Origin of the sequence: Lentzea sp. NPDC092896 (genome assembly GCF_044754905.1) — a bacterium.
In the GTDB taxonomy this organism is placed as follows: Bacteria; Actinomycetota; Actinomycetes; order Mycobacteriales; family Pseudonocardiaceae; genus Lentzea.
In genome coordinates this window covers 1-54047 of the sequence record NZ_JBIVPX010000012.1, presented here as the reverse complement: position 1 = coordinate 54047, position 54047 = coordinate 1, and the positions used below count along the sequence as shown (strand labels likewise).

Here is a 54047-nt window from a genome sequence, read left to right as displayed (position 1 = left end):
GCTTCACGTCGACGGCCGGGCCGACGACGAGGAACACCAGGCGCGGCAACAGCGGCAGCGCGGAGAACGCGACGGCCACGAACGCGTCGGCCTCCGAGCACAGCGCCAGGATGACGGCCAGGAAGGCCATCACGATCACACCGAGCACGATCTGGCCGCCCAGCGTCTGCATCCACGCGACGGGCACGAACGTCTTGAACGTCGCCGCGAACAGCCCGCCCAGCACGAGGAACCCGCCAGCGTCCACGAGGTCGTGCCGCGCGCTCTCGGCGAAGACGGCCCACTTGTTCTGACCCGAGTGGTCCCCAAGACGTGCCAGCGCACGTTCGGCGATCCACTCCATCTTGCCGAAGCGCACCCACAACCAGCCCATGACCATCGCGGTCAGCAACGAGCCGACGAACCGCGCCACGACCATCATCGGGGTGTCGTTGAACGCGACGGCGGTCGACACCAGCACGATCGGGTTCACCGCGGGCGCGGCCAGCAGGAACGTCAGCGCCACGGCCGGGGCGACGCCCTGCTGCATGAGCCTCTTGGCCACCGGCACCGAGGCGCACTCGCAGCCCGGCAGGGCGATGCCCGCGACACCGGCCACGGGCACGGCCAGCGCCGTCTTCGAAGGCAGCAACTTCCGCAGTGCCGAGGCCGGCACGAACGCCGCGATGGCGCCCGAGATCAGCACGCCCAGCACGAGGAACGGCATCGCCTGCACGCAGATCGCCACGAACACGGTCGAGGCCGTGCGCAGCTTCGGCACGTCGAGAAGATCGACGAGCCTGGACTGGAAGAGCAGTGCGAGAACGAGGATCCCGCACAGCACCTCCAACGACGTGATCTTCAGCCGAGGCGGGCCCGAGCGCCGCTTCGACGAGCGGATCTCGCCGGTGATCGTCATTCCGCGTCCGCGTCCAGGTCCAGCAGGCGGCGGTACTGGCGCGCCATGCCCTCGCGGATCTCCTCGGGCGAGGGCGGCTCGTCGAACTCCGCCTCCTCCTCTTCGAGATCGTCGTCGTCGAAGTCGACGGGAGTGCCGTTGACGGTCTCCTCGGCGTCGGCCTCTTCTTCGAGAGCGGCCTCGCGGAGCTCCTCGATCGTGGCGGTGACGTCGTCGGCCGACAGGGCGGGCAGCATCGGCTTCACGATGGCCAGCACACCGCCCTCGGCGTCGTCGAGCGCCACTGCCTCGGCCAGCGCGACGGCGTGGTCACGCTCGTACGGGCCGCAGATGAACGAGTCCCAGTCGTCGCCGCCCGAGGGCTCGAACGTGACGGTCCACGGGAACTCGTTGACGTCCGAGTCCTCTTCCGGCTCGTAAATGATCACGCCACCCATGGAAGGGTCCTTTCTCAAGAAAACCGGGAGAGGAGCTCGCCGCGCACCTGCGACGCGGTCGAGACGACCAACATGAGGAGCGTGCTCAGCGGTTCTGGCTTGAGGCCGTCCGCCGGGAACGCGTAGCGCAGCATCACGTCGGTGCCGCGTTCGGAATGAATCACGCCGAGCGTGCCGAACAGGCCTTGACCAGCGCGTTCAGCGACCCACCCAGCGGCCTCGGCCGGCAGGTCCCACGCGACGACGACCGTCAACGAGAGGACCGTGAGTCCTTCGGCCAGTTCCATGCCTTGCACCGCGCACGGCACGTCTCCGTGGCGGAAGCTCAGCGCGCCGTCGTCGTCCACGGAGACGTCGTGGAACAGCTCCAACGCCTTGCGTGCGGCCTCCAGGGCCTCACCGCTCGCGTTCACGACGACGCCACCTCCTCACCGGGCTTGTCGACGGCACCGCCGAAGCGACGGTCGCGGTCCGCGAACTTCTCGCAGGCGCGCCACAGGTCGCGGCGGTCGAAATCGGGCCAGAGGATGTCCTGGTAGACCATCTCGGCGTACGCGGACTGCCACAGCAGGAAGTTCGAGATGCGCTGCTCACCGGACGGCCTGATGAACAGGTCGACGTCCGGCATCTCCGGCTTGTACAGGTACTTCGCGAGGGTGCGCTCGTCGACCTTGTCCGGGTTGATCTTCCCGGCGGCGACCAGGCGCGCGACCTCCCTGGCGGCGTCGCCGATCTCCGCGCGGCCGCCGTAGTTCACGCACATCACGAGGTTCAGCACGGTGTTCTCGGCCGTGCGGACCTCGGCCTCCTGCAGCTGCTTGATGACGCTGCCCCACAGTCGAGGCGAGCGGCCGGCCCAGTGGATGCGGACACCCATCTCGTCCAGCTCGTCGGTGCGGCGGGCGATCACGTCGCGGTTGAAGTTCATCAGGAAGCGCACCTCTTCGGGGCTGCGCTTCCAGTTCTCGGTGGAGAAGGCGTACAGCGAAAGCCACTTCACGCCCAGCTCGATGGAGCCCTTCGCGACGTCGAGCACGACCTGCTCGCCGCGTTTGTGGCCCTCCACCCGCGACAGTCCGCGCTGGTTCGCCCAACGGCCGTTGCCGTCCATCACGATCGCGATGTGCTTGGGCACCAGATCGGCCGGGATGTCCGGAGGCGTCGCACCGGACTCGTGCGGCTCCGGCGGGCGCGGTACGCGCTTCTCACGCTCAGAGCGGCGACGACGCAGCATGAGGCTGGGCATCCTTTCGAACGTGCGCGATTGTGCTTGATTTCTGGCGATTGTCGGTACGAGCCACATTAGCCGTCGGCCGGCTGCGCCTTTCGCTCGACCAGAGGCAACGACCTGAGCTGCCGTTCGAGGTGCCACTGCAGATGCGCCGCCACCAGGCCACTCGCGTCGCGGCGGGCGATGTGCGGAATCTCGTCGACCACGTTCCACTGGCCGTGCAGCAGCGCGGAGAGCAACGCCAGCGTGTCCTGGGAGGGCGACGAGGAGCCGGCCGGACGGCAGGTCGGGCAGCAGGAGCCACCGGCCTGGACGCTGAACGCCCGGTGCGGACCGGGATTGCCGCACTTCGCGCACTCGTTGACCGCGGGCGCCCACCCCGCGAACGCCATCGCACGCATGAGGAACGCGTCCAGCAGCAGCGACGGGTCGCGCTCCCCCGTCGACAACGCCTTCAACGCCCCGGCCACAAGCATGTAGAGCCGCAGGACCGGCTCGCCCTCTTCGGCCGACAGGCGGTCCGCGGTCTCGGCGATCGCGCACGCCGCGGTGTAGCGCTGGTAGTCCTTCACGATCCCCACGCCGAACGCGTCCAGCGTCTGCACCTGCGTGATGATGTCGAGCGTTCTGCCGGGGTAGAACTGAACGTCGACGTGGCAGAACGGCTCGAGCCGGGCGCCGAACTTCGACGACGTCTTGCGCACGCCCTTGGCCACGGCGCGGAGCTTGCCGTGCCGCTGGGTCAGGAAGGTGATGATCCGGTCCGCTTCACCGAGCTTCTGCACGCGAAGCACGACTCCGGTGTCGCGGTACAGGTTCGCCATCAGATTCCCATCGTCAGAAACCCAGGCGGCGCAACTGCTTCGGGTCCCGCTGCCAGTCCTTGGCGATCTTGATGTGCAGGTCGAGGTAGACGCGCGAGCCGAGCAGCGCCTCGATCTGCTTGCGGGCGGCCATGCCGACCTGCTTGAGCCGCTCGCCCCGGTGGCCCAGGATGATCGCCTTCTGCGACGACCGCTCCACGAACACGAACGCGTGAATGTCGATCAGGTCCTTGCGGCCCTCGCGGACCTGCATCTCCTCGACCACGACGGCGATGGAGTGCGGCAGCTCGTCACGAACGCCTTCCAGCGCGGCCTCGCGGATGAGCTCGGCGACCAGCGTCTGCTCGGGCTCGTCGGTCAGGTCGCCGTCCGGGAACAGCTGCGGGCCCTCGGGCAGCTTCTTGAGCAGCAGGTCGCTCAGCTCGTCGACCTGGAAGCCGTCGACGGCGGACACCGGGATGATCTCGGCGAACTCCATGACCTTCTGCAGCGCGAGCAGCTGTTCCATCACCTGCTGCTGCGACACCAGGTCGGTCTTGGTGACGATGCCGACGACGGGCGTGCGCTTGGCGACCTTCTCCAGCTCGGCGGCGATGAACTTGTCACCAGGGCCGACCTTCTGGTCCGCGGGCACGCAGAAGCCGACGACGTCGACCTCCGACCACGTCTCGCGCACCAGGTCGTTGAGCCGCTGGCCCAGCAACGTCCGCGGCCGGTGCAGACCGGGGGTGTCGACCAGCACGAGCTGGCCGTCCTCGCGGTGCACGATGCCGCGGATCGTGTGGCGCGTGGTCTGCGGCTTGCTGGACGTGATGGCGACCTTCGTGCCCACCAGCGCGTTCGTCAGCGTCGACTTCCCTGCGTTCGGGCGGCCGACGAAGCACGCGAACCCGGAGCGGTAACCATCCATCCGTCCATTGTCCCTCTTGCTGGTTATGGCCGTTCGCGGGGCGTCTAGAACTGCTTGCGCAGTTCACCCGAGGTGTTCGCGAGAAGCACCGGACCGGAGGACGTCAGGTCGCGCACGGCGGCCAGCGACTCGCCGTCCACCCGGTTCTCCTCGGAGACGACCGCCGCCGCCTCCAGCCCTTCCGCGCCGCTCGACACGGCGGCCGCGACGGCGGCCTGCAGCGCGGTGAGCTTCAGCGACGGCAACGAGACCGTGGACGCGTTGTAGGTGCGGCCGTCGAGGTCCCGCACCGCCGCGCCTTCCGCGGCACCGTTGCGCGCGCGGACGGACCGCGCGAGGGTGATCAGCTTGGCGTTCTCCGGATCGACGTCAGTCATCCTCGTTCTCCTTCTGCGCGGGACGTACGAGCACCGTCGTGACCCGGATGCGGCCGCGTTCGTCCTTGCCGCCCTCCGCCCGCATGCGCAGGCCGGCGATCTCGGCCTCGGTACCGGGCAGCGGCACGCGCCCGAGCCGTTGCGCGAGCAGGCCGCCGACGGTCTCGACCTCGTGGTCGTCGAGCTCGGTGCCGAACAACGCGTCCAGGTCGTCCACCGGCAGGCGCGCGCTGACCCGCACCGCGCCGTCCTCCAGGTGTTCGACCGGCGGGCGGTCGTCGGTGTCGGACTCGTCGGTGATCTCGCCGACGATCTCCTCGAGGATGTCCTCGATGGTCAGCAGGCCGGCGGTGCCGCCGTACTCGTCCACGACGATCGCCATGTGCCGGCGCGACACCTGCATCTCGCGCAGCAGGTCCGCGATGGGCTTCGAGTCCGGGATGAAGCTCATCGGGCGCATCAGCTCGGAGACGCTCTTCGGGTCCTCGCCCTCGGCGAGGGTGGCTCGCATCAGGTCCTTGAGGTTCACCACGCCGAGCACGTCGTCGACGCTCTCGCCGATCACCGGGACGCGGGTGTAGCCGGTGCGCAACGACAGCGCGAGCGCCTGCCGCAGCGACTTGGACTGCTCGATCCACACGATCTCGGTGCGCGGCACCATGACCTCGCGCGTGATGGTGTCGCCCAGCTCGAACACCGAGTGGATCATCTCGCGCTCGCCCTCGTCCACGACGCCGCGTTCCTGCGCCATGTCGACCAGCTCGCGCAGCTCGACCTCGGAGCTGAACGGCCCCTCGCGGAAGCCCTTGCCGGGCGTGATGGCGTTACCGATGAGGATCAGGAGCTTGGACAGCGGCCCGAGCACGCGCCCGAGCTGCCGGACGGTGCCCGCGGCGAGCAGGCTCACGGCGTACGGGTGCTGACGGCCGAGGGTGCGCGGTCCGACCCCGACGAGCACGTACGACACGATGAGCATGCTCAGGCAGGCGTACAGGACGGCCAGCCAGGCCTGTGCCACGTAGTCGAGGAACACCGTCGTGACCAGCACGGCTGCCGACATCTCGCAGGCCAGGCGCAGCAGCAACAGCAGGTTGACGTGCCGCGGCCGGTCGTTGAGGACGTGCAGCAACTGCCCGGTGCCCCAGCGACCCTGCCGTTGCAGGGCCTCCACCCGTGCGCGTGACACGGTGCCGAGAGCGGCATCCACGCACGCGAACAGTCCGGCGGCGAGCACGAGCAGAACGGCCAGCACGATCACACTGGCAGGGTTCGCGGTCATCGCGTCAGGCTTCTTCGTTCTTCTCGTCCAGGCCGACCGCGCCGAGCACCTTGTCGTCGGTGCTGCGCTGGTGAGCGGCCCGCTCGGCGTCGTCCCGCGCGGTGCGGAAGTCGCCGAGGATGCGGTTCTGCAACGTGAACATCTCACGTTCCTCCGCGGGCTCGGCGTGGTCGTAGCCGAGCAGGTGCAGCACGCCGTGCACGGTCAGCAGGTGCAGCTCGTCCAGCAGGCCGTGGCCCGCCTTCTTGGCCTGGTCCTTGGCGAACGCGGGGCACAGCACGATGTCCCCGAGCAGCGCGGGGCCGAGGCCTGCGGCGTCGGGGCGGCGCGCGGAGTCCAGCTCGTCCATGGGGAAGGCCATGACGTCCGTCGGACCCGGCAGGTCCATCCAGCGCTCGTGCAGGTCGGCCATCACGTCCAGCTCCACGAGCAGGACGGACAACTCGGCCAGCGGGCTCACGCCCATGCGGTCCAGCGCGAAGCGGGCGGCGGAGACGATGGATCCTTCGTCGACTCCGACACCCGACTCGTTGGCGATCTCGATGCTCACGGCGCCTATCGTCCCCGGCGCTGGTTCCCCCGGCGTGCACCGGGTCCGTGGTGTTGCCCGTTCTGGTCGATCAGGTCCTGCTGGACCTGCCACTTGTCGTACGCGTCCACGATGTCGCCGACCAGGCGGTGACGCACCACGTCCTGGCTGGTCAACGTCGAGAAGTGCATGTCCTCGACGCCTTCGAGGATGTCCCTGACGACTCGCAGACCGCTGCGCTGGCCACCGGGGAGGTCGACCTGGGTGATGTCACCCGTGACGACCACCTTCGAGCCGAAGCCCAGGCGGGTGAGGAACATCTTCATCTGCTCGGGCGTCGTGTTCTGCGCCTCGTCGAGGATGATGAACGCGTCATTAAGCGTCCTACCGCGCATGTACGCGAGAGGCGCGACCTCGATCGTGCCCGCCTGCATGAGCCGCGGGATCGCCTCCGGGTCCATCATGTCGTGCAGCGCGTCGTAGAGCGGGCGCAGGTACGGGTCGATCTTCTCGTTCAACGTGCCCGGCAGGTAGCCCAGGCGCTCGCCCGCCTCGACGGCCGGGCGGGTGAGGACGATCCGGTTGACCTGCTTGGCCTGCAGCGCCTGCACGGCCTTGGCCACGGCGAGGTACGTCTTGCCGGTGCCGGCGGGGCCGATGCCGAACACGATCGTGTTCTTGTCGATCGCGTCAACGTAGTGCTTCTGGTTCAGCGTCTTCGGCCTGATCGTGCGGCCGCGGCGGCTGACGATGTCGAGGCTCAGCACCTCGGCGGGCGACTCGACGTCGTTCGCGCTGAGCATCGTGATGATGCGGCGGACGCTGTTCTTGTCGATCGGCTGACCGCGGCCGGCGAGGGTGATGAGCTCGGAGAAGACGCGCTCGGCGAAGGCCACGTCGGCGGGGGCGCCGGACAAGGTGATCTCGTTCCCGCGCACGTGCACGTCGGCGTCGAGCAGTTCCTCCGCGAGCCGGAGGTTCTCATCGCGCGACCCGAGCAGCGTGAGCACCGCACCTTCCGGCACGGCGAACCGGGACTGACCTTCCTTGTTGCTCTGCTGTGTTTCGTCGGCCACGTGGCCCCGGCCTGCTTCCTGTCGCTCGGATCTGGTGCCGTCGATGCTAGTCCGGCCGAAAATGGGTGGCTAGCGCATTGCTCACGGTGTGTGCTCAGGGTCGTGGAGATCCGCAGGCTTGGTGTCGACGACATACCCGAGTGCATGAAGCTGATCACGGACCGGGGTTGGAGCTGGACGCCCGCGCAGTGGGAGATGATGCTCGCCCTCGGTCCGGGGTTCGGCGCCTTCGACGGGGCCGCGCTGCTCGGCACGGCGTTGACGACGCCGTATCCCGAGATGCAGGCGATCAGCGGCGTGCTGGTCGCGTCCTGGGCCGGTCGCAGAGGAATCGGCACCCGGCTGATGGCCAGTACATTGGATATCAGTCCCTCCGTTCTGTACGCGACGGCGATGGGCGAACCGCTCTACGCGAGGCTCGGCTTTCACTCCGTCGGGGAAACCACCGACTTCCACGGCGTGTTCACGGGCGCGGCCCCCGGTGTGACGCGGGAGGCCACTCCCGCCGACACGGCGACGCTCGCGGAGCTGGATCGCGAGGTCAGCGGCTACACCCGGCCGGCGCTCTGGGAACGACTGCTCGACCCGTCGACGCCGTACGCGGTCCTGATGTCGGACTCCGGCGTGATCGCCACCCGCCCCAATCCCGAAGGCGTCACGATCGGCCCGCTGATCGCCCCGTCCGCCTCGGCCGCGTGCGAGCTGATCGCGGACCTGGCGTCCGGCTCCGGCCGGGTCCGGGTGGACACCGACAACGCGGAGGTGGGCGCTTTCCTGCTGGGGCAGGGCTTTGAGCAACGCACAGGCGGTTGCAAGTTGATGGTGCGAGGCGCCGCCGACGTACCGGGCGATCGCTCGCGTTACTTCGCGCCCGCCTCGCACGCGCTCGGATGACTGGGGGCTTTCCGGTGGAACTACGACGACTCGAACTGGACGACCTCCCCGCGTGCTCCGACCTGGCCGAGAGCCGGTCGTGGCCGCGCGAGGAGAAGAAATGGGAGTTCCTGCTCACGCACGGCGAGGGCTGGGGGCTGTTCGACGAGCACGGCCTCGTCGGCACGACGATCGTGACGCGCTATCCGGAACTGGCGTCGATCAGCATGGTGCTGATCGCGGAACGCGCCGCGCGCCAGGGCCACGGCAAGCGACTGGTGTCCCATGTGTTGGACACGGGTGTGTCGACGTTGTTCGCGACGTCGATGGGCCGCCCGCTCTACGAACAGCTCGGCTTCCACGCCGTGGGCTTCACCGACATCCACGCGGGCGTGTTCACGGGACCGGCAGCTGATATATCGCACATCGCCACGGCCGCTGACCTCGACGACCTCGTCGCGCTCGACGTCAAGGTCACCGGTCTGACGCGGCCGTTCCTGTGGGAGTCGTTGCTCGTCAGGGGGTCCGTCAGGGTCTCCGATCACGGCATCGCCGGGTCGCTCCGCGTGAGCGACGACCTGCTGCTGATCGGACCGGTGATCGCGGACTCCCCCGCCGACGCGTGCGCGCTCATCGCCGACTCGGCCGCCGGCAACGGCCGTGTGCGGGTGGACGTGCACGATCCCGCAGTGATCGCGTTCGTGCGGGAACACGGCATGGAGTCGTGGGGTGAGGCCACCTGGATGGTCCGCAACGCCGAACAACTCCCAGGCGACCGCACCCGCTACCACGCGCCGCTGCTCCAAGCGATCGGCTAGAGACGCTGGCCGCCCAGCAGGTGCAGGTGGGCGTGGAAGACCTCCTGCCCGCTGTCCGGCCCGGTGTTGAACAGCAGGCGGTATCCCGATTCGGCCACGCCCTCGGCGTCGGCGACCTCGCGCGCGGCGGCGAAGAGGTCGCCGAGCTGGTCGCCGTTCAGGTCGACGGCGTTCGGCACGTGCTCGCGCGGAATGAGCAGCACGTGCACGGGCGCCTTGGGCTGGATGTCGCGGAACGCCAGCGTCGTCTTGGTCTCGTGCACGATCGTCGCGGGAATCTCACCGGCGACGATCCGGCAGAACAAACAGGACATGCCCCAAGCTAAGCGAACAGCCGGTCCAGTTGCTCGTCGACGGCCTCGACCATGTCGTCGACCGTGAGCTCGTCGGGCCCGAGCCCGTGGTGGATGTTGAGCCCGTCGATCAGCACCATGAACCGTCGCGCGGCCTTCATCGGCACGACGCCGTCCCGCAGCTCCCCGGCTTCCTGCGAGGCGACGAGAACGCGTGCGATCTCGGCGTACAACTCACGCGTGCCGAGGCGTTCCAGCTCGTGCAGCGACGGCTCCACCATCGCCCGCGGCAGGAACGACAACAGCACCGCGGCCTCGACCCGGCGATCGTCGTCCATCGCCAGCATCTCGTGCGCGAAGGACCGCAGCACCTCCCGGTTGCCGGCCGAGGTGTCGATCTTCTCCAGCCGCGCGATGAACCGCCGGTACGCGAGCTCCATCGCGAACCCCAGCAAGGCGTCCTGCGTCGGGAAGTAGTGGCGCAGGGACCCGCTCGACCACCCGGACTCGGCCGCGACGGCGCGCACGGAAGCGTGGTCTATCCCGTCCCGCCGCACGATGCGCCACACGGCCTCGGCGAGTTCGCGGCGGCGTTCCTCATGGTCGACAACCTTGGGCACCGCCCATTTTTAGCAGCCGCGCGCAAGCCGCCCGACAGCCACGCGGCACCTCTCCCACGCCTCGGTGCCCGGCGTGATCACGTCCATGTGCCCGGCCCCTTCCACCACGACGAGTTCCGCCTGCGGCTCCACCGCGCAGAACCCGGCGGACTGCTCGAGCGGAACGTCCTCGTCCTGATCACCGTGCACGCACACCACCGGCTTGCCGATGGGAACCAACGCGACCGGCGAGGCCTCCGCGAACTGCTCCTCGGTGCACAACTCCAACGCCCGCGGCGTGATGTGCCGCGTGAAGTCCAGCACCGCCGCCTGGGCCACCGCTCCGACCACTCGCGGACTGTGCTTGGCCGCCCACACAGCGAGGTGGCCTCCAGCACTGTGTCCGAGCGTCACGACGGGCCCGATGTCGACGGCGTCAATGGCGGCGAGGACGTCCTCACCGGTCTGCGGCCACCCACCGCCACCACTCACTCGCCGGTACTCGATGTTCCACACGGCGAATCCTTCGGCGACGAGCACGTCCGCAAGGGGCCGGCCGAGTTCCAAGCCGTAGCGCTGATGCCAAAAACCACCGTGAATGACGACAACAGCACCCTGAGCAACACCGTCAGGAAGGTAAAGCTCGCCGAACTGACTGGGATGGTCACCGTAAGCAATTCGCTGCACACGCAGAACTTACGTCAAGGCCAATAAATAACGAAGAAGACACAACAACAGACAGCGACTGCCAGATAAGAAGACCTTCTCGATACGCCCGACAAGCTACCGAGCCTGACGCCGGACAAGCCGCGAGCCCAATGCACCTGATGGGCCACCCAACGCCGAAGGCGAGGTGGCTGGGGGTCCGGGGGCGTGCCCCCGGCGTGGGGCTTGGGGGCTCGGCCCCCAAAAGATACGCAAACTTCGCTGGGAGGCGAGGCGCCGCCAGGCGCCGAGCAACCAATGCGAAAGAAGTTTGGAGGCGCCTCGCGGTCCGAAGCCTGGGGGTCGCTTCGCCGCGAGGCGCCGACGCCGGACCGAGGGGGGAGGTGTCCGGCGAGTCTTTTGGTCAGAAGGTCTAATCGTCTACTCCGTTTCCGGATAGACCAATCAGCCCCTCTGGAAACCAGGGTAACCCCATGGGCCTGGGATTCGCTACAACTTCCGTCAAGCCAATCCATCCGATGTTCATCTCAGGAGTGATCGGGGTCACCACCGAGCAGTGCGCACCCCAATGGCACCAAGAGCAACCGCCGCGGCGGTAGATGCACGCAGAACAGTTGGGCCCAATCGGACGATCCGCGCACCCGAAGATCGCAGTGCCTCGAGTTCCTCGGGCGTGATTCCGCCTTCGGGACCCACGACGAGCAGCACGTCCCCGGAATCGGGCAGCGGGACGTCGGCAAGCCGTTCGGTCGCGCTCTCGTGCAACACGAGCGTCAACGCGGACGACGACACGCGATGAGAAAGCTGAGTCGTGCTCACGGGTTCGTCGACCGCCGGCACGCGCGAACGGCGGGCCTGCTTCGCCGCCTCGCGCACCGTGGATCGCCAGCGCCCCAACGCTTTCGCGCCGCGCGGACCGTCCTCCCACTTGGTGATGCACCGAGCGGCGCGCCACGGCACCACACCGTCCACTCCGGCCTCGGTGGCGAGTTCGACCGCGAGTTCGCCGCGGTCGCCCTTCACCAATGCCTGGGCGAGCACGACGCGCGGCGCCGGTTCGGGCTCCACCCAGCGCTCGACCACGCGCAACGCCAGGGCGTCCTTCTCCACCGCCGTCACGGAACAGCGCACCTGGGCGCCGGATCCGTCCGACAGCACGAGTTCCTCGCCCACGCGCAGACGCTTCACCGTCGCGGCGTGGCGGCCTTCCGGGCCGTCCAGCACGAACTCCTCGCCCGCCGGCAACGACGAGACGAGGAAGACGGGCAGCGTCACCGGTTGCCGCGCGAGGCACGCAGGCGGGAGAACAGTCCGCCGCCGCCCTTGCCGTTGTGCGACAGGGAGGGCTCGTTCTCGCCGCGCAGATCGGCGAGATCGCGCAGCAACGCGGACTGGGCGGCGTCGAGCTTGGTCGGCACCAGGACCTCGAGGTGCACGTGCAGGTCGCCGCGGCCGTCGACGCGGCCGGTGGACCGCAGCTTCGGCATGCCGCGGCCCGTCATGACGAGCTGCGTGTTCGGCTGCGTACCGGGGTCGATCTGCAGTTCTTCCTCGCCGTCCAGGGTCTTCAACGGCAACGTGGCGCCCAGGGCGGCCGTCGTCATCGGGATCTGGACGATGCAGTGCAGGTCGGCGCCGTCACGTTCGAAGATCTCGTGCGGGTGCTCCTCGACCTCGACGTAGAGGTCGCCGGCCGGGCCGCCGCCGGGGCCGACCTCGCCCTGGCCCGCGAGGCGCACGCGCATGCCCTCGGCGACGCCGGCGGGGATGTTCACGGAGATCGTGCGACGCGACCGCGTGCGGCCGTCACCGGCGCACTGCTGGCACGGGTCGGGGATGACCTCGCCGTAGCCGCGGCACACCGGGCACGGACGCGACGTGACGACCTGGCCGAGGAACGAGCGCTGCACGGACTGGACCTCGCCACGGCCGTGGCAGGTGTCGCACTGGACCGGCTTGGAGTTGTTCTGGGTGCCCGCGCCGTGGCAGCGGTCGCACAGGATCGCCGTGTCGACGGTCAGCTCACGGGTGGCGCCCGCCGCGCACTCCTCCAGCGTCATGTCGAGCCGGATGAGCGCGTCGGAGCCCGGCTGCACGCGGCTGCGCGGACCACGGCCGCCACCGGTGGAGGCGCCGAAGAACGCGTCCATGATGTCGCCGAGGCCGAAGCCGGAGAACGGGTCTCCGCCAGGACGGCCACCGCCGCCCGAGTCGAGCGGGTCGCCTCCCAGGTCGACGACGCGGCGCTTCTCGGGGTTCGACAACACCTCGTAGGCGGCCGTCACCTCCTTGAAGCGGGCCTCCTCGTTGGGATTGACGTCCGGGTGCAGCTGCCTCGCGAGCTTGCGATAGGCGCGCTTGATCTCATCCTGCGTCGCGTCCTGCGAGACACCGAGGATGCCGTAGTAATCCCTGGCCACCTTGTTCGCTTTCATCTTCATCAACTACTGCAAGTACGTGTGGTCAACGACCGGTCAGGATCTCACCGACGTAGTTGGCGACCGCGCGGACGGCCGCCATGGTTCCGGGGTAGTCCATGCGCGTCGGTCCGACGACACCCAGGCCCCCGAGCGGGTTGTCACGGCTGCCGTAGCCGATGGACACCACGGAAGTGCTGTGCATCTCCACGGCCTCGTTCTCCTCGCCGATGCGCACCAGCACGCGACCGGGGTCGCGGGAGGCGGCGAGCAGCTTGAGCACGACGACCTGCTCCTCCAACGCCTCCAGCACCTGCCGGAGCGAGCCGGGGAAGTCGGTGATGTTGCGCGTGAGGTTCGCGGTACCGCCGAGCACGAGCCGTTCCTCTGGGTGCTCCACCAGCGTCTCGATGAGCACAGTAGCGACTCGCAGCATCGGGTCGCGCAGGTTCGGCGGAACCTCCTCCGGCAGTTCGGCGACCTTGGCCGACGCTTCCGCCAGCCGCTGCCCCGCCATCGCCTGGTTGAGCACACCGCGCAACTGCGCCGTGTGCTCCTCGCTGATCACGTCCCCGAGCTCGACGATCCGCTGGTCGACGCGGCCGGTGTCGGTGATGAGCACCAGCATCAGCCGCGACGGCGTGATCGGCAGCACCTCCAGGTGACGCACGGCCGCACGCGACAGCGTCGGCACCTGGATCACCGCCACCTGCCTGGTCAGCTGCGCGAGCAACCGCACACTGCGACGCATCACGTCGTCGAGGTCGATCGCCCCGTCGAGGAAACTGCGGATCGCCCGCTTCTCGGCCTGCGAGAGCGGCTTGATCTCGCTCAGCTTGTCGACGAAGAGCCGATAGCCCTTGTCCGTCGGCACGCGCCCGGCACTGGTGTGCGGCTGGGCGATGTACCCGTCGTCCTCCAGCGCGGCCATGTCGTTGCGCACGGTCGCGCTCGACACACCCAGGTTGTGCCGCTCGACCAGGGCTTTCGACCCGACGGGCTCCTGGTTGGACACGTAGTCGGCGACGATGGCGCGCAGCACCTCGAACCGACGCTCATCGGCGTTCATCGCTGTTCACCTCCGTGTCCACTACTCCCGAGTTTACCCAGCCGGATTCGGGCCTGGTGCCCGCTCTGAACCCAGGCGCGGCCCGCTGGGGCCGTTCGAGTGATAAGGAGCCGAAAGAACCCGACAACGGCCCCTCGCGAATAGCGTGCGTGGGTGGTCACCGCGAACGAAACGACACTTCAGCATCTGCTGGAAGGCTCGAAGCAGTACCGGGTTCCGCTGTACCAGCGGACGTACTCCTGGGAGAAGAAGCAACTCTCGCAGCTCTGGAACGACATCGTCGGGCTGGCAGAGGACCGGGTCACTCAGCAGTCGGCCACTCACTTCATCGGCTCGGTCGTCCTCGCGCCGAGCCCCGGCAACGGCCCAACCGGCGTGCCGCAGTTCCTGGTGGTCGACGGCCAGCAACGACTCACCACGCTCACATTGCTGTTGTGCGCCATCCGCGACCACCGCGCCACCCATGAGGACCCGATCCACCGCGGCCGGATGAACGACCTCTACCTGACGAACCCCTACAAGCCGGAGGCGCAGCGACTCAAAGTCCTGCCGACGCAGACCGACCGCGAGGCCTACCAGGCGTGCATCGATTCGACACCGCACGCAGGTGGACGCGACGGCATCGGCACCGCCTACCGGTTCTTCGCGGCGAAGCTCGTCGAACTGGACGACCCCGACGACCCGTTCGACATCGAGCGACTCGAAGACGCCGTGATCAGCGGCCTGGCACTGGTGTCGATCACCACCAACCACGGCGACAACGCCCACCGCATCTTCGAGTCGCTGAACAACACCGGGGCGGCCCTCACACAAGCCGACCTGTTGCGCAACTACCTGTTCATGCGCCTGCAGACTCGCGGCGAGCAGGTCTACCAGTCACTCTGGCTACCATTGCAGGACCAGCTGGGGACCCCCAAGAACCTCGAACTGCTCTTCTGGCTGGATCTCGTCCAGCGCGACGCGCGGATCAAGCAGGCCGACACCTACGCGGGTCAGCAGGCTCGCCTCGACCGGCTGAACGGCGAGGAGGCCATCGAGGCAGAGGTGGCCAGGCTGTGCGGCCTGGGGGCACTGCTCCACACGATCCTCAACCCGGAGACCGAGTCCCACGCGAGCGTGCGCACCAGGCTCCAGCGTCTCAAGGAATGGGGTACCACAACGGTTTACCCACTACTGCTGCACCTGCTCGACCGACGGCGGCAGGGCATCGCTACGTCAGACGAGATCGCCTCGGCGATGCTGTACGTCGAGAGCTTCTTCGTCCGACGCCAGGTCACCGGTCGTGCGACCGCCGGTGTCAACCGGATCTTGCTTCAGGTCGTGACCGAGATCGACCGCACGCGCCCCGTTGACCAAGAGGTGCACGCCTACCTGTCGACCGGCCGCAAGCACTACGCCGACGACGACCAGATCCGCACCCTCGTCGGTACGGTTCGCTACTACGAGCACGGCAGAGCGGCCCAGCGCACGTCGATCCTGCGCTGGCTGGAGGCGGAACACGGCAGCAAGGAACCAGTCGACCTCACTTCGCTGACCATCGAGCACGTCATGCCGCAGTCCTCGACGGACGAGTGGGAACGCGCCGTCAGCTCGGACCTGCAACCCGGCGAGACCTACGAGCAGGTGCACGAGGAGCTCAAGCACACACTCGGCAACCTGACCCTGACCGGCTACAACTCGGAACTGAGCAACAGCGCGTTCGACGTGAAGAGGGCACAGCTGGCGAAGAGCGGCTTGGTGATGAACCAGGACATCGCCGCCCGGACCGAGTGGGGCCGTCCTCAGATCCTTGCCCGTGCGAACGCGTTGGCAGAGCGGATCATCGCCACGTGGCCCGGTCCGCCGAACGGCCGGAGTCCGGTCCCGAACGTCGCGTGGAACCTGATGAACTCGGCGCTGGCGGCCTTGCCGGCGGGATCGTGGACGACCTTCAGCGAGATCGCGGCGATGATCGACATCGATTCCTCCGCAGTTGTCGACCGCCTCACCACCACTGCGGCACCCAACGCGCACCGCGTGCTCCCGGCAGGTGGCGTTGTACCCCCTGGTTCCGTCGACCTCCTGCGGTCCGAGGGAGTGGAGGTCGACGAGCACGGGCGTGCGTCCCTCGACCAGCGCACCTCGTTCGAGGAACTCGCCCAGCTGATCGGCCTGGACCTGGAACCCGAAGGCGACCCCTCCGAGGAGTTGCTGCCCGACCGGTTCTTCCTCCAACTGAACGAAAAGCAGGACGACGACACCGTGACTGCGGTCTTGGAGATCCTGGACAGGTGGGACGAACTCGGTGGCACTTTCGGGTACGGCGATGGCCGCGACACGTCGTGTTTCCTCTTTTCACGCGAGAAGGATGACGAGCGCGGCAACATCTGGCCGCTCACGCTCTACCCGAGTGGCAGGGTCGAGGTGGTGTTCCAGCACCTGCTCGTCCGGCCGCCGTTCGACCAGACCGAATTGCGCGAGGAACTGCGGGGGCGGCTGAACAAGGCGCCCGGCGTCGACATCGCCGCCGACAAGATCGACAAGCGACCGAGCTTTCCGTTCAGGGTGCTCCTCGATCCGGTGGCGCGCACTGTCGTGCTGGATACCTTGAAGTGGTTCCACGAGCAGGCTCGCTCGACGGTTTTTGTCGGTGGCGGTCGCTAGGGTCCAAACGTGGACAACGTGGTGTGGCTGCGGCCACCCGGCAGACCATGCCTGGTGCTCAGCGACGACGAGTGGTGGAGGGGCTCGGTTGTCTGGGAGACGGCCCGCAGGGAGGACGGGCTCTGGTGGGGCACGGTGACGTACGACAAAGAAGGCCAGGAGATCACCGAGGTGCGCAGTCAGCACGACCTGCGCGCCCGCTGATCACGGCAGCAGGCGCCTGACCACGGCGTCGGCCAGCAGGCGGCCTCGGTCGGTCAGCACGCAGCGGTCGTCGTGCGGCTCCAGCAGCCCGTCGGCGATCGCCTGCTTGGCCTCTTCGCGGCCGGCGTCGTCCAGCACGTCCACCGGAAGCCCTGATGCCAGGCGCAGTTCCAGCAGCACGCGCTCGACGCGCTGGTCCTCGGCGGACAACAGCTCGCGGCCGGCGGCAGGCGACAGACCTTCCGCGAGCAGGGACGAGTAGCGGGCCGGGTGCTTCACGTTCCAGAAGCGGACGCCGCCGACGTGGCTGTGCGCGCCTGGGCCGAAGCCCCACCAGTCCGCGCCCTTCCAGTACAGGACGTTGTGCCGGCACTGGGCCTCCACGGAGGTCGCCCAGTTCGACACCTCGTACCAGGCGAAGCCGGCGCCGCTCAGCACCGAGTCGACCATCTCGTACGACGAGGCGAGCACGTCGTCGTCCGGCATGGGCAGGTCGCCCCGGCGAATGCGGCGGGCCAGGCCCGTGCCGTCCTCCACGATCAACGCGTAGGCGGACACGTGGTCGACGCCCGCGGCCAGCACCGCGTCCAGCGACGAGGCCAGGTCCGCGGGGCGCTCCCCCGGCGTGCCGTAGATCAGGTCCAGGTTCACGTGCTCGAACCCGGCCGCCCGTGCCTCCAGAGCGGCTTCGCCTGGACGGCCGGGGGTGTGCTTGCGGTCCAGCACGGCCAGAACGTGCCGGGCCGCGGACTGCATGCCCAACGACACGCGCGTGTAGCCGGCCGAACGGATGCCGGAGAAGAACTCCGCCGACGTCGACTCCGGGTTCGACTCCGTCGTCACCTCGGCGCCGGGTGCCAGGCCGAACGACTGCCGCACCGCGTCCAGCACGTCGGAAAGCCCCGAAGCGCCCAGCAAAGAGGGCGTACCGCCACCGACGAACACGGTTTCGGCCATGGGAGCGGTCCCGAGAACGGACGCGGCCAGGTCCAGTTCGCGGCGCAGGCCCTCCAGCCACGACTCGGGCGAGGCGGAGGAACCCAGCTCGCCGGGCGTGTAGGTGTTGAAGTCGCAGTAACCGCAGCGGGTCGCGCAGAACGGCACGTGCACGTAGATGCCGAACGGCCGGGAACCGACACCGGCGAGAGCGGAAGGGGGAAGCGAACCGTCAGCGGGCGCGGGCTCGCCTTCGGGCAGAGCGGAAGGCATGACTCCCAGTGTCCCCTACAGCCCGAACGGCGGTGCACAGCCAGGCGATGTATCTGTCGGTGACAGAGATATCACGGAGTGAAACCAGCCTAGGATGTCAACTTCCCCTCGTCAATCCCAGCATTCGGTTGTTGGTGGACCAGGTACTGGACGCGGGGCACACTGGGGACATGCATTCGACTGGAGTCCGCCTCGTGGCCCGCCGCCACGTCGACTTCCGTCGTGTCTCCAGCGCGATGTGCCGTCGTTCGGCCTGACCGCGCGCTGATTTGTTCCCGTCGGCGCCCGGCGCGCTGACGACGCCCCCACCACAAGCACCTCCGGGCTCGCATGCGCACCGAGCGCCTCGAAACCCCGGAGGATGGCGATGGTCCCGCCGCAGACGTCACCGCGCGCCAAGCAGCGTCGCGGCGAGGGGCAGTGGGCACTCGGTTACCGAGAGCCGCTGAACCCCAACGAGCGGAGCAAGAAGGACGACAACCCGCTCAACGTCCGCACCCGCATCGAGAACATCTACGCCCACGGTGGTTTCGACTCGATCGACCCGGCCGACCTGCGCGGGCGTTTCCGCTGGTACGGCCTCTACACCCAGCGCAAGCCCGGCATCGACGGCGGCCGCACGGCCACGTTGGAGCCCGAAGAGCTGGACGACGAGTACTTCATGATGCGCGTCCGCAGTGACGGCGGTGCGCTCACCACGCAGCAGTTGAAGGTCCTCGGCGAGATCTCGCAGACCTACGCGCGCGACACCGCGGACATCACCGATCGGCAGAACATCCAGTACCACTGGATCGCGATCGAGGACGTCCCGACGATCTGGCAGAAGCTCGAAGCCGTCGGCCTGACGACGATGGAGGCGTGTGGCGACAGCCCGCGCGTCATCCTCGGCTCGCCGGTCGCGGGCATCTCCGAGGACGAGATCATCAACGGGCAGCCGGCGATCGACACGATCCTCGAGCGCTACATCGGCGACCCGCGGTTCTCGAACCTGCCGCGCAAGTTCAAGACCGCCATCTCCGGGCTGCAGGACGTCGCGCACGAGATCCACGACATCGCGTTCGTCGGCGTGAACCACCCCGAACACGGGCCGGGCTTCGACCTCTGGGTCGGCGGCGGCCTGTCCACGAACCCCATGCTGGGCAAGCGCTTGGGCGCCTGGGTGCCGCTGGACGAGGTGCCCGACGTCTGGGAAGCCGTCATCTCCGTCTTCCGCGACTACGGCTACCGCCGGCTGCGGCACCGCGCGCGCATCAAGTTCCTCGTCGCCGACTGGGGTCCGGAGAAGTTCCGCCAGGTCGTGGAGGACGAGTACCTCAAGCGCAAGCTGATCGACGGCCCGGCGCCGGAAACCCTGAAGCAGCAACTGGACCACATCGGCGTGAACCGGCAGAAGGACGGCCTGTTCTACGTCGGCGCCGCACCGGTCGCGGGCCGCGTCTCCGGTTCGATCCTGGTCGAGGTCGCGAAGATCGCGGAACAGGCTGGCTCCGGCCGCGTCCGGTTCACGCCGCAGCAGAAGATCATCGTGCTGGACGTGCCCGAGGCCGAGGTGAAGACGCTCAAGAGCAACCTCGCCAAACTGGGCCTGCAGGTCGAACCGTCGCCGTGGCGCCGGGGCATCATGGCCTGCACCGGCATCGAGTTCTGCAAGCTCGCGATCGTCGAGACGAAGGCCCGCGCGAACGACCTCGTCGTGCAGCTCGAAGCCAACCTCAAGGACATCGTCGACGGCGTCACCGAGCCGATCACCGTGCACATCAACGGCTGCCCCAACTCCTGCGCCCGCATCCAGACCGCGGACATCGGCCTCAAGGGCCAGATCGTCACGGACGAGTCGGGCAACCAGGTCGAGGGATTCCAGGTGCACCTCGGCGGTGGGCTCGGCCTCGACGCCGGGTTCGGCCGCAAGCTGCGCGGCCACAAGGTCACCGCGAACGAGCTGTCCGAGTACGTCGAGCGGATCGTGCGGAACTTCGTCGCCCAGCGCGAGGAGGACGAGCGTTTCGCCCAGTGGGTCGCCCGTGCGGAAGAGGGTGACCTGAAGTGACCGAGCGCGCGACGCCGTTCTACTGCCCCTACTGCGGCGACGAGGACCTCCGGCCGCAGGAGGAACCCAGCTACGCGTGGTTGTGCACCGGGTGCCGCCGCGTCTTCAAGGTCTCGTTCGTCGGGCTCAACCTGCCGCAGGAGGTGAAGAAGTGAGCGATCTCAAGGAAGACCTCAAGATCGTCGCTGAGGCCGCGGAGCTGGAACTGAAGGACGCGAACGCCGAAGAGGCGCTGGAGTGGGTCGCGCGGACGTTCGGCGACAGCTACATCGTCGCCTCCAACATGCAGGACGCCGTGCTGATCGACCTCGCCGCCAAGGTGAAGCCGAACTTCGACGTGCTGTTCCTGGAGACGGGGTACCACTTCCCGGAGACGATCGGCGTGCGGGACGCGGTCGGGGTCGTCTACCCGGACGTGCACGTCGTCAACGCCGCCGCCGAGCAGTCGGTCGAGGACCAGGAACGCGAGTTCGGCCTGCTGTACCAGTCGGATCCGGCCACCTGCTGCAACCTGCGCAAGGTCGTGCCGCTGCGCCGGGAGCTCGCGAAGTACGACGCGTGGGTCACCGGCGTGCGCCGCGTGGACGCCCCGACCAGGGCGAACACGCCGATCGTGCAGTGGGACGACCGCAACGGGCTGGTGAAGATCAACCCGATCGCGCCGTGGTCCGACGACGAGTTCAACGCCTACATCCAGGAGAAGGGGATCCTCGAGAACCTGTTGGTGCAGGAGGGATATCCCTCCATCGGCTGTCTGCCGTGCACCGCGAAGCCGTTGCCGGGGCAGGACGCCCGCAGCGGCCGGTGGGCCGGTCAGTCCAAGACGGAATGTGGGTTGCACGGATGACTCTGGCTCTGGACACCCTGGGGCGCCTCGAATCCGAGGCGATCCACATCTTCCGCGAGGTGGCGGGAGAGTTCGACCGGCCGGTGATCCTCTTCTCCGGCGGCAAGGACTCGACGCTGCTGCTGCACCTCGCGATCAAGGCGTTCTACCCGGCGCCGGTGCCGTTCCCGCTGCTGCACGTCGACACCGGGCACAACTTCGACGAGGTCATCGAGTTCCGCGACCGCGTCGTCGCGCAGCACGGGCTGCGCCTGGAGGTCGCGAAGGTCCAGGACTGGATCGACGACGGCCGCCTCGAGGAGCGCCCGGACGGCACCCGCAACCCGTTGCAGACCGTGCCGCTGCTGGACTCCATCACGCAGCACAAGTACGACGCGGTCTTCGGCGGCGGACGCCGGGACGAGGAACGCGCCCGCGCCAAGGAGCGGATCTTCAGCCTGCGCACGGCGTTCGGCCAGTGGGACCCGAAGCGCCAGCGCCCGGAGCTGTGGAACCTCTACAACGGCCGGCACCGCGCCGGTGAGCACGTCCGCGTGTTCCCGCTGTCGAACTGGACCGAGCTCGACGTCTGGAACTACATCGAGCGCGAGGGCATCGAGCTCCCGGACATCTACTACTCCCACCAGCGCGACGTGTTCCTGCGTGACGGCATGTGGCTCGCCGAAGGCCCGTGGGGCACGGCGCGCGACGGCGAAACGTTGCTGCGCAAGACAGTTCGCTACCGCACGGTCGGTGACGGCTCCTGCACGGGTGCCGTCGAGTCCGACGCCGCCGACATCCACGCGGTGATCGCCGAGGTCTCCGCGTCACGACTGACCGAGCGCGGCGCCACCCGTGCCGACGACCGGCTGTCCGAGGCCGCCATGGAAGACCGCAAGCGGGAGGGGTACTTCTAAACATGAGCGACCTGTTGAGGTTGGCTACCGCTGGCAGCGTGGACGACGGAAAGTCCACGCTCGTCGGCAGGTTGCTCTACGACACCAAGTCCGTGCTCGCGGACACGCTCGACGCCGTCCACCGGGCGAGCGCCGACCGGGGTCTCGCGACGCCGGACCTGTCGCTGCTGGTCGACGGCCTGCGGTCGGAGCGCGAGCAGGGCATCACGATCGACGTGGCGTACCGCTACTTCGCGACGCCGAAACGAAGCTTCGTCCTCGCGGACACCCCTGGCCACGTGCAGTACACCCGCAACACCGTCACCGGCGCCTCCACCGCGCAGCTCGCGGTGCTGCTCGTCGACGCGCGCAAGGGCGTCATCGAGCAGACCCGGCGCCACGCGGCGGTTCTCGCGCTGCTGGGCGTGCCCCGGCTCGTCCTCGCGGTCAACAAGATCGACCTCGTGGACTACGACGAGGTGACGTTCTCCCGCATCTCCAAGGAGTTCACCGCGCACGCCACGGCTCTCGGCTACACCGAGGACGCGGTCGTCGAGATCCCGGTCTCGGCGCTGGCCGGCGACAACGTGGTGGACAAGTCGGCGAACACGCCCTGGTACTCCGGCCCGACGCTGCTGGAGCACCTGGAGAACGTGCCGGTCGAGCCCGACCCGCACGACGCCCCGTTCCGGTTCCCGGTGCAGTACGTCATCCGGCCGCGCACGGCCGAGCACCTCGACTACCGGGGGTACGCGGGCCTGATCGCGGCCGGCACGGTCAAGCCGGGCGACGAGATCGTGGTGCTGCCCTCCGGGCGGCGCTCGAAGGTCACGAAGATCGACACGGCGGACGGCGAACTGGCGGAGGCGGCGGCCGGCCAGTCCGTGACGTTGTTGCTGGCGGACGACATCGACATCTCCCGCGGCGACCTGATCTCGGTGGCGGGCAACGAGCCCACGGTCACCGACGAACTGGACGCCACCCTCTGCTGGCTCGCGGAGAAGCCTCTGCGACCCGGCGCCCGAGTCCTCGTCAAGCACGGAACGCGCACCGTGCAGGCGATGGTCACCGACCTGCGCGACCGCTTCGACGAGCAGAACCTGTCCAGCGTGGACAGCCCAGCTTCGTTGGAGCTCAACGAGATCGGCCGAGTGGCTCTGCGTCTCGCGGAGCCTGTTCCACTGGACGACTACAGCTTCAGCCGGCGCACCGGGTCCTTCCTGGTGATCGACGCGAGCGATGGTTCCACGCTCGCCGCCGGACTGGTCGGGGCTCCGCTGCCGCTGCTTGAGGACGGCGTGGAGAGCTGTACCGGGGGTGGCGTATCCGCCACCCCTGACAACCACGCCCTTGTCTCCCCCGGTCCCTGAAAGGCCTGAAACCCCGTGAACCTCAAGCCCGCCATCGCCGTCGCACTGATCGCACTGACAGCCCTGTCCGGTTGCAGCCGTGCAGGCACCTCCGAGACTCCCGCCGCCGAGTCCAAGGGCGCCGCCGCCGAGGTCCGCCTCGGGTACTTCCCGAACATCACCCACGCCGCCGCGCTGATCGGCGTCGAGCAGGGCCTGTACGCCAAGGAACTGGGCAACACCAAGCTGACGACGCAGACGTTCAACGCGGGCCCCGACGAGGTGAACGCCCTGCTGGGCGAGTCCCTCGACATCGCCTACATCGGCTCCGGACCGGCGATCAACGCCTACGCGAAGTCCAAGGGCGAGGCCGTGAAGCTCATCGCGGGCGCCACCTCGGGTGGTGCGCAGCTCGTGGTGAAGCCCGAGATCAACTCGATCGAGGACCTCAAGGGCAAGGTCGTCGCCACGCCGCAGCTCGCGAACACGCAGGACGTGTCGCTGAAGAAGTACCTGGCGGAGAAGAACCTGACCGGCCAGGTGACCGTGCAGAACGTGGAGAACGCCGCGTCGCTCGACCTGTTCAAGAAGGGCGACATCCAGGCGGCCTGGGCGCCGCAGCCGTGGTCGGCGCGCATCGTCAACGAGGGTGGCGGCAAGGTGCTGCTCGACGAGAAGACGCTGTGGGACGGCGGGGCGTTCCCGACCACCGTGGTCATCGTGCGGACGAAGTTCCTGCAGGAGCACCCGGAGACGGTCGAGGCCGTGCTGAAGGGTCACGTCGCGGCCATCGACTGGGCGAAGGCCAACAAGGACGAGGCGAAGAAGGCCGCCAACGCCCACCTGGAGAAGCTCACGTCCAAGAAGCTCGGCGACAAGATCCTCGACGCCGCCTGGGACAACATCGAGCTGACCACGGACGCGCAGGCCAAGCACTTCCCGCAGCTCGCGAAGGACGCCGTGACCGCAGGGGTGGCCAAGGAGGCCGCGAACGTCGCCGGGTACGCCGACTTCACGTTGCTGAACAAGGTCCTGCAGGCGCAGGGCAAGCCGCAGGTTCAGGCAGCGGGCCTGGACAAGAAGTAGTTCCGAGACGTTGAGGGGAAGGCACACGACCATGACCGCCACGCTCGAGACCACTTCTCTGTCCACTGTGGATACCGCTGTCGAACTGGCAGGCATCCGCAAGGTTTTCGGCCACGGCAACTCCGCCGTGGTGGCGCTCGACGGGGTCGACCTCAAGGTCAAGCCCGGTGAGTTCGTGTGCCTTCTCGGCGCGTCCGGCTGCGGCAAGAGCACGCTGCTGAACATCGTCGCCGGTCTGGACGGCGCCACGTCGGGCTCGCTGGAGCTCAACACGTCGCGTCCGGCCGTGATGTTCCAGGAGCCCGCGCTGATGCCGTGGCTGACCGCGTCGCGCAACGTCGAACTGGCGCTGCGGTTCGCCGGTGTCGGCCGCATCGCACGCAAGCGTCGCGCGCAGGAGCTGCTCGAACTGGTGCGGCTCGGCGACGTCGCGGACAAGCGTCCGCACGAGCTTTCCGGTGGTATGCGTCAGCGCGTGGCCCTGGCTCGCGCGCTGGCGTCCACCACCGTGTCCGCGGACGGTGCGCCCGCCCTGCTGCTGATGGACGAGCCGTTCGCCGCGCTCGACGCCATCACGCGCGACGTGCTGCAGGCCGAACTGATCCGGGTGTGGGAGACCACGAACACCGCGATCATCTTCGTGACGCACGACGTGCGCGAGGCCGTGCGCCTCGGCCAGCGGGTGGTGCTGCTGTCGTCACGTCCCGGCCGCGTCGTGCGCGAGTGGGACGTGACGGACTCGCGCGACGAGGTCCTGGACGAGATCAACACCCATCTGCGAGAGGTCATCAGTGGCCACGCCTCCTGACACGCTCGACAAGGTCGGCGCCGGCCTCGACGCGCTCGATGTGCCCGTAGAGGCACATCGAGCGTCGGTGTGGCAGCGCTTCCTGAAGACAGGCGTGCCACCGCTCATCGCTTTCGCGCTGCTTTTGGGCGTGTGGCAGGGACTCTGGGCCTCGGCTCTGCTGCCGGAGTTCCAGCTGCCCGCTCCGGTCAACGTGTGGAACGAGCTCGTCCGCTCGATCTCCACCGGCGAGGCGTTCGGCATCCTGTGGACCTCGTTGCACCGCGCGGTGCTCGGGTTCCTCGCGGCGGTGCTGATCGCCACGCCGCTGGGGTTGCTGGTCGCCAAGGTGCGAGTGGTGCGCGCGGCGATCGGGTCGTTGCTGACCGGTCTGCAGTCGCTTCCGTCCGTCGCCTGGGTGCCGGCCGCGATCCTGTGGTTCGGCGTCACGCCGTCCACGATCTACTTCGTGGTGCTGATGGGCTCGGTGCCGTCGATCGCCAACGGGTTGGTGGCCGGTATCGACCAGATTCCGCCGCTGCTGCCTCGGGTCGGACGTGCGCTGGGCGCCGGCCGGCTGGCTTCGGCGCGGCACATCCTGCTGCCGGCGGCCCTGCCCGGGTACCTGGCCGGTCTGAAGCAGGGCTGGGCGTTCTCGTGGCGGTCGCTGATGGCCGCGGAGATCATCGCGACCTCGCCGCAGCTCGGCGTCGGGCTCGGGCAGTACCTGCACAACGGCTCGTCGTTGAACGACATCAACATGGTGATCGCGGCGATCTTCCTGATCCTGTTGGTGGGTATCGGGATCGAGCTGCTGCTGTTCCGTCCGTTGGAGCGCGCCGTGCTGCGGGCTCGTGGTCTGACGGGGGCCCTGTGACACCGCTTGTGGCCGTTGCGCACGGCAGTCGTGACCCGCGTTCGGCGGCGTCGATCCACGCGTTGCTGGACGTGGTGCGGTCGTTGCGGCCGGAGCTGGACGTGCGCGGCTGCTTCCTCGACCTGTGCGCGCCTCGGCTGCACGACGTGTTGCGCGAGCCCTCGGTGGTCGTGCCCTTGTTGCTGGGCAAGGCTTATCACGCCCGCGTCGACGTTCCGGCCGCCGTGGCCGAGTCCGGGGTGCCCGCTGTGGTCACCGACGTGCTCGGCCCCGATCCCCGGCTGGAGTCGGCGGCGTTGCGCCGGCTGTCCGAGGCCGGGGTCTCGTTCGGGGACAGGAACCTGGGTGTGGTGCTGGCCGGCGCCGGGTCCTCGCACGCTCCGGCGAACGAGGCCGTGGCGCGCGTGGCCCGGCGTTGGGCCCGCGAGTCGGGCTGGGCCGGCGTGGAGGCGGCGTTCGCGTCGATCGCCTCGCCGACCGTGCCCGAAGCGATCGAGCGGTTGCGGATGAGGGGGGCCACGAAGATCGCCGTGTCGTCGTGGTTCCTCGCTCCCGGCCTGCTGCCGGACAAGGTGGCGACGCTCGCGGGCGACGCCGTGGTGGCGCGGCCGTTGGGCGACGACGTCGAGGTCGCGCAGCTCGTGCTGGACCGGTACGACTTCGCCCTGGCACGGCAGACCGTCGCCGCCTAGGCCTTCTGGTTGGACAGGTAGCCGACCGTCGCCCAGCCGATGCCGAGCAACGCTCCCCCGGCGATCGCGACGGGGGTGAGCGCGCTCGAGTCGGCGACCGCGAGCAGGGCGATGGCGGCCGCGTAGACCATCGACAGGATCAGCAGGACCAGGCTGGACTTCTTTCTCGTCATGGCTCGGAATCCTCGGGTTTCCGGGGTCTGGCGCGCATCGACGGACCGGTGGGTTTCGCGCTCAGTCGACCGGCTACTGGTGTTTTCGCGCGGCGGGCCGCACAGTTTCCCGGTGTCCTCCGATGACGCCTGGGACCGCACGAAGGTCGCCTGGCACGTGGCCTTCGCGGTGTTCGCTCTCGTCAGCGTGGTGCTGGTGTTCGCGGAAGACCGGTTTGTGCCCGTCGCCCTGGTGCTGCTGGCCGCGCTTTGTCTTTGGTACTGGCGCGTTGGAGCGCCGCTCGCCCGCGACGCACGCGGCGTGCGCTACCTGGCCGTCGCGATCCCGTTGGTGATCGCGATGTTCGCACTGGTGCCCGCGCTGGCGGTGCTGTTCTTCACGCTGTACCCGCACATCTGGTCGCTGCTGGAACCCAGGCTCGCCATCTGGGCGACCGCGCTGACGTCCCTGTCGATCGGCACCGTCGTGCTGGTGTCCGGCAGCTTCAGCGAGGACTCGATCGGTGGCGCGGTGGTCATCTTCCTGAGCGTCGTGCCCGCCGTGATGCTGGGCCTGTGGATCGCCCGGATCATCTCGCAGAGCCGCGAACGGGCCGAACTGGCCGTCGTCAGCCACGAAGCCGGCGTCCTCACCGAACGCGAACGCCTCGCCCGCGACCTGCACGACACCCTCGCCCAGGGCGCGACCTCGGTGCTGCTGCTGTTGCGAGCGGCCCGCACCGCCACCGATCCCGTTGCGCGCGACCAACATCTGGCTCTGGCCGAGCAGACGACGTCCGAGAACCTGGCCGAGATCCGCGCGTTGGTCGCCGCGCTGACACCGGTCGAGCTGAACGGCGCCGCCCTCCCCGCCGCTCTCGAACGCCTCACAACTCGGTTGGGCCGCGAGCTAGGACTCTCCGCGTCGATGACCGTTCACGGCACGTATCGCCCATTGCCACCGGACCACGAAGTCACGCTGTTGCGCGTCACGCAGGAAGCGCTGGCGAACGTCCGCAAGCACGCGCACGCCTCGACTGTGACCGTCTCTCTCGACTACGCGGCCGGTGTCGAGCTGTCCATCGTCGACGACGGCTGCGGTTTCTCACCGGACACCCCGCGCGGCTACGGCCTAGACGGGTTGCGAGACCGTGTGCGTGCCACGGGCGGCGAGTTCGACATCCGTTCCGAGCCTGGCTCAGGAGTCCGCGTGCACGTACGACTGGAGGACGCGTGATCCGGGTGCTGCTGGTCGACGACCACCCGGTCGTCCGCTTCGGCCTGCGCACAATCCTTGAGGCGCAAGAAGATCTGACCGTCATCGGCGAATGCGGCTCCGGTTCCGAGGCCATCAGGCTGGCGTCAGAACTTCTGCCGGACGTCGTGCTGATGGACCTCAAGATGCCCGGCATGGACGGCGCCACGGCCACCGCGCAGGTCGTCGCGTCCACGTCCAGCCGCGTGGTCGTGCTGACCACCTTCGACACCGACGGCGACATCCTGCGCGCCATCGAGGCCGGTGCCACCGCCTATCTGCTGAAGGACGCGCCGAGCGAGGAACTGATCGACGCGGTCCGGGCGGCTTCGCGCGGCCAGACCGTGCTGGCTTCTCCGGTCGCCACCAAGCTCGTGAGTGCCGTGCAACGCCCTGGGCTCAGCGCACGGGAGGCCGAGGTGCTCGGGCTTGTGGCGTGTGGACTGTCCAACGGCGCCATCAGCAAGAAGCTGAACGTCAGCGAGGCCACGGTCAAAAGCCATCTGCTGCACGTGTTCGGCAAGCTCGACGTGAGCGACCGAACGGCCGCCGTGACCGTGGCGATCAGCCGCGGCTGGCTGCCGCCCCCGGTCTGATCACGCCGAATCGCCCTCGGCGCGAAGCCACGGCGTGGTACCAACTGCGCAACGGCACCGGGGGGCGACGTGTACGACGACTCACACCATTCCGATCACAGCGTTCGTGACGGCATCTTCGACGGCAGCGCCGACGACATCGAGGATCTGAGCCATCCGGACTTTGCGGACGACGACTTCCCGCGCTCGCGGCGCCGTTCCCGTTCCGGCCGGCACGACCTGTCCCGGGCGCCCTCGTGGGTCAAGGTGTGCGTCTGGACGGGCGTCCTCACGGCGATGGCGGGTTTCGGGGTCGTCCTGTTCGGCGTCGTGCTTCCCCTGATCACGTCCGGCCCGTTCGCGTCCAGCCCGTTCACGCCGGCCTTCGACCCGACGCCGATCCTCACGGTCGGCGACCTGCCACCCGGATTCCCCACCGACCAGCTGCCACCCGAGTTCCGGCCCGTCAACACGCAGGCCTTCCCCTCCGGCAGGCAGTTCTCGCCACCGAGCTTCGACGGCACGAACCTGGCACGGGGCCTCGGGCTCTTCTTCACCGGCTTCGTGGTGACGGCCATCGGCGCACTGGGCCACAGCACCTCGACCCGGCGCTGACCCGCACCGCGGCGCCACTTTCGGCCGCCGCCACAAGATCGAATGCGCAGAGCCGTTCGGGCGATGTGAAGTGTGAACTGTTGACGTGAAACCTACTCATGAGTAGTCAGTTGGTTACGCCGTGTGCTGGAAATGTCCCTCGTCCACTCAACGGGGAGAGGCCATGAAGCTAGCCGGAATCGCCGCAGCCGCACTGGTACCGATGCTGATGTTCGCCACCAACGCGTCAGCAGCCGCTCCGCAGACGATCACCTACAAGCTCCGGGCGACTGCCGTCGGGCAGACGTCGGACTTCACGCTCGACCAGGGCGTCGACTCGTCGGCACCCGCGACCGTCGCCCCCGGCGGCACGGTCGCGGTCACCATCGACCCCGCGCCCAACAAGATTCCCACCGAGGCCGGCGGCCGGCAGGTGCGGGAGATCAAGGGTCTCGCGCTCCGGTTGCCGGTTCCGGCCAACTCGAAGTTCCAGTCCGCCTCGCTGGGTGGCGGCTCCGGGCTGGGTGGCACGCCGACGGTCGCCCTGTCGGGCAACGACGTCGTGCTGAGCGTGCCCGGTCCGATCAAGGGCGGCGCCGACTTCGAGTTGCCGACCGTCACGATCAACCTGCAGGCCGGCGGCACCGGGACGATCACCACGAAGCTGGGTGGCACCAGCTACGACGCCCCGGGACTCACCTTCACCGCCGTCGTCGTGGTCATCGGGTTCCCGATCAACGCCGCCGCGAAGGGCTACCCGGACCCCAGCCCCGTGCTGACCACCACCACGATCGGCTAGAAACCCCGATGCCCCACCCCCTGCCGGGCATCAGGAAGTAGCCGCGACCAACGCGGTCATCGTGGCGAGCGTCGTGCGCAGGTCTTCCACGGAGACCTGCGCACTGACGCGGTTCGCCCACTCGTACTGCGCGTCCCGCAACCGTTCGATGGCGGCGAAACCCTCGGGAGTGGGCTGGACGAGCTTCGCGCGAGCGTGCGCCGGGTTCGGCAGGTACTCCGCCAAACCTTTGTCCACCAACAGGTCCGCGATCCGCTGCACGGACTGCCGCGCCAGCCCCATCTCCCGCGCGATCCCGGAGACGGACAACGGCTCGCGCAGCACCGCGCCGAGCACCTGCCACCACGCCGCGGTCAGGCCCACCGGCTTCGTCATCACCTCGGCCGCGTCGAGAAACGCCCCGTACAAACGGAAAGTCCTCATCACGACGTCGGTCAGCACGTCCCCTGATTCACTCCTGGACGCCGTCTCACTCATGGACACTGGCCACCAGCTTCCCGAACGCCGCGGGCGTGTCGTCGCGGTTGAACTCGTACCAGGCCTCCAGCGTGGCCGGTGAGAACGTCTCCAGCTCCGCCAGCACCTCGCGAGCGAACTCCAAAGCAGAAGCGCCACCGGCCGTGATCACACCATCAGCGCGCACCACGCGCTCGTCGCGGTACAGCGCCGCGCCGCCGTAAGAACCAAGCCACTGAGGGAAGTTCGACGTGTGCGGCACGTCGTCCAGCAACCCCTCGGCCGCCAGCCCGACCGTCGCGCCGCAGATCGCCGCGATCGGCTTGCCCGCCTCGCGGAACCGCCGCGCGAGCTTCCCGAACGCCGCCAGCTCACCGGTTTCCCAGCTGTCACCGCCCGGCAGCACGAGCATCGCCGCGTCGTCCAGCGAGACGTCTTCCAGAGCGACATCGGGCAGCATCCGCACGCCGCCGACCGTGCGGATCGGGTCCGTGGTCAGCCCGACCGTGCGGATCTCGTACCGCCCCGGCTGCTGCTGGAACTGCTGCAGGCTCACCTGCGCGGCCACGTGGCCGTACTCCCAGTCGGCGAGCTTGTCGGCCAGAACGAGGTACACCGTCTGTGTCATGACAGCAGACTGTCATAAGTGACAGCATCCTGTCAAACATCCCCGCGGCTAAGGTCAGGGCCATGGCAGATGAGCTGGTCCACTACGAGGTGCAGCGTGGCATCGCGACGATCACGCTGGACTCCCCCCACAACCGCAACGCGCTGTCCTCACAGCTGCGCCGGGAGCTCAAAGAGCACCTGAGCACAGCGGCGAAGGACGACGGCGTGCGCGTGGTCGTGCTGACGCACACGGGCTCCGTGTTCTGCTCCGGCATGGACCTCAAGGAGGCCGCCGGGGCGAGCGCGGGCGACCAGGGCGTCAACGAGTTCCCCGCGATCCTCGAACAGCTCTGGACCAGCCCGAAGCCGGTCGTCGCGGCACTCAACGGCCCGGCGCGCGCGGGTGGCGTCGGCATCGTCGCGGCCTGCGACATCTCCATCGCCGCCAACAGCGCCACGTTCGCGTTCAGCGAGGTCCGGATCGGCGTCGTGCCGGCCGTCATCTCGGTGACGGTGCTGCCGCGGCTGCTCCCCCGCCAGGCCCACGAGCTGTTCCTGACCGGCGAGACGTTCGACGCCAGGCGCGCGGTGGAGATCGGCCTGCTCAACGCCGCGACGGACGACGTCGACGCGGAGGTCCGGCGCTACACGGACATGCTCGCGCTCGGCGCGCCCAACGCGTTGGCGGCCACCAAGGAGATGCTCCAGCAGGAGCGGTCCACGAACCTCGGCGAGGTCTTCGCGGACATGCTCAAGCTGTCAGCTCAGCACTTCGGCGGACCGGAAGGCCAGGAAGGCATCACCGCGTTCAAGGAGAAGCGCAAGCCGTCCTGGGTGCCCGCGGAAGGCTAGAACCAGCCGGTGCACTCGATGACGCCCTGCGAGGACCCGCACGCGCGCATCAGTTTGCCGTCGTTCTTGAACGCGTCGGTGTACTTCGCGGTACCCGAGTCGATCCTGGTGTAGCCGAGGAACCCCTCGTGCCCGTTGGCCGAGGGGTCCTTGCGGTCCGTCCAGATCTCCTCGCCGGGCGTGCCGTGCGAGATGCGCCCCCACGCGCACTTGGACTTGTTCGACGCGCGCAGTTCGACCACACGGCCGTTCTGCATGGTCACGGGGTTGTCGCCGTCGAGCGTCTCGAACGGCGTGAAAGGCCCCTCCTGCGAGCAGTCGGGGTCACCGGCGAACGACACCGCCGGACAAAGCACTCCTACAACCACAAAGACGCCGAGCGCACAGCTCAGACGACGGAATTGCGTTCCCATGGAATGGCACTGTCCACTCCGGACGCCAACACCGCAGCCCCAGTCACCGTTCCGTGCGAATCACGCGCACTTTTCGGTCACCTGATTCAGCGGTCTGCTTCGCAGCGTCACGCAGCACCGACGAAACGGAAGAGTCCAGATCAGCGGGCACGACCAGCGTGTACTCACCCGCGGGCAGCCACGAGAGATCGGTCAGGCTGTCGTACAGGGCATCGAGGTTCTGCCCGAACCACTCGGGGAAGTCCAGAGCACTCGCAATGGCCGAGATCGCGGCGGACTTTTCCGAAACGAGAATGTGCCGTTTCATTTGCTCACGTCCACGACGACGAACGACGAATAGTGGTCGCCGGTGTAGAAGACTTCCTTTTCCGACCCGGTGACGATCCGCCGCGCGCCGCGGTCAGGACTGTTCGGCGTCGGCACGGTGTACTCCTTGTAGTACCCGGACTTCTGCTGCGGCAGCCGCTTCTCGCGGTTCTCGAACGTCACGCCGTCGTTGCGCGGGTACGGGAACGGACCCTTGGCCTCGATCAGCTTCCACGTCTTCGCGGCCTCGGCGGGCAGCTTCGACAGCGACTGCACGTCCAGGCCCGACTTCACGCCGGGAACGGCGCCCTGGGACGCGGACGGCGCGCTGCTCGCGGGCGGGGCCGACGGGTTCGAGGCGGTGTCCTTGAAGAACCATCCGACCACGACCAGGGCAACGAGCCCGACCAGTGCGACGGTCAGGCGACGACCAGGACTCACGCTGCGATCTTCTCCGCTTCGGGCTCGGGCTCCGGCTCGGGGACCGACGCCGGGTTGTTCGCTCCCCAGTCAGCGACCCGGTCGATCAGCCGCGCCACGCCCAGGCACAACGGCAACACCACGATCATCACGACGGGGAACTGCACGGCGACGGGCAGCTGCACGACCCACAGCTCGACACCGTCCCACCACTGCACCAGCCAATCCACGCCCCTGAGGGTAGTCCCGTGACCCGTGTCACGGCATTTGGCCACGATCCAGGTGGGTATGTTGCGAACCATGTTCGCCGTATACGCAGCAGAACCCAGTCCTGAGAACCCGCTGGCCTCGCTTCGCGTGGGCGAGCGCCCCGAGCCCGAGGTCCCCGCCGGGTGGGTGCGCGTCGCGGTCAAGGCGGCCAGCCTCAACATGCACGACCTGTGGACGTTGCGCGGAGTCGGCATCAAGCCCGAGCAGTTCCCGATGATCCTGGGCTGCGACGGCGCCGGCGTCCTCGACGACGGCACCGAGGTGGTGCTGCACTCCGTCATCGGCGACCCGAACTGGTCCGGCGACGAGACGCTCGACCCGAAGCGCACGCTGCTCACCGAGAAGCACCAGGGCACGTTCGCCGACTACGTCACGGTGCCGGCCAGCAACGCGCTGCCCAAGCCCGCGGGCCTCTCGTTCGCCGAGGCCGCCTGCATGGGCACGGCGTGGCTGACGGCGTACCGGATGCTGTTCGTGAAGTCCGGCCTGCGCCCCGGCCAGACGATGCTCGTGCAGGGCGCGTCGGGCGGTGTGTCGACGGCGTTGATCCAGCTCGGCCGCGCAGCCGGGTTCCGCGTCTGGGTCACGGGCCGCAGCGAGGAGAAGCGCGCGCTGGCCACCACCCTCGGCGCCCACGAGACGTTCGAGTCCGGCGCCAGGCTGCCCGAACGGGTCGACGCGGTGTTCGAGACCGTCGGCAAGGCCACCTGGTCGCACTCGATGAAGGCCCTGAAGCCCGGCGGCATCGTGGTGATCTCCGGCGCGACGTCCGGTGACGCCTCCGCGGCCGAGCTTCAGCGGCTCTTCTTCCTGCAGCTGCGCGTGGTCGGCTCGACCATGGGCACGCGCGAGGAGCTGGGCGACCTGATCCGGTTCTGCGCCCTCAACGACCTCAGGCCGCAGATCGGCGCCGAGCTGAAGTTCGAGGACGCCGAGCAGGGCCTGCAGGCGATGCTCGACGGCGACACCGCGGGCAAGATCGTCTTCACCCGCCCGTAAAACTGGGCAATCAGCCTGAAAACGCCCTTCTGCCGAGCAGGCGCGAACGAACCGCGTGACAGTGGTCCTCATGACCACGCAGGGCGTTTTCAGGCGCAAGCCCATAGACCAGATCGCTGAGGACAAAGGCGACGGGCTCACCAGAACACTGGGCCTGTGGCAGCTCACCGCGATCGGCATCGGCGGCATCATCGGCGCCGGCATCTTCTCGCTGGCGGGCGCCGTCGCGAACAAGACGGCCGGACCGGCGGTGCTGGTCTCGTTCCTCATCGCGGGGATCGCGAGCGCGGCGGCGGCGTTCTCGTACGCGGAGTTCGCGGGCATGATCCCGAAGGCCGGCAGCGCCTACACCTACGGCTACGCGGTGCTCGGCGAGATCGTCGGCTGGTTCATCGGCTGGGACCTGCTGCTGGAGTACACCGCGATCGTGGCGGTGGTGGCGATCGGCATCTCGGGCTACTTCACCGAACTGCTGTCGTTGCTGAACATCCATCTACCGCAATGGATGCTGGGCGCGCCGGGCACGGAGACCGGTGACGTCGCCGCGGGCAGTTACAAGGTCAACCTGTTCGCGGTGCTGTTGTGCCTGCTGATCGCGTACGTGCTGAACACGGGCATGAAGAACGCGGCGCGGTTCGAGACGACGTTGGTGTACCTGAAGGTCGCGGTGGTGGCGCTGGTCGTCATCGTCGGCGCGTTCCACATCAACACCGACAACTACAACCCGTTCTTCCCGTTCGGCATCTCGGGCGCGCTCACGGGTGCGGCGACGGTGTTCTTCGCGGTGTTCGGCTACGACGCCATGTCGACGGCGGCCGAGGAGTCGAAGGACTCCCAGAAGCACATGCCGAAGGCGATCATCTACTCGCTCGCGGTGTCGATGGTGCTGTACGTGCTGGCCTGCCTGGTGCTCACGGGAATGGTGAACTACAAGGACATCGACGCGGAGTCCGCGTTCGCCACGGCGTTCGCCGACGTCGGCCTGCCCGCGCTGGGCATCATCATCAGCGTCGGCGCGATCCTCGGCATCACGACGGTGCTCTTCACGTTCATGATGGGCGCGGCCCGCGTCGGCTACTCGATGAGCCGTGACGGCCTGCTGCCCCCGTGGTTCGCGAAGACGCACCCGGTGAAGCACGCGCCGACGCGCATCACCTGGGTGCTGGGCATCGCGTCGGCGCTCATCGCCGGATTCCTGCCGATCGCGGAGGCCGCCGAGCTCACCAACATCGGCATCCTGCTGGCGTTCGTCGTCGTCTGCGTGGCCGTGATCGTGTTGCGCTACAAGCAGCCCGACCTCCCGCGCTCGTTCAGGACGCCGGGCATGCCCGTGGTGCCGATCATCGGCGTGATCTTCTCGCTCTGGCTGATCACGTTCCTCAACCCGGAGACCTGGCTGCGGTTCGCGATCTGGTTCGTGATCGGCCTGATCATCTACTTCGCCTACTCGCGCAAGCACTCCGTCATGGAGCGTCAGCCCAAGCCGTGACGATCTGGTCGAGGGTGGAGAGCGGTACCGCGCCGCTCCCCACCACCAGGTCGTGGAACGCCTTGACGTCGAACCGGTCGCCCATCTTCGTCTCGGCCTCGGCCCGCACGCGCTGGATCTCCAGGCGCCCCACCATGTACGCGAGGGCCTGCCCCGGCGTCTCGATGTACCTGTCGATCTCGGAGTCGATCTCGGGCTCGGTCATGACGGTGTTCTCCCGCAGGTAGTCGACGGCGTACTGCCGCGACCAGCCGAACGCGTGGATGCCGGTGTCCACCACGAGCCGCCCGGCGCGCATCGCGTCGAGCCCGAGCATGCCGAGGCGCTGCTCGTCGGACGAGTACAGGCCCATCTCGTCGGCGAGGCGCTCGGTGTAGAGGCCCCAGCCCTCCAGGTACGCCTCGATGAACGCGTACTTGCGCATGTTGGGCAGTTCCGTCTCGGAGGCGATCGAGAACTGGTAGTGGTGGCCGGGAACGGCCTCGTGGAACGCCGTCACCTCGGACAGCGTGCGGCTGCGTTCGGTGGCGCCCAACGGGTTCAGCCAGTAGGTGCCGGGACGGCTGCGATCGGCCGGCGCGGGCTGGTAGAAGGCGATGGCCGACGTGCTCTGCTCCTCCTCGGGCACGGCGCGCACCTGACAGCCGACGCTCGGCATGCGGCCGAACCACTTCGGCGCCTCGGCCTCCGCGCGGGCGATCGCCTCGACGGCGTTCTCGATCATCTGCTCTTCGCTGTCCCACAACATTTCCGTGCGCAGCCGGTGGAAGATCTCCGGCACGTCCCTGGTGCCCCACAACCGCGAGCCGATCTCCGCGTACTCCTCGCGCAGCGCCGCGATGATGTCGAGCCCCAGCCGGTGCAACTCGCTGGGCCTGCGGGAGGTCGTGGTGTAGGTGCGGACCAGGTTCGCGTAGTTCCGCTCGCCCCCGGGAAGCCAGCAGAGCCCGGCCCTGTCGTCGCGACGGCCGTCCCCGATCGACGCCAGCACGTCGCGGAACCCGGCGACGGCGGTGCGGATCTGCGCCGAGTGCGCGCCTTCCCACTCCTGCACCGGCAGGGCCAGAAAGCCCTCCATGCGCTGCACGCCGGTCCGCAGATGACGGCTCAGCGGCCTGCGGTCGGACTCGCGCAGCCTCTGAGCCGCCTGCTCGATGTAGCGCGGGAACTGGTCGAGGCGCTGGGACACGTCCAGCTTCGACGAGACCATGAGCAGGCTGTTCACCGGCGCGCTCATGGTCGCGACGGTGTGCTCGACCAGCCTGGCGTCGATGCGGTCGACGATCGCCTGGCCCTGTTGCTTGATGACCGCGAGCGTGACGGGGTCCTCGGTGTCGTCCGTCTCGGCCTCGTCGAGGAGCCGGGAGACCCGGTCCCTGATCACCTGCTCGCCGTCCGTGCTCAGGTCCTCGAGCTTGTCCTCCCAGCCCGCCACCCCCAGCATCGTGGCCGACAGCGGCGAGTGGTCCATGGACGCCTGGAACATCTCATCAGCGAGCGACATCAGGCCCTCCTGGACCAGTTGGAGACAAGTTTGCCGAGCGTGGGCAACGGAACGATGCCGTTCTCCAGGACAAGATCGTGGAACGCCCTGATGTCGAACCTATCGCCCATCGCGGACCGGGCCTCCTCGCGCACCCGCTGGATCTCCAGCCGCCCCACCATGTACGCGAGCGCCTGCCCTGGCGCCTCGATGTACCGGTCGACCTCGGACGAGATCTCCGCGGCGTCCATCGCGGTGTTCTCGCTCAGGTAGTCGATGGCCTGCTGCCGGGGCCAGCCGAGCGCGTGCAGGCCCGTGTCGACCACCAGCCGGCCGGCGCGCATCGCGTCGAGGCCCAGCATGCCCAGGCGTGCCTCGTCCGACGAGTACAGGCCCATCTCGTCGGCCAGACGCTCGGTGTAGAGGCCCCAGCCCTCGATGTAGGAGTCGATGAACGCGAACTTGCGCACGTTCGACAGTTCGGTCTCGGCGGCGATCGAGAGCTGGAAGTGGTGGCCGGGAACGGCTTCGTGGAACGCCGTCACCTCGGACACCGTGCGGCTGCGGCCGGTGGCGTTCACCGGGTTCACGAAGTACGTGCCGGGACGCGACCCGTCGAGTGCCGCGTCCTCGTAGTACGCGAACGCGGCGTTGGGGCGGTCCACCTCCGGTACGAACCGGACCTCGCACCGCGCCTTCGGCAGTCGCCCGAACCAGTTCGGTGCCTCGGCCTCGGCCCGCGTGACGGCGTCGACCGCGCTGACGAGCATCTCGTCCTCGTTGTCCCACAACAGGTCCGTGCGCAACCGCCGGAAGATCTCCGCGACGTCGGAGATGCCCCACACCCGCGAACCGATCTTCGCGTACTCCTCGTGCAGCCCGGCGATCAGGTCGAGGCCGAGCCGGTGCAGTTCGGCGGGGCTGTAGGAAGCGGTCGTGTAGTCGCGGACGAGCTTGCGGTAGTTCTCCTCGCCGTCGGGCAACCAGCAGAGGCCTGCCTGCTCGTCGACCCGTCCCGGCAGGCCCAGCAGGACCTCGCGGTACCGGGCGAACGCCGGGCGCAGGTCCGCGTCGCCCTCCCACTCCTGGCGGGGCGAGGCGAGGAACCGTTCGACGTAGGCCGCGCCGTTCTCCACGTGCCGGCGCAACGGCCTGCGGTCCGTGTCGGCCAGCCGGTCCGCGGCCTGGCCGAGGAAGCCGGGAACGAGATGCCGCCGCCGCGAGAAGTCGAGGTGCGAGGTCGCCCTGAGCAGGCCCGCGACCGGCGCGTTGGTCCCCCTGGACACCGAGTGCTCGACCAGCCGCGCGTCGATGCCGGTGATGATCGACTCGGCCTGGTGCCGGATCACGTCCCGCGCGACCGGATCCTCGTCACTTCCGTCGAGGCGCTCGAGGATGCCGGTCAGCCGGGAACGCATCGCCTGGTGGCCGTCGACGCTGAGGTCTTCGAGCCGGTCGTCCCAGCCCGGCACCCCGACGAGCGTGGCGAACAGCGGGTTCCAGTCCATCATCGCCTGGAACATCTCATCGGAGAGCGAGGTCACGCTCTCCTTCTTAGCCGCGCGGGAACCTCTGGGCCAGGGATTTGATCGTTTCGGTCAGCTCCGCGCCGATTCGCTCCACGACCGCCCCTGCCGGTTCGGCCGTCGCCAGCGGGTACGTGGTGCCCGCCCACAGCGACATGACCTCCACCTCACCGGTCGCGCGCACTGGCCTCGTGAGGTGGTGGACGTTCGGGTACGCGGCGGGCGCGTGCGGGCTGTGCTCGATCAGGAACCGGTTCACGAGCCCACGGGCAGGCCGGCCGCTGAACGCCCGCGTGAGCGCCGTGCGCCGGGCTCCTTCGGCGAGCGCTTCCCGTTGCGTCGCATTGGTTCCCGCCTCCGGGCAGCCGAGGAACGCGGTGCCGAGCTGCGCCGCGACCGCACCCGCGGCCAGCACGGCGGCGACGTCGGCGCCGCTGACGAGGCCACCGGTCGCGATCACCGGCAGGTCCACGGTGCTCTTCACCAGCCTGATCGCCGCGAGGGTGCCGTACAGCTCACCGCCGCCGGGCGAGATTCCGTCGTCGGCGAACGTGCCGCGGTGGCCGCCCGCGTCCGAACCCTGCACGCACAGGACGTCGGCGCCGATCTGCCGGGCCTGCCGCGCCTCGCTCGGGGTGGTGACCGTCACGACGATCGTGGAGCCCGCCGCCTTGAGCCGCTGGACGTCGTCGGCGTCGGGCAGGCCGAAGGTGAACGACACCACCGGAACCCGCAGCGCCAGCACGAGTTCTAGCTTCGCCGCGTAGTTGTCGTCGTCCCAGCGGGGGTCGCCGGGCGCGGCGCCGACCTTCTCGGCACAGGCCGTGACGCGGCGCACGTAGGACGAGATGTCGCTGGTCGGCCTCGTGCCGGGCACGAAGAGGTTGACCCCGAACGGCTTCGTGGTGAGCTCGCTCGTACGTGTGATCTTCTCCGCGAGCTGCTCGACGGTGACGTACCCGGCTGCGAGGAACCCGAACCCGCCTGCCTCGTTCACCGCGGCGACCAGTTCGGGGGTGGAGGGGCCACCTGCCATCGGCGCGGCGATCACAGGCACGGCCAGCGTGTGGAACATGGAAGACAACCTAGTTGGATCGGCCGACAAATGCCTGGTGAAGCCCTGTGTCCTTGATGACGCAAGGACTGCTCCGAACGGACGTCGGTGCCACGTCCACTGTGGACGTGGCACCGACGGTTTCCATCATCTAGGGCAGGGAGTCCAGATGAGGGGCAACGGTGTTCGCGAACTGCCAGTTGTTCGAGGCGTCCCAGTTGATCGACCACGTCATGGCGCCACGGATGGACGGCCAGGTCGTGCTCGGCTTGAACGTCCCGCAGCTGGTGCCGCGCGCGAGACAGCTGAGCGCGTTGTTGACGTTGGACGGCGACTGGTACCCGCCACCGGCACCGGACGGCGACGCCGGCAGGCCGAGGCCCACCTGGTCGGCGCGCAGGCCGCTCTGCAACTGGATGCACGCGAGCGCGGTCAGGAAGTTGACCGTGCCCTGGCTGTAGACCTGCTGGTCGCAGCCGAGCATCGAGCCGGAGTTGTAGTACTGCATGTTGACGATGGTCAGGATGTCCTTGGTGGCCAGCGCCAGCTTGAAGTACTCGGAGTTGACGTTCTGCATGTCGATCGTCTGCGGCGCCATGGTGATGACGCTGCCTCCACCGGCGGCGATGCTGCGCAGCGCCTGACCCATGTAGGTGGCGTTGACGCCGTTCTCCAGGTCGATGTCGACGCCGTTGAAGCCGTAGGTGGAGATCAGGCTCTTGACGCTGTTGGAGAAGTTCGTCGCCGCCGTGGAGTTGCCGACGCTGATCGTGCCCTTCTCACCGCCGACGGAGATGATCACCTTCTGACCGCGGTTCTGCACGGTCTTGATGTCCGCGCGGAACTGCGCGTCGGTGTAGCCGCCCAGCTGGCTGCTCAGTCCGGGGTCGAGGTTGAACGCGACCTGGCCCTGCACCGCCGTGGCGTCGGCGAACGAGACCGCGATGATGTCGTAAGTGGTGGGGACGTCCGCGAGCTTCAGAGCGCGCGCACCGTTGTAGAAGTTCTGCCAGTAGCCCGTCAGGACGTGCTTGGGCAGACCGGTGTTCGGCGGGTTGCTGGTCGTGGTGGTGGTAGTCGTGGTCGTCGTAGTGGTGGTGGTCGACGTCGTGGTGCTCGTGGTCGTCGGCGGCGTGCCGGGGCCGTCGAGGTTGACGTCGTCGGCGAAGTACGCGGGCTGGCCGTACCAGCCGTGCAGGTAGATCGTGACGCTGGTGGCGCTGCCGGTGGTGAAGTCGACGGTCAGCTGCGAGAAGCCGCTCGTGCCGGGCGTCCAGGTGTTCTTCTCCACGCCACCGGTGACGCCGAGGTAGACGTAGCTGCCCTGCACCCACGCGGACAGCTTGTAGGCCGTGTTCGGTTGCACCGAAACGGTTTGCTGGCACCGCGCGTTGCTCTGCCCGACCGGTGCGCCCTGCAGGGCGTACGTGCCGGTGCGCTTCGTGCCGCTGGTGACGCTCGTGCCCTCGGTGCAGGTCCAGCCGCTCAGGTTGCCGGCCTCGAAGCCGCTGTTGGCCGCGAGGTTCGCGGCGGCAGCGCTTCCGTTGATCACCAACACCAGACCGGCACAAGCGAACAGCGCGGACAGCAGCGCTATAGCTGCTCGTCTGGTCTTGGACATGGTCCACCTCCACACATCATGCGGCGGCCATGTTGTGAGTGGACTAAAAATGGACTAGACCACTGCGTCTGGTCAAGTCCTGGTTTAGCTTGAGGGGCGTGTTCACCCTCGAAGACGCCATCACGATCGCCACCGCCGCCCACGACGGCCAGGTCGACAAGTCGGGCCGGCCGTACATCGGACACCCGTTGCGGGTCATGGCGGCGATGACCGGCGAGCACGAGCAGATGGCCGCGGTCCTGCACGACGTCATCGAGGACACCCCGGTCACCGCGGACGATCTGCTCGCGCGCGGTTGCCCCGGGGTCGTCGTCGACGCCGTCGTGGCCCTGTCACATCTCCCGGAGGAGCCGCAGGAGGACTACCTCCGCCGCGTCGCCGCGAACCCGTTGGCACTCTCCGTGAAGCGCGCGGACATCGGCGACAACCTCTCCCCCGCCCGGATGGCCCGCCTGGACGACGCCACGCAAGATCGTTTGAAGGCCAAGTACGCGCGCGCCCTCGGGTTGCTCGCGGAGTACGTGAGCTAACTCGCTTCTTCATCGGTACAGGTCGCTTGAACAGGGTGTATTATCGAAACGTAACCAAGATTGGAAGGACACGATGACCCGCCACGACCTGTCCGTGAAGTCCCTGCGTTCGAGCCTGGCCTCGCGCCGTGAAGCTCGGTACTCACGCCGGAGCCTCGAACGGCAGTTGGCCAGCTACACCACCGAGAGCGACCGACTCGAACTGGACGCCATCCTGTCGCGCCACAGCGCGGAGGAGACCGGCGAGCTCCGTTCGATCATCAACCGGCAGGCGATGGACCGCCTTCTGCGGTCCGCCTGACGAGTTCAATTCAGGGCCACCCCGGCAGCGTTGCCGAGGGTGGCCTTCGTGTTTCTAGAACAACCTCTTGAGGGTCAGGACGTTGTCCTTGCGCGTCTCCTGCTGACCCTCCGGCCCGACGAGCGGCCGTTCCACGACCTCGTCGGTGATGATGATCCAGTTGTCTTTGAGCTTCAGGTGATCGAGAACGTCCTTGGTCGTCGGGAAGTAGTAGTCCTGGTGCTCGGACCACGACGGCGCCGCCGCGTGCCCGCCGACGATCAGGTGCCCGCCCGGTGCCACCGCGTTCGAGGCCCGCTTCAGGATGCTGTTGCGCTCCCCGTCCTCCTCGACCGGCGAGTGCAGGAACTGCGCGCTCACCAGGTCGCACAGGCCGTCGGGGAACGTGGCCTTGAGATCGTGCTGCTCCACCGAGATCTCGACGCCGGCGTCGTACGCGTGCTTGAGCGCCCGATCCAGCGCGACCTGCGACACGTCGACGCCCAGCACCCGCCAGCCCCTCTTCGCGAGCCAGACGGCGTCACCACCTTCCGCGCACCCGATGTCGAGCGCGCTGCCGGGCGTGAGCCGTTCGGCCTCGCGCACCAGCAACGGGTTCGGCTTGCCGGACCAGACCTGGTCCCGCTCCGAGTAGAAGGTCTCCCAGAACTCCTGTGCGGTCGTCATGCTTCGACGATGCTCCCGACCGTGCTGAATTGGCAAACTATGTTGCTGATCCGGCAACGCCAGGACCGGGCAGCAGATCGACGTCGCCGGCCCGCATCGGCTCACCGCAGTGGTCGCACCGCAGTTCGACGTCCGCGATCTCCCCGCAGGCGTGGTGCCGGTAGAGCACCGGCGGCCCCGCCTCGCCCGCGAGCCACCGGTCGCCCCAGCCCTTCATGACCATGAGCAGGTCGATGAGCTCAGTGCCCTTGACCGTCAGCACGTACTCGTAACGCGGCCGCTGGTCGTACGGCCGCCGCTCCAGAACCCCTTGCTCCACAAGGTGATTCAGTCGCTCGGTCAGCACCTTGCGGGAGATCCCGAGGTCGGCCTGGAGCTGCTCGAACCGGTTCATCCCGACCCACACGTCGCGCAGGATCAGCGGCGACCAGGGCTCCCCGATGACGTCGAGCGTGCGCGCGATCGAACACGCCATCCCACTGAAGCTCGTCCGCTGCATGCCTCGACTCTAGCAAGTCGGGGTTCCCTTAAGGAACTCAAGTCTGCTACGGTCTTGGAGTCTCTTAAGGGAACTCAAAGGAGCACGAGATGAGCAAGGTGATCAGCGCCCACTCGGTGTCGGTCGACGGCTACATCACCGGCCACGACCCGCGTCCGGGTCAGGGTCTTGGCGACGGCGGCATGCTGTTCGACTGGTACTTCAACGGCACGGTGGAGAGCCAGGAGTTCGGCGGCTTCAAGCTCAGCGAGCCCAGCGCCGAGGTCTTCGACTTCCACGCCGGACGCGTCGGCGCGGTGGTCGCCGGCCGCAACACGTTCGACGACTCCGAGAGCTTCGGCGGCGGCAGCCCGCACCCGAACGCGCACCTCGTCCTGCTCTCCCACCGCTCTGCGGACCTCACGGAACGCCAGACGCCGGCCACGTCCATCGAGGACGCGATCGCCAAGGCCCTGGAACTCGCTGACGGCAAGGACGTCGGCCTGATGGGCGGCGGCGTGCTGAACGCGGCACTCCAGGCGGGACTGGTCGACGAGGTCGTGCTGCACCAGGTGCCGATCCTGCTGGGCGGCGGCCGCCCGTTCTTCCAGGAGCTGCCGAAGCACGTGCGCCTCGCCCTGATCGACGCCATCCCGGCCCCCGGCGTGACCCACCTCCGTTACGAGGTGCAGCGATGAACGCGGACGTCCGCACGGTGCTCGACGGCACCCCGATCGCCCACCTCGCCACGCTGCTGCCCGACGGCGCGCCTCACTCCGTGCCGCTGTGGATCGGCACGCACGGCGACCACATCGCGATCCTCACCGGCCCTGGTTCGCAGAAGGCCCGCAACCTGCGCCGCGACCCGCGCGTGGCGATCTCCCTGACACCGCCGGACAACCCGTTCCAGCCGGTCGTCCTGCGCGGCCGGGTCGTGGAGTGGCTCGACGGCGACGCGGCGTGGGAGATCATCGACGCGATCGCCCAGAAATACATCGGTGGGCCCTACTCGCGCGACGAAGAACGAGTCGTCGCGCTCATAGAGCCCACCGGATGACGAGACCTACTTCTTGCCCTTCGGCTCGTCAGTGGACAGCGCGGCGACGAAGGCCTCCTGGGGCACCTCGACGCGGCCGACCATCTTCATGCGCTTCTTGCCTTCCTTCTGCTTCTCGAGCAGCTTGCGCTTACGGGTGATGTCACCGCCGTAGCACTTGGCCAGCACGTCCTTGCGGATGGCGCGGATCGTCTCGCGGGCGATCACGCGGGCACCGATCGCGGCCTGGATCGGCACCTCGAACTGCTGCCTGGGGATGAGCTCACGCAGACGCGTCGCCATGCGCGTGCCGTACGCGTAGGCGTAGTCCTTGTGCACGATCGCGCTGAACGCGTCGACCGTCTCACCCTGCAGCAGGATGTCGACCTTGACGAGCTCCGCGTCCTGCTCGCCGGACTCTTCGTAGTCCAGCGACGCGTAACCGCGGGTGCGCGACTTCAGCGAGTCGAAGAAGTCGAAGATGATCTCGCCGAGCGGCATCGTGTAGCGCAGCTCGACACGCTCCTCCGACAGGTAGTCCATGCCGCCGAGCTGGCCGCGCTTGGACTGGCAGAGCTCCATGATCGGGCCGATGTAGTCGGACGGCGCGATGATGGTGCACTTGGTGATGGGCTCGTAGACCTCGGCGCGCTTGCCCTCCGGCCAGTCGGACGGGTTCGTCACGACGATCTCCGAACCGTCCTCCATCACCACGCGGTACACGACGTTCGGCGCGGTGGAGATGAGGTCGAGACCGTACTCGCGCTCCAGGCGGTCGCGGGTGATCTCGAGGTGCAGCAGGCCGAGGAAGCCGCAGCGGAAGCCGAAGCCCAGCGCGGCGGAGGTCTCCGGCTCGTAGGTGAGCGCGGCGTCGTTGAGCTGGAGCTTGTCGAGCGCCTCGCGCAGCTCCGGGTAGTCCGAGCCGTCGACCGGGTACAGGCCGGAGTAGACCATCGGACGGGGCTCGCGGTAGCCGGCCAGCGGCTCCGTGGCGCCCTTGCGCTCCGACGTGACGGTGTCGCCGACCTTGGACTGGCGCACGTCCTTCACGCCGGTGATCAGGTAACCCACCTCGCCGACGCCGAGGCCCTGGGACGGCTTGGGCTCCGGCGAGACGATGCCGACCTCGAGGATCTCGTGGGTCGCGCCCGTCGACATCATCTTGATGCGCTCGCGCGGCGTGATCTTGCCGTCGACCACGCGGATGTAGGTGACGACGCCGCGATAGGTGTCGTAGACCGAGTCGAAGATCATCGCGCGGGCCGGGGCGTCGTCGCTGCCGACGGGGGCCGGCACCTTCTTCACGACCTCGTCGAGCAGCGCGCCGACGCCGAGACCGGTCTTCGCGGAGACGCGCAGCACCTCGTCCGGCTCGCAGCCGGTGATGTGCGCGATCTCCTTCGCGTACTTGTCCGGGTCCGCGGCGGGCAGGTCGATCTTGTTCAGCACGGGGATGATGGTGAGGTCGTTCTCCATCGCCAGGTACAGGTTCGCCAGCGTCTGCGCCTCGATGCCCTGCGCGGCGTCGACCAGCAGCACGGCGCCCTCACAGGCCTCCAGCGCGCGGGACACCTCGTAGGTGAAGTCGACGTGGCCAGGCGTGTCGATCATGTGCAGGACGTGGTCCTGCCCGTCGAGCTGCCACGGCAGGCGCACGTTCTGCGCCTTGATGGTGATGCCGCGCTCACGCTCGATGTCCATGCGGTCGAGGTACTGCGCCCGCATCGCCCGCGCGTCGACCACGCCGGTGAGCTGCAGCATGCGGTCGGCCAGCGTCGACTTGCCGTGGTCGATGTGCGCGATGATGCAGAAGTTCCGGATGAGCTCCGGCGGCGTGAAGGTCGTGTCGGCGAACGAGGTCAAGGCAGTCCTCAACAGGAAATCGGACGGGTGTCCCCTTATGGTCCCATAGAGGCCCCTGTGCCCTGCACCACTAGGGTGCGTCCGTGCAGACGAACGGTGAAGACCCCCGCCCGGCGAAGGGCGCGGTCCGTGAGGTTTTCGACGCGGCACAGGCCGCCAAGCTGGACTACTCGCCCACGATGGACGGCGACGCCGACCCGGGCGAGGTCGTGTGGGCGTGGGTGCCCTTCGAGGAAGACGCCAACCGCGGCAAGGACCGCCCCCTGCTGGTCGTGGGCCACGCGGGCAGCGACCTCGTGGCGCTGATGCTCTCCTCGAAGGAGCCGCGCGACGACTACCTGGAACTGGGCGCCGGCGCCTGGGACCGCGAGGGCAGGCCTTCCTACCTGCGCCTCGACCGCGTCTTCGCCCTGGACTCGGACGACGACATCCGGCGTGAGGGTGCCGTGCTGGCACCCGCCGCCTTCGGCCAGGTCGTGGACGCCCTACGCGAACGTCACGGCTGGCGCTGAACGAACGCACGCCACGCGGGTGCGCTGAACATCAGCGTGCCCGCGTCGGCGTTCTTGGAGTCACGAACAAGCACGTCCCGAGCGATCGAGACCTCGACGCAGTTCCCGTCCTCGGTCGCATCGCTGTAGCTGCTCTTACGCCAAGCGCGGTCCTCGGCCATCGAATTCCTCTCGCGGTGGGCTGACGTACTCCGCCAGCTTGCTCCGCGATTGTTCCGCATCCAGCGCGACCTCATCCAGGTGGTTGAAGAGCAGCCTGGTGCGCGCGATGGCTCCTGGATCCTGCACGAACACCTTCGCGAGGTCGGTCTCACCGAAGGCGACCGGATACGCCTTCTCGTACTCCCAAAGCACACAGCCGGACGACGGAACCACGACGTGCGCCGGCACGATCCGGATCTCAGGCGCGCCGAACAAGAGCTTCGCGCACTGGTCTTCCATGATCTGGTCGTTCCCGACCTGCTGCCGCAGCGCGAGCTCGTGGACGTAGAACAAACAAGTCGGCCGATCGTGTCGTCGCAGGATCGCCTGGCGTTCGATGCGGAACTGCACGATCGTCGGGATTCGTTCCTCCGCGATGAAGCCGCCCAGCCGGTACAGCGCGTCGGCGTACTCCGGCGTCTGCGAGAGACCGGGCACGGACCGCGGGTCGTAACTGGTGATCGTCTTGGCGGTCGCCTCGGCCAGGGCCATCGTCCGCGTGTTGTCCGGCACCTGCACGATGTACTCGTCGAAGGCCTTCGCGTAGCGCCGCCGGAACTCCTCGAAGTAGTCGGCGTCCTTGCCACACGCGGTCAGGAACTGCACCAGGTCGATCTCGGTCGCGCGGGCCTTGCCGTGCTCGATGGTGGACATCTTGCTCGGATCCCAGCCGAGCCGGATGGCCATGGCGCGGCCACCCAGATCGGTGCAGGTCTCCCGCAACCGACGCAGCTCGTCCCCGAGATCCCGGCTGTACGCAGTGGATGTGATCACAGTCATAGGCCGAAGCTAGGGTTTGTAGCGGGTCCAAAGAAGGTGCTCATTCGGGTGAAAACGTCCTACGCGAGGCGCGTGATCTCGACCGTCACCTCCAACGCGGTCGCCGCGCTACCCGAGTAGATCCCCTTCAACGGCGCCACATCCGCGTAGTCGCGCCCGAGCGCCACCCACACGTGCCGTGGCCCGACCGGCATCGCGTTCGTGGGGTCGTATCCCCACCACCCGCCGGTCCACGCCTCGATCCACGCGTGCGACTCGCCGCGCACCGTCTCTCGCGGCGCGCCGTCCTTCTTCGTGTGCAGGTATCCGGACACGTAGCGCGCCGGAATCCCCATGCCCCGCAACAACACCAACGTCAGGTGCGCGAAGTCCTGGCAGACGCCCTTCTTCTCCTGCCACGCGTCCACGGCCGAACTGTGCACGCCGGTCGAACCCGGCTGGTACTTCAGCTGCTCCCACACCCATTGCGAGGCCGCCAGCACCGCGTCCGACGGCGTCAGCCCCTTCTTGAGGTCCCGTGCCACCGCCAGGAGCTCGCGGTTGCGGGGCGTGTAGCGCGTGGGTTCGAGGAACTCCGTGTAGCGGTCCACGAGGTTGTCCTCGCGCATGTCGCTCCACGTGCCCGTGGTCACCGGTTCGATCTCCGCGCTCGTCTCCACGACCGACGACGCGACGACCTTGAGTTCCGTGTGCGGCGCATGGAGGTCGAACGACGTGACCTCCGTGCCCCAGTAGTCCGTGTACCGGTACGCACGCGTGGCAGGGTTCGTCTCCACGCGTGACACCACCACGTTCTGACGACGGTCACCGCGTGGCGTCAGTCGCGCCTCGTTGTACGACTGCGAAACAGGTGCGTCGTACTGGTAGCCCGTCGTGTGCACGACACGCACTCGCCAGCTCATGGTCAGCCCACCTCGGCGTTCGTCCAGGCGACCCACTGCGCCACGTGGAAGTACTGCTGTGACACGGCTTCACCGACGTCACGAACCGTCTTCTGCAACGCCGCGAGCCGCTTCGGCAGGTCGTCCAGCAGGTCGTGCGGCCGCAGGAACTCCAGCTCACTCCGCGCCTGCCCCAGCAACCGCAGCGCCTCCGCCCGCGCTCCCACCCGCACCGACGGCTGGTTCTCCAGCTGCTCCAAACAGGACTCGGCCTGCCTCAGCGCGTGGAACACCGACCGCGGGAACAGCCTGTCCAGCAACAGGAACTGCACCACTCTCGACGCGTCCAACGCGCCGCGGTAAGTCCTCAGGTACGTGTCGTGCGCACCGGCCGACCGCAGAACCGTGACCCAGCCAGGCGAAGACGCCTTGTCTCCCACACGAGCCAGCAGCAGCCGCACGATCATGTCGACGCGTTCGACCGACCGTCCCAGCACGAGGAAGCGCCACCCGTCGTCCCGTGACATCGTGGAGTCGGCCAGGCCCGCGAACATCGCGGCCCGTTCCTCGACAAAGCTGAAGAACGCGTGCGGCCCCATCGTGCGCGCGTAAGTCTCCCGTTCCGCGACGGCGTTCCACATCGCGTTGAGGCACTCCCACATTTCGGTCGACACGACCTCACGAGCACCACGCGTGTTCTCGCGCGCGCTGTTGACCGACGACACGATCGAAGCGGGATTGTCCTTGTTGTACGCCACCAGTTCCGTGAGCGACCACACGTCGAACTGGGCGGCCCCGACCGGCGGCTTGATGCCCAGAACCGTCAGCAACTGCCGCGACGTGGCGTCCGGGTCGACGGTCGCGTCCTCCAGCAGCTGGTGGACCGAGACGTCCAGAATGCGCGCCGTGTCATCGGCCCGTTCGACGTACCGGCCGATCCAGTACAGCGACTCCGCGTTGCGTGCCAGCATTTCGCGCGCCTCCCTACTGCTGCTGTTGTTGCTGTTGCTGGGAAGTGGACAGCTCCGGCCCCTGCTCGGCGGCAGCGGCCTCCATCTCGCCCGGCCCGGCAAGCCCGGGCTGCGCGAGCTCCTGTTCCTGGTTCGACGACTTCGCCGCGAGCACCCAGGTGTCCTTGGAACCGCCGCCCTGCGAGGAGTTCACGATGAGACTTCCCTCCGGCAACGCCACGCGGGTGAGCCCGCCGGGCAACACGAAGATGAAGTTGCCGTCGTTCACCGCGAACGGCCGCAGGTCGACGTGCCGCGGCGCCAGCCTGTCCCCCACCTTGGTGGGCACCGTGCTCAGCTGCACCACGGGCTGCGCGATCCACCCGCGAGGGTTGTTCTTGATCCGTTTCCGCAACGAGTTCAGCTCCCGGATCGTCGCGTCCGGCCCGAACACGATCCCGTACCCGCCAGACCCCTCGACGGGCTTCACGACCAGCTCGTCGATCCGGTCGAACACGTGCGCCCGCTCCTCGGACAGCCAGCACCGGAACGTGTCGACGTTCGGCAGCAACGGCTTCTCTTGGAGGTAGTACTTCACGATCTCCGGCATGTACGTGTAGACGAGCTTGTCGTCCGCCACCCCGTTGCCCACGGCGTTGGCGACGACGACGTTGCCCGCCCGAGCCGCGTTCAACAGCCCGGCGATGCCCAGCACCGAGTCCGGCCGGAAGTGCACGGGATCGAGGAAGTCGTCGTCGATGCGCCGATAGATGACGTCGACCTGCCGCTCCCCCTCGGTCGTGCGGAGGTAAACGAAGTTGTCGCGGCAGAACAGATCCCGCCCCTCGACCAGCTCCACACCCATCTGCCGCGCGAGCAACGAGTGCTCGAAGTAGGCGCTGTTCCCAAGACCAGGCGTCAACACAACAACGTTTGGATCCGCCGCGTTAGGCGCAGCAGCATTCCTCAACGCCCTGAGCAGATGCACCGCGTAGTCACCCACCGCGCGCACACGATGCCGTGCGAACAGGTCGGGAAACACCCGCGCCATAGTCCGCCGGTTCTCCATGACGTACGAAACGCCACTAGGACACCGCAGATTGTCTTCAAGAACCCGGAACGTCCCCTGCTCGTCCCGCACCAGGTCCACACCCGACACGTGGATGCGCACCCCGTTGGGCGGACTGATGCCGGCCGCCTCTCGATGGAAGTGCTCGCAGCTCGTAATGAGACGCCGAGGCAACACTCCATCCCGAACGATCTGCGCGTCGCCGTAGATGTCCGCGAGGAACATCTCCATCGCCCGAACCCGCTGAACGATGCCTCTCTCGAGCTTCGACCACTCACTCGCGGTGATGATCCGGGGAATCAGATCGAGCGGAAACGGCCGTTCCTGCCCACTGAGCGAGAACGTGATCCCTTGGTCGACAAAGGCCCGCCCCAACGCCTCAGAGCGCGCGTTCAGCTCGTTGACCTGCGACGGAGCCACCGACTCGTACAGCGCGCGGTAAGCACTCCGCACCCCGTTGTCGGTGGAGAACATCTCGTCGTAGGCGCCGGCGTGCGGCCGTTCCGGATTGAGATAGCCGTTGAACAGCTCACCGAGCCTCGGCGTGGTGACCGTGCGGCTGCGGCGCAGTCCTGAGGTGCGGGCTCGGCGTTCCATGGTCCACATCTTCACCCTGTTCAGGCCGATTTCGCACTAGTCCGACCGGACAGAAACCTGCCGGAAACGAAACTCGCCCCTTTCTCGACCTTGCAGGCGTGACCTCAGCCGAGCCGCAGCGGATGGAACTTGAACGCACCGTGCAACTCCGCACGGCCATCATTGGGCTCGCGGTCAACCTCGACGAGGCGAACCCAGAGCTTGTCGTCTTCTTCGACGAGCGCGGACCCGAAGCTGTAAACGCGCGTACCGGAGCCCACAAGCCGAGCCCTGAACCCAGGGCCTGGGGGCTGACCTACGGCCCGGTGCGGTCACTTCAGATCGAGGACCTCACCGCCCAAACCGACGGCAAGGACATCCTCGTGCTCAGGGACGACAGCCTGGTCCGCAGGCTGACTGGACACAACACGCCGGTCGCATCACTTGCTGTGTGCCCCACTGCGGGACTATCGCTGCTGGTCTCGGGGAGCGAGGGCGGATCGGTTCGGATCTGGAACCCGCACACAGGTCAGCTGATCCGGCAGAGCGAACCGACCCAGGTCACACTGCTGATCACGTTCGAGGGCGCAGACGGACGGCCGCGCCTCGCATCCAGCGACAGGACCGGCGGGTTGCGCATCTGGAACCCTCAACTGCCCGCCACACTGGTCACCGGCCCGGTATCCACCCGTGGGTTCAGCGACCGTGTGGCGCACCATGACCTGCTCGACCGCGGCGCGCTGGTACAGGTGCTCCGGGAGATGCTCTATCCAAGGGAAGACGATCCGCCGACAGTCATCACGGTCGAGGGAGCTTGGGGTTCAGGCAAGAGCACACTGTTGGAACTGGTGAAGGACCAACTGTCCACCCCGGCCACCGAAGGTCCGAAAAGTTGGCGGCTCACCGTATTCGGGGCGGACCGGAGGCTTTGGCGGCCTCGACCGCCGAAGAAGGCTTCCAAGTCGGCGAAGACGAAGCTGGCAGCCAGGCCGTTGGTCGTGTCGTTCAACCCGTGGCGCCATCAGTCGAGTGAGCAGGTGTGGGCGGGACTTGCGAAAGCCGTGACAGAGGCGGCAGAAGCGGCGATCATGCCGCACCAGAACACCAGCGAGCGGTACTGGTTCACTCGTAACGCCCAGCGTGTGGACCGTCGACACCTCCAGCGTCACCTGTGGAAACGGACGTTCTCGCCGCTGCTGTCGATAGCAGGACTGGGTTTCGGGGTGTCCGTGCTCAATGCCCTGATCAACCTCAAGCTCGGCTGGGCGTGGGGGGCCACCGTCGGGCTGGGTGGAGCCGGGGCGCTGCACACGGCATGGCGATACCTGTTCAGTCGAGCCTCAGCGTTCCTGCCGGGCGAGCTGTTCTCCGGACCGGTCGTCAGCAACGCTTTCTCCGGAACCACAACGGATCCGTTGATACGCGACCCCTACTACAACGCGCGCGCCGGCTATCTGTACCTCGTGCAGCACGATGTCAAGGCGTTGCTGGAGGACCTCAACTCGCACGGTTACCGGCCGATCCTGCTGATCGACGATCTCGACCGGTGCACACCGAGCACGACGGCGCAGGTGTTCGAGGCGATCAACGTGTTCCTGTCGGACGACTTCCCCGCCACAAGGTTCGTGCTCGGACTAGACACGACAGTCGTCGCGTCCCACGTGGACCACGCCTACAAGGAGCTGGCCGACGCGAGGATCGTGACGCATCCCGATGATCCGAGTCCTGGGTGGACGTTCCTGCGCAAGCTAGTCCAACTCCCAGTGCGGCTGCCCCGCACCACGGCGGACAACATCGACCGGGTGCTGAGGTCCCAACTCGACCCAGTGCGTCGAGAAGGCGAGATCGCCCCGGCCGATGCCGTTCCCAAGATGGCCTTCCTCAAGCTTTCGGTGTCGGAGATCGCCACCCTCGAAAGATTGAGGAAGGCCATCGTCGCGATCGAGCAGCACCCGGAGGTCCGCGAACATCTGCGCCGCCGGCTCAGGGCTCAGCCCGAGCAGTCGGTGCGCGAGGAGAAGCGGCTGCTGAACGTCTGGCAGTTCTACCTCCGCATGCTCGGCACAGTGGATGCGGAGGAAGCCGGCCACCTCGTCGCCGTCGCGGAGATCGCCACGCGCTGGCCGGCGTATCTGCACCGGACGCGCGGTGCGTGGCGGGAGCTGGCTGACGCGGTCGACGACGACGTCCAGTGGGGCGCAACGGTCGCCAGGCTGGGATTCGCCTACTCGGACCGCAGACCCGCGGCGAGCCTGCGGGAGTTGCTGCGTGACTGCGATGCGCCAGCGGTCGCGGAGTTGGCGAACAGATTGTTCTAGAATGTAAAAAAGCCCTGCGGGGAGCGCTTGTGGCGCTCAACCCGCAGGGCAAATTAAGTTCGGCGGCGACCTACTCTCCCACACCGTAACCAGTGCAGTAC

63 protein-coding genes (1 of these 63 running past the window's edge) are annotated in these 54047 nt (G+C 68.0%); 27 read left to right on the top strand and 36 right to left on the bottom strand.

Annotated elements, in window-relative coordinates; genetic code table 11:
* The 10 genes from ACIQF0_RS41135 to ACIQF0_RS41090 form a co-directional block, all read right to left on the bottom strand.
* Nucleotides 1-898 carry the 5' portion of a permease gene (locus ACIQF0_RS41135; protein ID WP_401039281.1) on the bottom strand. The gene continues 113 nt to the left of window position 1, outside the view, so 898 of the gene's 1011 nt are visible here — the first part of the coding sequence; it begins with the start codon at nt 896-898; its stop codon lies off the left edge, out of view.
* On the bottom strand, nt 895-1326 hold the full coding sequence (locus tag ACIQF0_RS41130; protein ID WP_360041925.1) for a hypothetical protein: 432 nt from the start codon (nt 1324-1326) through the stop codon (nt 895-897). The genes ACIQF0_RS41135 and ACIQF0_RS41130 overlap by 4 nt, the downstream gene beginning before the upstream one ends.
* 23 nt (nt 1327-1349) lie before the next feature.
* Nucleotides 1350-1748 carry a YbjN domain-containing protein gene (locus ACIQF0_RS41125; protein ID WP_189159908.1) on the bottom strand — a complete coding sequence of 133 codons (399 nt, stop codon included), beginning with the start codon at nt 1746-1748 and terminating at the stop codon, nt 1350-1352.
* Nucleotides 1745-2569, bottom strand: a complete 825-nt coding sequence (locus ACIQF0_RS41120) for an isoprenyl transferase (RefSeq protein WP_401039654.1) — start codon at nt 2567-2569, stop codon at nt 1745-1747. The genes ACIQF0_RS41125 and ACIQF0_RS41120 overlap by 4 nt, the downstream gene beginning before the upstream one ends.
* Before the next feature lie 68 nt (nt 2570-2637).
* Nucleotides 2638-3390 (bottom strand): DNA repair protein RecO, encoded by a 753-nt coding sequence (recO, locus tag ACIQF0_RS41115; protein WP_401039279.1) that lies wholly within the window; start codon nt 3388-3390, stop codon nt 2638-2640.
* A 13-nt stretch (nt 3391-3403) separates the two neighbouring features.
* On the bottom strand, nt 3404-4300 hold the full coding sequence (gene era / locus ACIQF0_RS41110; RefSeq protein ID WP_401039276.1) for a GTPase Era: 897 nt from the start codon (nt 4298-4300) through the stop codon (nt 3404-3406).
* 44 nt (nt 4301-4344) lie between these two features.
* Nucleotides 4345-4677, bottom strand: a complete 333-nt coding sequence (locus ACIQF0_RS41105) for a cytidine deaminase (protein WP_360041917.1) — start codon at nt 4675-4677, stop codon at nt 4345-4347.
* Nucleotides 4670-5956, bottom strand: a complete 1287-nt coding sequence (locus tag ACIQF0_RS41100; protein WP_360041914.1) for a hemolysin family protein — start codon at nt 5954-5956, stop codon at nt 4670-4672. The genes ACIQF0_RS41105 and ACIQF0_RS41100 overlap by 8 nt, the downstream gene beginning before the upstream one ends.
* 4 nt (nt 5957-5960) lie before the next feature.
* Entirely contained in the window at nt 5961-6506 is a 546-nt protein-coding gene (gene ybeY / locus ACIQF0_RS41095; RefSeq protein ID WP_189159903.1) for an rRNA maturation RNase YbeY, read from the bottom strand.
* 5 nt (nt 6507-6511) lie between these two features.
* Nucleotides 6512-7561, bottom strand: coding sequence for a PhoH family protein (locus tag ACIQF0_RS41090; protein WP_401039271.1), 1050 nt, complete (start codon nt 7559-7561; stop codon nt 6512-6514).
* A 102-nt stretch (nt 7562-7663) separates the two neighbouring features.
* Between ACIQF0_RS41090 and ACIQF0_RS41085 the strand changes: the two genes are divergently transcribed.
* Together ACIQF0_RS41085 and ACIQF0_RS41080 are read left to right on the top strand one after the other, a co-directional pair.
* A complete protein-coding gene (locus tag ACIQF0_RS41085) occupies nt 7664-8455 on the top strand; it encodes a GNAT family N-acetyltransferase (RefSeq protein ID WP_401039269.1) in 792 nt (263 codons plus the stop codon).
* A gap of 14 nt (nt 8456-8469) precedes the next feature.
* On the top strand, nt 8470-9252 hold the full coding sequence (locus tag ACIQF0_RS41080) for a GNAT family N-acetyltransferase (RefSeq protein ID WP_401039266.1): 783 nt from the start codon (nt 8470-8472) through the stop codon (nt 9250-9252).
* On the opposite strand, the gene ACIQF0_RS41075 is transcribed toward ACIQF0_RS41080, so the two are convergent.
* The 6 genes from ACIQF0_RS41075 to hrcA form a co-directional block, all read right to left on the bottom strand.
* Nucleotides 9249-9566 (bottom strand): histidine triad nucleotide-binding protein, encoded by a 318-nt coding sequence (locus ACIQF0_RS41075; RefSeq protein WP_360041902.1) that lies wholly within the window; start codon nt 9564-9566, stop codon nt 9249-9251. The two genes, ACIQF0_RS41080 and ACIQF0_RS41075, sit on opposite strands and share 4 nt — an antisense overlap.
* An 8-nt stretch (nt 9567-9574) precedes the next feature.
* Complete coding sequence (locus tag ACIQF0_RS41070) at nt 9575-10165, bottom strand: TetR/AcrR family transcriptional regulator (RefSeq protein ID WP_401039263.1); 591 nt, start codon at nt 10163-10165, stop codon at nt 9575-9577.
* Nucleotides 10166-10174: 9 nt separating this feature from the next.
* A complete protein-coding gene (locus ACIQF0_RS41065; protein WP_401039260.1) occupies nt 10175-10831 on the bottom strand; it encodes an alpha/beta hydrolase family protein in 657 nt (218 codons plus the stop codon).
* A gap of 522 nt (nt 10832-11353) precedes the next feature.
* A complete protein-coding gene (locus ACIQF0_RS41060; RefSeq protein WP_401039257.1) occupies nt 11354-12085 on the bottom strand; it encodes a 16S rRNA (uracil(1498)-N(3))-methyltransferase in 732 nt (243 codons plus the stop codon).
* Nucleotides 12082-13230, bottom strand: a complete 1149-nt coding sequence (gene dnaJ / locus ACIQF0_RS41055) for a molecular chaperone DnaJ (RefSeq protein ID WP_360042466.1) — start codon at nt 13228-13230, stop codon at nt 12082-12084. Before dnaJ ends, ACIQF0_RS41060 begins: the two co-directional genes overlap by 4 nt.
* Before the next feature lie 43 nt (nt 13231-13273).
* A complete protein-coding gene (gene hrcA, locus ACIQF0_RS41050; RefSeq protein ID WP_360041891.1) occupies nt 13274-14296 on the bottom strand; it encodes a heat-inducible transcriptional repressor HrcA in 1023 nt (340 codons plus the stop codon).
* 153 nt (nt 14297-14449) lie between these two features.
* Here hrcA and ACIQF0_RS41045 point away from each other — a divergent pair, with 153 nt between their 5' ends.
* The gene (locus tag ACIQF0_RS41045; protein ID WP_401039255.1) at nt 14450-16939 is read left to right on the top strand and encodes a DUF262 domain-containing protein; all 2490 of its coding nucleotides are present in this window, start codon (nt 14450-14452) and stop codon (nt 16937-16939) included.
* A gap of 9 nt (nt 16940-16948) precedes the next feature.
* The gene (locus ACIQF0_RS41040) at nt 16949-17143 is read left to right on the top strand and encodes a hypothetical protein (RefSeq protein WP_360041888.1); all 195 of its coding nucleotides are present in this window, start codon (nt 16949-16951) and stop codon (nt 17141-17143) included.
* On the opposite strand, the gene hemW is transcribed toward ACIQF0_RS41040, so the two are convergent.
* A complete protein-coding gene (gene hemW, locus ACIQF0_RS41035) occupies nt 17144-18352 on the bottom strand; it encodes a radical SAM family heme chaperone HemW (RefSeq protein ID WP_401039251.1) in 1209 nt (402 codons plus the stop codon). It abuts the gene before it with no gap.
* Between the two features lie 47 nt (nt 18353-18399).
* On the opposite strand from hemW, the gene ACIQF0_RS41030 reads away from it, so the two are divergent.
* From ACIQF0_RS41030 to ACIQF0_RS40985, 10 genes are all read left to right on the top strand, one after another.
* Nucleotides 18400-18609 (top strand): putative leader peptide, encoded by a 210-nt coding sequence (locus ACIQF0_RS41030; protein WP_401039248.1) that lies wholly within the window; start codon nt 18400-18402, stop codon nt 18607-18609.
* Nucleotides 18610-18719: 110 nt separating this feature from the next.
* A complete protein-coding gene (locus ACIQF0_RS41025) occupies nt 18720-20399 on the top strand; it encodes a nitrite/sulfite reductase (protein WP_401039245.1) in 1680 nt (559 codons plus the stop codon).
* Complete coding sequence (locus ACIQF0_RS41020) at nt 20396-20554, top strand: Insertion element protein (RefSeq protein WP_090006108.1); 159 nt, start codon at nt 20396-20398, stop codon at nt 20552-20554. The genes ACIQF0_RS41025 and ACIQF0_RS41020 overlap by 4 nt, the downstream gene beginning before the upstream one ends.
* Nucleotides 20551-21246, top strand: a complete 696-nt coding sequence (locus ACIQF0_RS41015) for a phosphoadenylyl-sulfate reductase (RefSeq protein WP_401039242.1) — start codon at nt 20551-20553, stop codon at nt 21244-21246. Before ACIQF0_RS41020 ends, ACIQF0_RS41015 begins: the two co-directional genes overlap by 4 nt.
* Entirely contained in the window at nt 21243-22142 is a 900-nt protein-coding gene (gene cysD / locus ACIQF0_RS41010; RefSeq protein ID WP_177320624.1) for a sulfate adenylyltransferase subunit CysD, read from the top strand. The genes ACIQF0_RS41015 and cysD overlap by 4 nt, the downstream gene beginning before the upstream one ends.
* A 2-nt stretch (nt 22143-22144) precedes the next feature.
* Complete coding sequence (locus tag ACIQF0_RS41005) at nt 22145-23491, top strand: sulfate adenylyltransferase subunit 1 (RefSeq protein WP_401039239.1); 1347 nt, start codon at nt 22145-22147, stop codon at nt 23489-23491.
* Nucleotides 23492-23506: 15 nt separating this feature from the next.
* Nucleotides 23507-24556: an ABC transporter substrate-binding protein gene (locus tag ACIQF0_RS41000; RefSeq protein WP_401039236.1), complete on the top strand. Its 1050-nt coding sequence runs from the start codon at nt 23507-23509 to the stop codon at nt 24554-24556.
* Between the two features lie 31 nt (nt 24557-24587).
* Nucleotides 24588-25364: an ABC transporter ATP-binding protein gene (locus ACIQF0_RS40995; protein ID WP_360041869.1), complete on the top strand. Its 777-nt coding sequence runs from the start codon at nt 24588-24590 to the stop codon at nt 25362-25364.
* The gene (locus tag ACIQF0_RS40990) at nt 25348-26220 is read left to right on the top strand and encodes an ABC transporter permease (RefSeq protein ID WP_401039233.1); all 873 of its coding nucleotides are present in this window, start codon (nt 25348-25350) and stop codon (nt 26218-26220) included. Before ACIQF0_RS40995 ends, ACIQF0_RS40990 begins: the two co-directional genes overlap by 17 nt.
* Nucleotides 26217-26912 (top strand): sirohydrochlorin chelatase, encoded by a 696-nt coding sequence (locus ACIQF0_RS40985; protein WP_401039230.1) that lies wholly within the window; start codon nt 26217-26219, stop codon nt 26910-26912. The genes ACIQF0_RS40990 and ACIQF0_RS40985 overlap by 4 nt, the downstream gene beginning before the upstream one ends.
* On the opposite strand, the gene ACIQF0_RS40980 is transcribed toward ACIQF0_RS40985, so the two are convergent.
* Nucleotides 26909-27085, bottom strand: a complete 177-nt coding sequence (locus ACIQF0_RS40980) for a hypothetical protein (protein WP_360041860.1) — start codon at nt 27083-27085, stop codon at nt 26909-26911. The two genes, ACIQF0_RS40985 and ACIQF0_RS40980, sit on opposite strands and share 4 nt — an antisense overlap.
* 112 nt (nt 27086-27197) lie before the next feature.
* Between ACIQF0_RS40980 and ACIQF0_RS40975 the strand changes: the two genes are divergently transcribed.
* The 4 genes from ACIQF0_RS40975 to ACIQF0_RS40960 all read left to right on the top strand — a co-directional run bounded on the left by ACIQF0_RS40975 (nt 27198) and on the right by ACIQF0_RS40960 (nt 30287).
* Nucleotides 27198-28301, top strand: a complete 1104-nt coding sequence (locus tag ACIQF0_RS40975) for a sensor histidine kinase (protein WP_401039227.1) — start codon at nt 27198-27200, stop codon at nt 28299-28301.
* Entirely contained in the window at nt 28298-28915 is a 618-nt protein-coding gene (locus tag ACIQF0_RS40970; protein ID WP_401039225.1) for a response regulator, read from the top strand. Before ACIQF0_RS40975 ends, ACIQF0_RS40970 begins: the two co-directional genes overlap by 4 nt.
* A gap of 69 nt (nt 28916-28984) precedes the next feature.
* Nucleotides 28985-29509 (top strand): hypothetical protein, encoded by a 525-nt coding sequence (locus ACIQF0_RS40965; RefSeq protein ID WP_401039224.1) that lies wholly within the window; start codon nt 28985-28987, stop codon nt 29507-29509.
* Nucleotides 29510-29672: 163 nt separating this feature from the next.
* On the top strand, nt 29673-30287 hold the full coding sequence (locus ACIQF0_RS40960; protein ID WP_401039221.1) for a cyclase: 615 nt from the start codon (nt 29673-29675) through the stop codon (nt 30285-30287).
* 30 nt (nt 30288-30317) lie between these two features.
* Here the strand turns inward: ACIQF0_RS40960 and ACIQF0_RS40955 are convergent, their stop codons facing one another.
* Together ACIQF0_RS40955 and ACIQF0_RS40950 are read right to left on the bottom strand one after the other, a co-directional pair.
* Complete coding sequence (locus tag ACIQF0_RS40955) at nt 30318-30764, bottom strand: MarR family winged helix-turn-helix transcriptional regulator (RefSeq protein ID WP_401039219.1); 447 nt, start codon at nt 30762-30764, stop codon at nt 30318-30320.
* Nucleotides 30757-31371, bottom strand: coding sequence for a DJ-1/PfpI family protein (locus tag ACIQF0_RS40950; RefSeq protein ID WP_401039217.1), 615 nt, complete (start codon nt 31369-31371; stop codon nt 30757-30759). Before ACIQF0_RS40950 ends, ACIQF0_RS40955 begins: the two co-directional genes overlap by 8 nt.
* A gap of 62 nt (nt 31372-31433) precedes the next feature.
* Here ACIQF0_RS40950 and ACIQF0_RS40945 point away from each other — a divergent pair, with 62 nt between their 5' ends.
* The gene (locus ACIQF0_RS40945; RefSeq protein ID WP_401039214.1) at nt 31434-32204 is read left to right on the top strand and encodes an enoyl-CoA hydratase family protein; all 771 of its coding nucleotides are present in this window, start codon (nt 31434-31436) and stop codon (nt 32202-32204) included.
* On the opposite strand, the gene ACIQF0_RS40940 is transcribed toward ACIQF0_RS40945, so the two are convergent.
* The 4 genes from ACIQF0_RS40940 to ACIQF0_RS40925 form a co-directional block, all read right to left on the bottom strand.
* Nucleotides 32201-32545: a hypothetical protein gene (locus ACIQF0_RS40940; RefSeq protein ID WP_360041836.1), complete on the bottom strand. Its 345-nt coding sequence runs from the start codon at nt 32543-32545 to the stop codon at nt 32201-32203. The two genes, ACIQF0_RS40945 and ACIQF0_RS40940, sit on opposite strands and share 4 nt — an antisense overlap.
* Nucleotides 32546-32660: 115 nt before the next feature.
* The gene (locus ACIQF0_RS40935; RefSeq protein ID WP_401039211.1) at nt 32661-32924 is read right to left on the bottom strand and encodes a barstar family protein; all 264 of its coding nucleotides are present in this window, start codon (nt 32922-32924) and stop codon (nt 32661-32663) included.
* The gene (locus ACIQF0_RS40930; protein WP_360041831.1) at nt 32921-33364 is read right to left on the bottom strand and encodes a ribonuclease domain-containing protein; all 444 of its coding nucleotides are present in this window, start codon (nt 33362-33364) and stop codon (nt 32921-32923) included. The genes ACIQF0_RS40935 and ACIQF0_RS40930 overlap by 4 nt, the downstream gene beginning before the upstream one ends.
* Entirely contained in the window at nt 33361-33573 is a 213-nt protein-coding gene (locus ACIQF0_RS40925) for a hypothetical protein (RefSeq protein WP_360041829.1), read from the bottom strand. The genes ACIQF0_RS40930 and ACIQF0_RS40925 overlap by 4 nt, the downstream gene beginning before the upstream one ends.
* 70 nt (nt 33574-33643) lie before the next feature.
* Here ACIQF0_RS40925 and ACIQF0_RS40920 point away from each other — a divergent pair, with 70 nt between their 5' ends.
* Together ACIQF0_RS40920 and ACIQF0_RS40915 are read left to right on the top strand one after the other, a co-directional pair.
* On the top strand, nt 33644-34612 hold the full coding sequence (locus ACIQF0_RS40920; RefSeq protein ID WP_401039209.1) for a zinc-binding alcohol dehydrogenase family protein: 969 nt from the start codon (nt 33644-33646) through the stop codon (nt 34610-34612).
* A gap of 70 nt (nt 34613-34682) precedes the next feature.
* The gene (locus ACIQF0_RS40915; RefSeq protein WP_401039208.1) at nt 34683-36101 is read left to right on the top strand and encodes an amino acid permease; all 1419 of its coding nucleotides are present in this window, start codon (nt 34683-34685) and stop codon (nt 36099-36101) included.
* Here the strand turns inward: ACIQF0_RS40915 and ACIQF0_RS40910 are convergent.
* From ACIQF0_RS40910 to ACIQF0_RS40895, 4 genes are all read right to left on the bottom strand, one after another.
* Complete coding sequence (locus ACIQF0_RS40910) at nt 36076-37605, bottom strand: DUF885 domain-containing protein (protein WP_360041821.1); 1530 nt, start codon at nt 37603-37605, stop codon at nt 36076-36078. The genes ACIQF0_RS40915 and ACIQF0_RS40910 overlap by 26 nt on opposite strands.
* A complete protein-coding gene (locus tag ACIQF0_RS40905; RefSeq protein WP_401039205.1) occupies nt 37605-39128 on the bottom strand; it encodes a DUF885 domain-containing protein in 1524 nt (507 codons plus the stop codon). Before ACIQF0_RS40905 ends, ACIQF0_RS40910 begins: the two co-directional genes overlap by 1 nt.
* A 10-nt stretch (nt 39129-39138) precedes the next feature.
* Nucleotides 39139-40185, bottom strand: coding sequence for an NAD(P)H-dependent flavin oxidoreductase (locus ACIQF0_RS40900; RefSeq protein WP_401039202.1), 1047 nt, complete (start codon nt 40183-40185; stop codon nt 39139-39141).
* Nucleotides 40186-40315: 130 nt separating this feature from the next.
* Nucleotides 40316-41785 carry a chitinase gene (locus ACIQF0_RS40895; RefSeq protein ID WP_401039199.1) on the bottom strand — a complete coding sequence of 490 codons (1470 nt, stop codon included), beginning with the start codon at nt 41783-41785 and terminating at the stop codon, nt 40316-40318.
* Nucleotides 41786-41883: 98 nt separating this feature from the next.
* On the opposite strand from ACIQF0_RS40895, the gene ACIQF0_RS40890 reads away from it, so the two are divergent.
* A complete protein-coding gene (locus tag ACIQF0_RS40890; RefSeq protein WP_401039197.1) occupies nt 41884-42315 on the top strand; it encodes a phosphohydrolase in 432 nt (143 codons plus the stop codon).
* A 73-nt stretch (nt 42316-42388) separates the two neighbouring features.
* On the top strand, nt 42389-42616 hold the full coding sequence (locus ACIQF0_RS40885) for a hypothetical protein (protein WP_093600589.1): 228 nt from the start codon (nt 42389-42391) through the stop codon (nt 42614-42616).
* A gap of 54 nt (nt 42617-42670) precedes the next feature.
* Here ACIQF0_RS40885 and ACIQF0_RS40880 read toward each other — a convergent pair whose 3' ends face one another.
* Nucleotides 42671-43282 (bottom strand): class I SAM-dependent methyltransferase, encoded by a 612-nt coding sequence (locus ACIQF0_RS40880; protein WP_401039193.1) that lies wholly within the window; start codon nt 43280-43282, stop codon nt 42671-42673.
* Between the two features lie 37 nt (nt 43283-43319).
* Entirely contained in the window at nt 43320-43781 is a 462-nt protein-coding gene (locus tag ACIQF0_RS40875; protein WP_360041804.1) for a helix-turn-helix domain-containing protein, read from the bottom strand.
* Between the two features lie 89 nt (nt 43782-43870).
* Here ACIQF0_RS40875 and ACIQF0_RS40870 point away from each other — a divergent pair, with 89 nt between their 5' ends.
* The gene (locus ACIQF0_RS40870) at nt 43871-44458 is read left to right on the top strand and encodes a dihydrofolate reductase family protein (protein ID WP_401039191.1); all 588 of its coding nucleotides are present in this window, start codon (nt 43871-43873) and stop codon (nt 44456-44458) included.
* Nucleotides 44455-44817: a PPOX class F420-dependent oxidoreductase gene (locus ACIQF0_RS40865; RefSeq protein WP_401039188.1), complete on the top strand. Its 363-nt coding sequence runs from the start codon at nt 44455-44457 to the stop codon at nt 44815-44817. The genes ACIQF0_RS40870 and ACIQF0_RS40865 overlap by 4 nt, the downstream gene beginning before the upstream one ends.
* Before the next feature lie 6 nt (nt 44818-44823).
* Here the strand turns inward: ACIQF0_RS40865 and lepA are convergent, their stop codons facing one another.
* Nucleotides 44824-46659, bottom strand: a complete 1836-nt coding sequence (gene lepA / locus ACIQF0_RS40860) for a translation elongation factor 4 (RefSeq protein WP_360042463.1) — start codon at nt 46657-46659, stop codon at nt 44824-44826.
* A gap of 83 nt (nt 46660-46742) precedes the next feature.
* Between lepA and ACIQF0_RS40855 the strand changes: the two genes are divergently transcribed.
* On the top strand, nt 46743-47171 hold the full coding sequence (locus tag ACIQF0_RS40855; RefSeq protein WP_401039186.1) for a type II toxin-antitoxin system PemK/MazF family toxin: 429 nt from the start codon (nt 46743-46745) through the stop codon (nt 47169-47171).
* On the opposite strand, the gene ACIQF0_RS40850 is transcribed toward ACIQF0_RS40855, so the two are convergent.
* From ACIQF0_RS40850 to ACIQF0_RS40830, 5 genes are read right to left on the bottom strand one after another with little or no spacing between them, the layout of a single operon-like run.
* Nucleotides 47156-47332 carry a DUF397 domain-containing protein gene (locus ACIQF0_RS40850; RefSeq protein WP_360041794.1) on the bottom strand — a complete coding sequence of 59 codons (177 nt, stop codon included), beginning with the start codon at nt 47330-47332 and terminating at the stop codon, nt 47156-47158. The two genes, ACIQF0_RS40855 and ACIQF0_RS40850, sit on opposite strands and share 16 nt — an antisense overlap.
* Nucleotides 47307-48152 carry a helix-turn-helix domain-containing protein gene (locus tag ACIQF0_RS40845; RefSeq protein ID WP_401039183.1) on the bottom strand — a complete coding sequence of 282 codons (846 nt, stop codon included), beginning with the start codon at nt 48150-48152 and terminating at the stop codon, nt 47307-47309. The genes ACIQF0_RS40850 and ACIQF0_RS40845 overlap by 26 nt, the downstream gene beginning before the upstream one ends.
* Nucleotides 48153-48211: 59 nt before the next feature.
* Nucleotides 48212-49054 carry a transglutaminase family protein gene (locus ACIQF0_RS40840; protein ID WP_360041789.1) on the bottom strand — a complete coding sequence of 281 codons (843 nt, stop codon included), beginning with the start codon at nt 49052-49054 and terminating at the stop codon, nt 48212-48214.
* A 2-nt stretch (nt 49055-49056) separates the two neighbouring features.
* Nucleotides 49057-50004 carry an alpha-E domain-containing protein gene (locus ACIQF0_RS40835; RefSeq protein ID WP_401039180.1) on the bottom strand — a complete coding sequence of 316 codons (948 nt, stop codon included), beginning with the start codon at nt 50002-50004 and terminating at the stop codon, nt 49057-49059.
* A 13-nt stretch (nt 50005-50017) separates the two neighbouring features.
* Nucleotides 50018-51649 carry a circularly permuted type 2 ATP-grasp protein gene (locus tag ACIQF0_RS40830; protein WP_401039178.1) on the bottom strand — a complete coding sequence of 544 codons (1632 nt, stop codon included), beginning with the start codon at nt 51647-51649 and terminating at the stop codon, nt 50018-50020.
* A 98-nt stretch (nt 51650-51747) separates the two neighbouring features.
* On the opposite strand from ACIQF0_RS40830, the gene ACIQF0_RS40825 reads away from it, so the two are divergent.
* Complete coding sequence (locus tag ACIQF0_RS40825; RefSeq protein WP_401039175.1) at nt 51748-53946, top strand: P-loop NTPase fold protein; 2199 nt, start codon at nt 51748-51750, stop codon at nt 53944-53946.
* Nucleotides 53947-54047 lie beyond the last annotated feature (101 nt).

Excerpts from the sequence above, each read along its gene's own strand:
- ACIQF0_RS40955 (WP_401039219.1), bottom strand. The coding sequence starts at position 30,764 with ATGAGTGAGACGGCGTCCAGGAGTGAATCAGGGGACGTGCTGACCGAC.
- ACIQF0_RS41075 (WP_360041902.1), bottom strand. The coding sequence starts at position 9,566 with ATGTCCTGTTTGTTCTGCCGGATCGTCGCCGGTGAGATTCCCGCGACG.
- ACIQF0_RS40920 (WP_401039209.1), top strand. The coding sequence starts at position 33,644 with ATGTTCGCCGTATACGCAGCAGAACCCAGTCCTGAGAACCCGCTGGCC.
- cysD (WP_177320624.1), top strand. The coding sequence starts at position 21,243 with ATGACTCTGGCTCTGGACACCCTGGGGCGCCTCGAATCCGAGGCGATC.
- ACIQF0_RS41100 (WP_360041914.1), bottom strand. The coding sequence starts at position 5,956 with ATGACCGCGAACCCTGCCAGTGTGATCGTGCTGGCCGTTCTGCTCGTG.
- ACIQF0_RS40830 (WP_401039178.1), bottom strand. The coding sequence starts at position 51,649 with ATGGAACGCCGAGCCCGCACCTCAGGACTGCGCCGCAGCCGCACGGTC.
- ACIQF0_RS40840 (WP_360041789.1), bottom strand. The coding sequence starts at position 49,054 with ATGAGCTGGCGAGTGCGTGTCGTGCACACGACGGGCTACCAGTACGAC.
- ACIQF0_RS40995 (WP_360041869.1), top strand. The coding sequence starts at position 24,588 with ATGACCGCCACGCTCGAGACCACTTCTCTGTCCACTGTGGATACCGCT.
- ACIQF0_RS41030 (WP_401039248.1), top strand. The coding sequence starts at position 18,400 with ATGTATCTGTCGGTGACAGAGATATCACGGAGTGAAACCAGCCTAGGA.
- ACIQF0_RS40845 (WP_401039183.1), bottom strand. The coding sequence starts at position 48,152 with ATGACTGTGATCACATCCACTGCGTACAGCCGGGATCTCGGGGACGAG.
- ACIQF0_RS40980 (WP_360041860.1), bottom strand. The coding sequence starts at position 27,085 with ATGACGAGAAAGAAGTCCAGCCTGGTCCTGCTGATCCTGTCGATGGTC.
- ACIQF0_RS40910 (WP_360041821.1), bottom strand. The coding sequence starts at position 37,605 with ATGTCGCTCGCTGATGAGATGTTCCAGGCGTCCATGGACCACTCGCCG.
- ACIQF0_RS40880 (WP_401039193.1), bottom strand. The coding sequence starts at position 43,282 with ATGACGACCGCACAGGAGTTCTGGGAGACCTTCTACTCGGAGCGGGAC.
- ACIQF0_RS40945 (WP_401039214.1), top strand. The coding sequence starts at position 31,434 with ATGGCAGATGAGCTGGTCCACTACGAGGTGCAGCGTGGCATCGCGACG.
- hemW (WP_401039251.1), bottom strand. The coding sequence starts at position 18,352 with ATGCCTTCCGCTCTGCCCGAAGGCGAGCCCGCGCCCGCTGACGGTTCG.
- ACIQF0_RS41105 (WP_360041917.1), bottom strand. The coding sequence starts at position 4,677 with ATGACTGACGTCGATCCGGAGAACGCCAAGCTGATCACCCTCGCGCGG.
- ACIQF0_RS40870 (WP_401039191.1), top strand. The coding sequence starts at position 43,871 with ATGAGCAAGGTGATCAGCGCCCACTCGGTGTCGGTCGACGGCTACATC.
- ACIQF0_RS40865 (WP_401039188.1), top strand. The coding sequence starts at position 44,455 with ATGAACGCGGACGTCCGCACGGTGCTCGACGGCACCCCGATCGCCCAC.
- ACIQF0_RS40950 (WP_401039217.1), bottom strand. The coding sequence starts at position 31,371 with ATGACACAGACGGTGTACCTCGTTCTGGCCGACAAGCTCGCCGACTGG.
- ACIQF0_RS40835 (WP_401039180.1), bottom strand. The coding sequence starts at position 50,004 with ATGCTGGCACGCAACGCGGAGTCGCTGTACTGGATCGGCCGGTACGTC.
- ACIQF0_RS41025 (WP_401039245.1), top strand. The coding sequence starts at position 18,720 with ATGGTCCCGCCGCAGACGTCACCGCGCGCCAAGCAGCGTCGCGGCGAG.
- hrcA (WP_360041891.1), bottom strand. The coding sequence starts at position 14,296 with ATGAACGCCGATGAGCGTCGGTTCGAGGTGCTGCGCGCCATCGTCGCC.
- ACIQF0_RS40960 (WP_401039221.1), top strand. The coding sequence starts at position 29,673 with ATGAAGCTAGCCGGAATCGCCGCAGCCGCACTGGTACCGATGCTGATG.
- recO (WP_401039279.1), bottom strand. The coding sequence starts at position 3,390 with ATGGCGAACCTGTACCGCGACACCGGAGTCGTGCTTCGCGTGCAGAAG.
- era (WP_401039276.1), bottom strand. The coding sequence starts at position 4,300 with ATGGATGGTTACCGCTCCGGGTTCGCGTGCTTCGTCGGCCGCCCGAAC.
- ACIQF0_RS40915 (WP_401039208.1), top strand. The coding sequence starts at position 34,683 with ATGACCACGCAGGGCGTTTTCAGGCGCAAGCCCATAGACCAGATCGCT.
- ACIQF0_RS41120 (WP_401039654.1), bottom strand. The coding sequence starts at position 2,569 with ATGCTGCGTCGTCGCCGCTCTGAGCGTGAGAAGCGCGTACCGCGCCCG.
- ACIQF0_RS40935 (WP_401039211.1), bottom strand. The coding sequence starts at position 32,924 with ATGAAACGGCACATTCTCGTTTCGGAAAAGTCCGCCGCGATCTCGGCC.
- ACIQF0_RS40850 (WP_360041794.1), bottom strand. The coding sequence starts at position 47,332 with ATGGCCGAGGACCGCGCTTGGCGTAAGAGCAGCTACAGCGATGCGACC.
- ACIQF0_RS40875 (WP_360041804.1), bottom strand. The coding sequence starts at position 43,781 with ATGCAGCGGACGAGCTTCAGTGGGATGGCGTGTTCGATCGCGCGCACG.
- ACIQF0_RS41005 (WP_401039239.1), top strand. The coding sequence starts at position 22,145 with ATGAGCGACCTGTTGAGGTTGGCTACCGCTGGCAGCGTGGACGACGGA.
- ACIQF0_RS40885 (WP_093600589.1), top strand. The coding sequence starts at position 42,389 with ATGACCCGCCACGACCTGTCCGTGAAGTCCCTGCGTTCGAGCCTGGCC.
- ACIQF0_RS40900 (WP_401039202.1), bottom strand. The coding sequence starts at position 40,185 with ATGTTCCACACGCTGGCCGTGCCTGTGATCGCCGCGCCGATGGCAGGT.
- ACIQF0_RS40895 (WP_401039199.1), bottom strand. The coding sequence starts at position 41,785 with ATGTCCAAGACCAGACGAGCAGCTATAGCGCTGCTGTCCGCGCTGTTC.